General features: G+C 66.4%; 58 protein-coding genes and 3 tRNA genes (2 of these 61 running past the window's edge). 36 read left to right on the top strand and 25 right to left on the bottom strand.

The genetic code is table 11. The features are described from left to right. The 9 genes from OG921_RS02955 to OG921_RS02915 all read left to right on the top strand — a co-directional run. Window positions 1-6, top strand: the 3' end of a protein-coding gene (locus tag OG921_RS02955) for a hypothetical protein (RefSeq protein ID WP_266110833.1). 1,125 nt of this gene lie to the left of the window's left edge; 6 of the gene's 1,131 nt are visible here — the last part of the coding sequence; its start codon lies beyond the left edge, outside the window; it ends in the stop codon at window positions 4-6. A 112-nt stretch (window positions 7-118) separates the two neighbouring features. Next, window positions 119-580 carry a hydrogenase maturation protease gene (locus tag OG921_RS02950; RefSeq protein ID WP_266110832.1) on the top strand — a complete coding sequence of 154 codons (462 nt, stop codon included), beginning with the start codon at window positions 119-121 and terminating at the stop codon, window positions 578-580. Between the two features lie 3 nt (window positions 581-583). Next, entirely contained in the window at window positions 584-826 is a 243-nt protein-coding gene (locus tag OG921_RS02945) for a HypC/HybG/HupF family hydrogenase formation chaperone (protein ID WP_266110831.1), read from the top strand. Then, window positions 823-3,039: a carbamoyltransferase HypF gene (gene hypF, locus OG921_RS02940; protein WP_266110830.1), complete on the top strand. Its 2,217-nt coding sequence runs from the start codon at window positions 823-825 to the stop codon at window positions 3,037-3,039. The genes OG921_RS02945 and hypF overlap by 4 nt, the downstream gene beginning before the upstream one ends. Before the next feature lie 9 nt (window positions 3,040-3,048). Next, window positions 3,049-3,369, top strand: coding sequence for a HypC/HybG/HupF family hydrogenase formation chaperone (locus tag OG921_RS02935; protein WP_266110829.1), 321 nt, complete (start codon window positions 3,049-3,051; stop codon window positions 3,367-3,369). Beyond that, entirely contained in the window at window positions 3,369-4,469 is a 1,101-nt protein-coding gene (gene hypD, locus OG921_RS02930) for a hydrogenase formation protein HypD (protein ID WP_266110828.1), read from the top strand. The genes OG921_RS02935 and hypD overlap by 1 nt, the downstream gene beginning before the upstream one ends. Continuing rightward, window positions 4,462-5,538, top strand: coding sequence for a hydrogenase expression/formation protein HypE (gene hypE, locus OG921_RS02925; protein ID WP_266110827.1), 1,077 nt, complete (start codon window positions 4,462-4,464; stop codon window positions 5,536-5,538). Before hypD ends, hypE begins: the two co-directional genes overlap by 8 nt. Next, on the top strand, window positions 5,539-6,243 hold the full coding sequence (locus tag OG921_RS02920; RefSeq protein WP_266110826.1) for a DUF6390 family protein: 705 nt from the start codon (window positions 5,539-5,541) through the stop codon (window positions 6,241-6,243). It begins immediately after the preceding gene. Between the two features lie 276 nt (window positions 6,244-6,519). Beyond that, window positions 6,520-7,476 carry an alpha/beta hydrolase family protein gene (locus OG921_RS02915; RefSeq protein WP_266111042.1) on the top strand — a complete coding sequence of 319 codons (957 nt, stop codon included), beginning with the start codon at window positions 6,520-6,522 and terminating at the stop codon, window positions 7,474-7,476. A 13-nt stretch (window positions 7,477-7,489) separates the two neighbouring features. On the opposite strand, the gene hisC is transcribed toward OG921_RS02915, so the two are convergent. Then, window positions 7,490-8,584: a histidinol-phosphate transaminase gene (gene hisC / locus OG921_RS02910; RefSeq protein WP_266110825.1), complete on the bottom strand. Its 1,095-nt coding sequence runs from the start codon at window positions 8,582-8,584 to the stop codon at window positions 7,490-7,492. 137 nt (window positions 8,585-8,721) lie between these two features. On the opposite strand from hisC, the gene OG921_RS02905 reads away from it, so the two are divergent. The 3 genes from OG921_RS02905 to OG921_RS02895 all read left to right on the top strand — a co-directional run bounded on the left by OG921_RS02905 (window position 8,722) and on the right by OG921_RS02895 (window position 9,779). Further along, window positions 8,722-9,438, top strand: a complete 717-nt coding sequence (locus tag OG921_RS02905; RefSeq protein ID WP_266110824.1) for a dienelactone hydrolase family protein — start codon at window positions 8,722-8,724, stop codon at window positions 9,436-9,438. Between the two features lie 110 nt (window positions 9,439-9,548). Then, a tRNA-Ser gene (locus OG921_RS02900) sits at window positions 9,549-9,638 on the top strand. Between the two features lie 68 nt (window positions 9,639-9,706). Further along, a tRNA-Arg gene (locus tag OG921_RS02895) sits at window positions 9,707-9,779 on the top strand. A gap of 208 nt (window positions 9,780-9,987) precedes the next feature. On the opposite strand, the gene OG921_RS02890 is transcribed toward OG921_RS02895, so the two are convergent. Next, on the bottom strand, window positions 9,988-10,212 hold the full coding sequence (locus OG921_RS02890; protein ID WP_266110823.1) for a hypothetical protein: 225 nt from the start codon (window positions 10,210-10,212) through the stop codon (window positions 9,988-9,990). 544 nt (window positions 10,213-10,756) lie between these two features. Next, a complete protein-coding gene (locus tag OG921_RS02885) occupies window positions 10,757-12,013 on the bottom strand; it encodes a TetR/AcrR family transcriptional regulator (protein ID WP_266110822.1) in 1,257 nt (418 codons plus the stop codon). 190 nt (window positions 12,014-12,203) lie between these two features. On the opposite strand from OG921_RS02885, the gene OG921_RS02880 reads away from it, so the two are divergent. Then, window positions 12,204-13,055 (top strand): mycofactocin-coupled SDR family oxidoreductase, encoded by an 852-nt coding sequence (locus tag OG921_RS02880; protein WP_266110821.1) that lies wholly within the window; start codon window positions 12,204-12,206, stop codon window positions 13,053-13,055. Between the two features lie 3 nt (window positions 13,056-13,058). Here OG921_RS02880 and OG921_RS02875 read toward each other — a convergent pair whose 3' ends face one another. Beyond that, window positions 13,059-14,471 (bottom strand): M14 family zinc carboxypeptidase, encoded by a 1,413-nt coding sequence (locus tag OG921_RS02875; protein ID WP_266110820.1) that lies wholly within the window; start codon window positions 14,469-14,471, stop codon window positions 13,059-13,061. 199 nt (window positions 14,472-14,670) lie between these two features. Next, window positions 14,671-15,825, bottom strand: coding sequence for a lipase family protein (locus OG921_RS02870; RefSeq protein ID WP_266111041.1), 1,155 nt, complete (start codon window positions 15,823-15,825; stop codon window positions 14,671-14,673). Between the two features lie 371 nt (window positions 15,826-16,196). Between OG921_RS02870 and OG921_RS02865 the strand changes: the two genes are divergently transcribed. Further along, window positions 16,197-16,691: a MarR family winged helix-turn-helix transcriptional regulator gene (locus OG921_RS02865; protein WP_266110819.1), complete on the top strand. Its 495-nt coding sequence runs from the start codon at window positions 16,197-16,199 to the stop codon at window positions 16,689-16,691. Window positions 16,692-16,698: 7 nt separating this feature from the next. After that, entirely contained in the window at window positions 16,699-18,288 is a 1,590-nt protein-coding gene (locus OG921_RS02860; RefSeq protein WP_266110818.1) for an MDR family MFS transporter, read from the top strand. A gap of 61 nt (window positions 18,289-18,349) precedes the next feature. Here the strand turns inward: OG921_RS02860 and OG921_RS02855 are convergent, their stop codons facing one another. Further along, a complete protein-coding gene (locus tag OG921_RS02855) occupies window positions 18,350-18,835 on the bottom strand; it encodes a VOC family protein (RefSeq protein ID WP_266110817.1) in 486 nt (161 codons plus the stop codon). A 195-nt stretch (window positions 18,836-19,030) separates the two neighbouring features. Here OG921_RS02855 and OG921_RS02850 point away from each other — a divergent pair, with 195 nt between their 5' ends. Together OG921_RS02850 and OG921_RS02845 are read left to right on the top strand one after the other, a co-directional pair. Next, entirely contained in the window at window positions 19,031-19,321 is a 291-nt protein-coding gene (locus OG921_RS02850; RefSeq protein WP_266110816.1) for a hypothetical protein, read from the top strand. Next, complete coding sequence (locus OG921_RS02845; protein WP_266110815.1) at window positions 19,318-21,021, top strand: alpha/beta hydrolase; 1,704 nt, start codon at window positions 19,318-19,320, stop codon at window positions 21,019-21,021. The genes OG921_RS02850 and OG921_RS02845 overlap by 4 nt, the downstream gene beginning before the upstream one ends. Here the strand turns inward: OG921_RS02845 and OG921_RS02840 are convergent. The 4 genes from OG921_RS02840 to OG921_RS02825 are packed head-to-tail and all read right to left on the bottom strand — an operon-like array spanning window position 20,954 to window position 24,121. Next, complete coding sequence (locus OG921_RS02840) at window positions 20,954-21,643, bottom strand: DUF998 domain-containing protein (protein ID WP_266110814.1); 690 nt, start codon at window positions 21,641-21,643, stop codon at window positions 20,954-20,956. The two genes, OG921_RS02845 and OG921_RS02840, sit on opposite strands and share 68 nt — an antisense overlap. Then, the gene (locus tag OG921_RS02835) at window positions 21,636-22,091 is read right to left on the bottom strand and encodes a very short patch repair endonuclease (protein ID WP_266110813.1); all 456 of its coding nucleotides are present in this window, start codon (window positions 22,089-22,091) and stop codon (window positions 21,636-21,638) included. Before OG921_RS02835 ends, OG921_RS02840 begins: the two co-directional genes overlap by 8 nt. 18 nt (window positions 22,092-22,109) lie before the next feature. Further along, on the bottom strand, window positions 22,110-22,979 hold the full coding sequence (locus OG921_RS02830; protein ID WP_266110812.1) for a hypothetical protein: 870 nt from the start codon (window positions 22,977-22,979) through the stop codon (window positions 22,110-22,112). Continuing rightward, entirely contained in the window at window positions 22,976-24,121 is a 1,146-nt protein-coding gene (locus tag OG921_RS02825) for a DNA cytosine methyltransferase (protein WP_266111040.1), read from the bottom strand. The genes OG921_RS02830 and OG921_RS02825 overlap by 4 nt, the downstream gene beginning before the upstream one ends. 214 nt (window positions 24,122-24,335) lie before the next feature. On the opposite strand from OG921_RS02825, the gene OG921_RS02820 reads away from it, so the two are divergent. Continuing rightward, the gene (locus OG921_RS02820) at window positions 24,336-24,947 is read left to right on the top strand and encodes a putative glycolipid-binding domain-containing protein (RefSeq protein WP_266110811.1); all 612 of its coding nucleotides are present in this window, start codon (window positions 24,336-24,338) and stop codon (window positions 24,945-24,947) included. Between the two features lie 16 nt (window positions 24,948-24,963). Here OG921_RS02820 and OG921_RS02815 read toward each other — a convergent pair whose 3' ends face one another. Next, on the bottom strand, window positions 24,964-25,911 hold the full coding sequence (locus OG921_RS02815; protein ID WP_266110809.1) for a prephenate dehydrogenase: 948 nt from the start codon (window positions 25,909-25,911) through the stop codon (window positions 24,964-24,966). 57 nt (window positions 25,912-25,968) lie between these two features. Between OG921_RS02815 and OG921_RS02810 the strand changes: the two genes are divergently transcribed. The 3 genes from OG921_RS02810 (at window position 25,969) to OG921_RS02800 (ending at window position 27,199) form a co-directional block, all read left to right on the top strand. Next, a complete protein-coding gene (locus OG921_RS02810) occupies window positions 25,969-26,505 on the top strand; it encodes a tRNA adenosine deaminase-associated protein (protein ID WP_266110808.1) in 537 nt (178 codons plus the stop codon). 50 nt (window positions 26,506-26,555) lie between these two features. Beyond that, window positions 26,556-27,020: a nucleoside deaminase gene (locus OG921_RS02805; RefSeq protein WP_266111039.1), complete on the top strand. Its 465-nt coding sequence runs from the start codon at window positions 26,556-26,558 to the stop codon at window positions 27,018-27,020. A gap of 88 nt (window positions 27,021-27,108) precedes the next feature. Then, window positions 27,109-27,199, top strand: a tRNA-Ser gene (locus tag OG921_RS02800). Window positions 27,200-27,531: 332 nt separating this feature from the next. Here OG921_RS02800 and OG921_RS02795 read toward each other — a convergent pair. Beyond that, window positions 27,532-28,212, bottom strand: a complete 681-nt coding sequence (locus OG921_RS02795) for a hypothetical protein (RefSeq protein WP_266110807.1) — start codon at window positions 28,210-28,212, stop codon at window positions 27,532-27,534. A 141-nt stretch (window positions 28,213-28,353) separates the two neighbouring features. On the opposite strand from OG921_RS02795, the gene OG921_RS02790 reads away from it, so the two are divergent. From OG921_RS02790 to OG921_RS02740, 11 genes are all read left to right on the top strand, one after another. Further along, a complete protein-coding gene (locus tag OG921_RS02790) occupies window positions 28,354-28,824 on the top strand; it encodes an Rrf2 family transcriptional regulator (RefSeq protein WP_266111038.1) in 471 nt (156 codons plus the stop codon). A 95-nt stretch (window positions 28,825-28,919) separates the two neighbouring features. Further along, on the top strand, window positions 28,920-29,540 hold the full coding sequence (locus OG921_RS02785; protein WP_266110806.1) for a TetR/AcrR family transcriptional regulator: 621 nt from the start codon (window positions 28,920-28,922) through the stop codon (window positions 29,538-29,540). A 63-nt stretch (window positions 29,541-29,603) separates the two neighbouring features. Beyond that, window positions 29,604-31,880 carry an MMPL family transporter gene (locus OG921_RS02780; protein WP_266110805.1) on the top strand — a complete coding sequence of 759 codons (2,277 nt, stop codon included), beginning with the start codon at window positions 29,604-29,606 and terminating at the stop codon, window positions 31,878-31,880. 160 nt (window positions 31,881-32,040) lie between these two features. Further along, window positions 32,041-33,288 carry an amidase domain-containing protein gene (locus OG921_RS02775; RefSeq protein WP_266110804.1) on the top strand — a complete coding sequence of 416 codons (1,248 nt, stop codon included), beginning with the start codon at window positions 32,041-32,043 and terminating at the stop codon, window positions 33,286-33,288. Window positions 33,289-33,301: 13 nt separating this feature from the next. Then, window positions 33,302-33,628 carry a type VII secretion target gene (locus OG921_RS02770; protein ID WP_266110803.1) on the top strand — a complete coding sequence of 109 codons (327 nt, stop codon included), beginning with the start codon at window positions 33,302-33,304 and terminating at the stop codon, window positions 33,626-33,628. 26 nt (window positions 33,629-33,654) lie between these two features. Next, complete coding sequence (locus OG921_RS02765) at window positions 33,655-34,050, top strand: hypothetical protein (protein WP_266110802.1); 396 nt, start codon at window positions 33,655-33,657, stop codon at window positions 34,048-34,050. A 157-nt stretch (window positions 34,051-34,207) separates the two neighbouring features. Beyond that, window positions 34,208-35,659: a trypsin-like peptidase domain-containing protein gene (locus OG921_RS02760; protein WP_266110801.1), complete on the top strand. Its 1,452-nt coding sequence runs from the start codon at window positions 34,208-34,210 to the stop codon at window positions 35,657-35,659. A 111-nt stretch (window positions 35,660-35,770) separates the two neighbouring features. Then, on the top strand, window positions 35,771-37,504 hold the full coding sequence (locus OG921_RS02755) for an ABC transporter ATP-binding protein (RefSeq protein ID WP_266110800.1): 1,734 nt from the start codon (window positions 35,771-35,773) through the stop codon (window positions 37,502-37,504). Next, on the top strand, window positions 37,501-39,426 hold the full coding sequence (locus OG921_RS02750) for an ABC transporter ATP-binding protein (RefSeq protein WP_266110799.1): 1,926 nt from the start codon (window positions 37,501-37,503) through the stop codon (window positions 39,424-39,426). The genes OG921_RS02755 and OG921_RS02750 overlap by 4 nt, the downstream gene beginning before the upstream one ends. Window positions 39,427-39,499: 73 nt before the next feature. Continuing rightward, complete coding sequence (tgt, locus tag OG921_RS02745) at window positions 39,500-40,708, top strand: tRNA guanosine(34) transglycosylase Tgt (protein WP_266111037.1); 1,209 nt, start codon at window positions 39,500-39,502, stop codon at window positions 40,706-40,708. Between the two features lie 83 nt (window positions 40,709-40,791). Continuing rightward, window positions 40,792-41,265 (top strand): carboxymuconolactone decarboxylase family protein, encoded by a 474-nt coding sequence (locus tag OG921_RS02740; protein WP_266110797.1) that lies wholly within the window; start codon window positions 40,792-40,794, stop codon window positions 41,263-41,265. Here the strand turns inward: OG921_RS02740 and OG921_RS02735 are convergent. Genes OG921_RS02735 through gluQRS form a run of 3 tightly spaced genes read right to left on the bottom strand, consistent with a single transcriptional unit; the run spans window position 41,241 to window position 43,571 of the window. Then, entirely contained in the window at window positions 41,241-41,882 is a 642-nt protein-coding gene (locus OG921_RS02735; protein WP_266110796.1) for an FMN-binding negative transcriptional regulator, read from the bottom strand. The genes OG921_RS02740 and OG921_RS02735 overlap by 25 nt on opposite strands. Window positions 41,883-41,906: 24 nt before the next feature. After that, window positions 41,907-42,656: a queuosine precursor transporter gene (locus OG921_RS02730; RefSeq protein WP_266110795.1), complete on the bottom strand. Its 750-nt coding sequence runs from the start codon at window positions 42,654-42,656 to the stop codon at window positions 41,907-41,909. Window positions 42,657-42,665: 9 nt separating this feature from the next. After that, on the bottom strand, window positions 42,666-43,571 hold the full coding sequence (gene gluQRS, locus OG921_RS02725) for a tRNA glutamyl-Q(34) synthetase GluQRS (RefSeq protein ID WP_266110794.1): 906 nt from the start codon (window positions 43,569-43,571) through the stop codon (window positions 42,666-42,668). A 130-nt stretch (window positions 43,572-43,701) separates the two neighbouring features. On the opposite strand from gluQRS, the gene OG921_RS02720 reads away from it, so the two are divergent. Together OG921_RS02720 and OG921_RS02715 are read left to right on the top strand one after the other, a co-directional pair. Then, window positions 43,702-44,628: a cyclase family protein gene (locus OG921_RS02720; protein ID WP_266110793.1), complete on the top strand. Its 927-nt coding sequence runs from the start codon at window positions 43,702-43,704 to the stop codon at window positions 44,626-44,628. 50 nt (window positions 44,629-44,678) lie between these two features. After that, entirely contained in the window at window positions 44,679-46,211 is a 1,533-nt protein-coding gene (locus OG921_RS02715) for a long-chain-fatty-acid--CoA ligase (protein ID WP_266110792.1), read from the top strand. Window positions 46,212-46,279: 68 nt separating this feature from the next. Here the strand turns inward: OG921_RS02715 and OG921_RS02710 are convergent, their stop codons facing one another. Genes OG921_RS02710 through OG921_RS02690 form a run of 5 tightly spaced genes read right to left on the bottom strand, consistent with a single transcriptional unit; the run spans window position 46,280 to window position 50,829 of the window. After that, window positions 46,280-47,173 (bottom strand): oxaloacetate decarboxylase, encoded by an 894-nt coding sequence (locus OG921_RS02710; RefSeq protein WP_266110791.1) that lies wholly within the window; start codon window positions 47,171-47,173, stop codon window positions 46,280-46,282. A gap of 15 nt (window positions 47,174-47,188) precedes the next feature. Beyond that, a complete protein-coding gene (locus OG921_RS02705) occupies window positions 47,189-48,559 on the bottom strand; it encodes a phosphotransferase family protein (protein ID WP_266110789.1) in 1,371 nt (456 codons plus the stop codon). Beyond that, complete coding sequence (locus tag OG921_RS02700) at window positions 48,550-49,767, bottom strand: acyl-CoA dehydrogenase family protein (RefSeq protein ID WP_266110788.1); 1,218 nt, start codon at window positions 49,765-49,767, stop codon at window positions 48,550-48,552. Before OG921_RS02700 ends, OG921_RS02705 begins: the two co-directional genes overlap by 10 nt. Continuing rightward, on the bottom strand, window positions 49,764-50,156 hold the full coding sequence (locus tag OG921_RS02695) for a nuclear transport factor 2 family protein (RefSeq protein WP_266110787.1): 393 nt from the start codon (window positions 50,154-50,156) through the stop codon (window positions 49,764-49,766). Before OG921_RS02695 ends, OG921_RS02700 begins: the two co-directional genes overlap by 4 nt. Before the next feature lie 37 nt (window positions 50,157-50,193). Continuing rightward, window positions 50,194-50,829: a TetR/AcrR family transcriptional regulator gene (locus OG921_RS02690; protein ID WP_266110786.1), complete on the bottom strand. Its 636-nt coding sequence runs from the start codon at window positions 50,827-50,829 to the stop codon at window positions 50,194-50,196. An 82-nt stretch (window positions 50,830-50,911) separates the two neighbouring features. On the opposite strand from OG921_RS02690, the gene OG921_RS02685 reads away from it, so the two are divergent. Together OG921_RS02685 and OG921_RS02680 are read left to right on the top strand one after the other, a co-directional pair. After that, complete coding sequence (locus tag OG921_RS02685; protein WP_266110785.1) at window positions 50,912-51,478, top strand: VOC family protein; 567 nt, start codon at window positions 50,912-50,914, stop codon at window positions 51,476-51,478. A gap of 24 nt (window positions 51,479-51,502) precedes the next feature. After that, a complete protein-coding gene (locus OG921_RS02680; RefSeq protein ID WP_266110783.1) occupies window positions 51,503-52,141 on the top strand; it encodes a carboxymuconolactone decarboxylase family protein in 639 nt (212 codons plus the stop codon). Window positions 52,142-52,151: 10 nt separating this feature from the next. On the opposite strand, the gene OG921_RS02675 is transcribed toward OG921_RS02680, so the two are convergent. The 5 genes in view from OG921_RS02675 to OG921_RS02655 are tightly spaced (at most 33 nt apart) and all read right to left on the bottom strand, a layout consistent with a single transcriptional unit that may run on beyond the window. Then, window positions 52,152-52,622 carry a DUF309 domain-containing protein gene (locus tag OG921_RS02675; protein WP_266110782.1) on the bottom strand — a complete coding sequence of 157 codons (471 nt, stop codon included), beginning with the start codon at window positions 52,620-52,622 and terminating at the stop codon, window positions 52,152-52,154. 33 nt (window positions 52,623-52,655) lie between these two features. Next, window positions 52,656-53,123, bottom strand: coding sequence for a hypothetical protein (locus tag OG921_RS02670; protein ID WP_266110780.1), 468 nt, complete (start codon window positions 53,121-53,123; stop codon window positions 52,656-52,658). A gap of 17 nt (window positions 53,124-53,140) precedes the next feature. Beyond that, window positions 53,141-53,572: a hypothetical protein gene (locus OG921_RS02665; RefSeq protein WP_266110779.1), complete on the bottom strand. Its 432-nt coding sequence runs from the start codon at window positions 53,570-53,572 to the stop codon at window positions 53,141-53,143. Beyond that, window positions 53,569-54,807 carry a hypothetical protein gene (locus OG921_RS02660; protein ID WP_266110778.1) on the bottom strand — a complete coding sequence of 413 codons (1,239 nt, stop codon included), beginning with the start codon at window positions 54,805-54,807 and terminating at the stop codon, window positions 53,569-53,571. Before OG921_RS02660 ends, OG921_RS02665 begins: the two co-directional genes overlap by 4 nt. Then, window positions 54,807-55,574, bottom strand: the 3' portion of a protein-coding gene (locus OG921_RS02655; RefSeq protein ID WP_266110777.1) for a hypothetical protein. Its footprint extends 45 nt past the window's final position; 768 of the gene's 813 nt are visible here — the last part of the coding sequence; its start codon lies off the right edge, out of view; the stop codon is at window positions 54,807-54,809. The genes OG921_RS02660 and OG921_RS02655 overlap by 1 nt, the downstream gene beginning before the upstream one ends.

The following is a 55,574-nucleotide window of genomic DNA, read 5'->3' as shown; positions in this document are numbered from 1 at the left end:
CCATGAGATTCGTCGGTGAGTTCGCAACGTTCGCGGCGGGAGCCCTCGTCGTACTGGGTGTGGTGATCGGCATCAGGTCGATCCCGGACATTCAGCGCTACCTCAAGATCCGCCAGATGTGACGCGAATACTGGTCGCCGGTATCGGCAACATCTTCCTCGGGGACGACGGATTCGGGCCCGAGGTGGTACGCCGCGCGACCGGTTCGGCGCGGGACGGTGTGCGGATCGAGGACTACGGGATCCGCGGCATGCACCTCGCGTACGACCTTCTCGACGACTGGGACGCGCTCGTGCTCATCGACGCGGTGCCATCCACCGGTCACCCCGGTGCGCTGCGGGTGTTCGAGGCCGATCACGAAACGCTGCCCGGAACACCCGGACTCGACGCGCACAGCATGGACCCGTCGGCCGTCTTCGTGAGTCTGCGCGCGCTCGGCGGCAGTCCGCCGCGCACCGTCGTCGTCGGCTGCGAGGCGGCCGATGTCGGCGAACGGATGGGGCTGAGCGAACCGGTGTCGGCCGCGGTTGGTCCCGCGGTCGAGGCGCTGGACACCGTTCTCGCGGACCTGGTGGGCTGACCGATGTGCCTCGGAATCCCCGGTCAGGTGGTGCGAATGCTCGACGGCTACGGCGACATGCTCGCGATCGTGGACGTCAACGGCACCGAACGCAAGGTCAACGTCGGAATGCTGCCGGAGGAAACGTTCGGTCCGGGCGACTGGGTGATCATTCACCTGGGTTTCGTCGTGGAACGAACCGACGAGGCTGGCGCAGAAGCCGCTCTCGGTGGACTGAAGCTGATGGGCCGAGGCGATTCGACGTGAGCCGGGGGCGGCGGAGGATCGAGGTGCGCGGCGTCGTTCAGGGCGTCGGCTTCCGTCCCTTTGTCTACACCACCGCCGCCGCGCTCGGACTGAGCGGGTCGGTGCGAAACGACCCATCCGGCGCGCTCATCGAAATCGAAGGCGAGACGGACAATCTCGACGCGTTCGTGCACACACTTGCGAGCAATCCGCCGCCGCTGGCCGTCATCGAATCCCTGACGCCTCACGACCTCCCGGCCTGCGGTGGCACCGGATTCCACATCGCGGACACGAACCAGCACGGAGCCGGCCGGACCCTCGCGTCGCCCGATGTCGCCATGTGTGCCGACTGTGGCGCCGAATTGCGCGACCCCACCAACCGGCGCTACCGACATCCGTTCATCAACTGCACCAACTGCGGCCCGCGGTTCACCATCATCGCCGCGCTGCCCTACGACCGGCCGAGCACCTCGATGTCCGGCTTCGCCATGTGCGCAGACTGCGCGCGCGAATACGCCGACCCGGCCGACCGCCGCTTCCATGCGCAGCCGATTTGCTGCCCGAACTGTGGCCCGACGCTGCGCTTCGGCGACCTCACCGGAGACGCCGCGCTCGCGGCCGCACGAGACCTGATCCGCGACGGAAAGGTCCTCGCCGTCAAGGGGATCGGCGGCTATCACTTGGCCTGCGACGCCACCGACGACGGCACTGTCACCACACTGCGGGAGCGGAAACGGCGCGGGGACAAGCCGTTCGCCGTGATGGCGCGCGACCTCGACACCGCTCGAACGCTGGTCGATATCGACGACGACCGCCTGCTCACCGGCGCGCAACGCCCAATCGTGCTGCTGCCCCGCCGACAGGACGCTCCCGTCGCCGCAGCGGTCGCACCGCACAATCCCGACCTCGGTGTCATGCTGCCCTACGCCCCGCTGCACGAACTGCTGCTCGACGGTCCCATGCCCGACGCATTGGTGATGACCTCGGGAAACCTGGCGGGCGAGCCGATCTGCCACGCCGACGACGACGCTCGCGAACGCCTGGCCGGGATCGCCGACGGATTACTCCGCCACGACCGCCCGATCCTGGTGCCCTGCGACGACTCCGTGCTGCGCCCGGAATTCCCGCTCCGGCGCTCCCGCGGTTACGCCCCGCTACCTGTGGCGCTGCCGGTGCCGGTGGCACCCACGCTCGCGGTCGGCGGTGACCTGAAGAATACGTTCGCTCTTGCCGACGGCCGCTACGCCTGGCTCAGCGGGCACATCGGCGACATGGACGATCTCGCCACCCTTTCGGCGTTCGCCACGGCCGAGCAGCACCTGGAACGACTCACCGGCGTGACTCCGACCCTGCTGGTCACCGACGCGCATCCGCGATACCGCTCCGCCGACTGGGCGCGCCGCCACGCCGGCGCCAGACCGGTTCGGACCGTGCAGCACCACCACGCCCACATCGCCGCCGTCATGGCCGAGCACGGACTCGACGGATCGCAGCGGGTCACCGGACTCGCGTTCGACGGCACCGGCTATGGACCGGATGGCGCGGTCTGGGGCGGTGAGGCGCTCCTCGCCGACTACAAGGGCTTCCACCGTCTTGCCCACCTCGCCTACGTTCCACTCGCCGGTGGCGACCTCGCCGTTCGCCGGCCGTATCGGATGGCGCTCGCACACCTGCACGCCGCGGGGATCAAGTGGGACGACGACATGCCCGCAGTGGCGGCGTGCCCGCCCGAGGAACGTCGGGTGCTGGCGCATCAACTCGACACCGGGCTCCGCTGCGTACCCACATCCAGCATGGGCCGGTTGTTCGATGCGGTCGCCGCGCTCGCGGGGGTGCGGCAGATCTCGGACTACGAGGCCCAGGCCGCAATCGAGTTCGAGGGTGTCGGACGCGGCATCGCCGCCGGCGCCTACGAATTCGGCCTCGGAACGGAAAGTTTCGATCCGGCGGCGATGTTGCGGGCAATCGTCCACGACGTGCGGACCGGGGTGGCACCGGGCGTCATCTCCGCCCGATTCCACGAAGCCGTCGCCCAGCTGATCGTCGCGCTCGCCGAGCGTGCCGGCCAGCACACCGTTGCGTTGTCCGGCGGTGTCTTCCAGAACCCGACGCTGCTGCGCCGCACGACCGCGTTGCTGTCCGAACGCGGGTTCGACGTGCTCACCCACCAGCGTGTGCCGCCCAATGACGGCGGGCTCGCGCTCGGACAACTCATGGTCGGAAACGCGAGTTAGGAGGCCGCTATGTGCCTTGCGGTACCGGGCAGGATCCTCAGCCTCGAGGATCGGGACGGCACGCTGATGTCGGAAGTCGACTTCGGCGGCGTCCGCAAAGACGTCTGCCTGCAATACATCCCGGACGCCTCCGTCGGCGAGTATGTGATGGTGCACGTCGGCTTCGCGATCCAGCGGCTCGACGAGGAATCCGCGAAACAGACGCTGGCCGAGTTCGAGCACCTCGGCGTGTTGAAGGAGGAGTTCGGCGACGGCTTCGAGATCGCCGCCAAGCAGGCCGGTCTGCCGACCCCGAACGGGAAGACCCAGCCGAATGGAAGGGCGGAGTGATGAAGTACCTCGACGAGTTCAGCAATCCCGACCTGGCCCGCAACTTGCTCGACCAGATCCACGATGCCACCGACCGGCGCTGGGCGATCATGGAAGTCTGTGGTGGGCAGACGCATTCGATCATCCGACACGGGATCGACCAGTTGCTCCCGGATGAGATCGAGATGATTCACGGTCCGGGCTGCCCGGTGTGCGTCACGCCGCTGGAGATTATCGACAAGGCCCTCGAGATCGCCTCGCGGCCGGACGTGATCTTCTGCTCGTTCGGCGACATGCTGCGCGTGCCCGGTAGTAGCAAGGACCTGTTCCGGATCAAGAGCGAGGGCGGCGACGTCCGCGTCGTCTACTCGCCGCTGGATGCGCTGAACATCGCGCGCGACAACCCCGACCGGCAAGTGGTGTTCTTCGGGATCGGCTTCGAAACCACCGCTCCCGCCAACGCGATGACCGTCTATCAAGCCAAACGGCTCGGGGTAAAGAATTTTTCGCTGCTCGTCTCGCATGTTCTGGTGCCGCCCGCGGTCGCCGCCATCATGGAGTCCCCCGACTGTCGGGTGCAAGCCTTCCTCGCCGCGGGACACGTGTGCTGTGTGATGGGCACTGCCGAATACCCGCCGCTCACCGAGAAGTACCGGGTGCCGATCGTGGTGACCGGTTTCGAGCCGCTCGACATCTTGGAGGGTATCCGCCGTACCGTCATCCAGCTCGAATCCGGGCGCCACGAAATGGAGAACGCCTATTCGCGCGCGGTCCGGCCGGAGGGCAACGAACCGGCGAAGGCGATGCTGGCCGATGTCTTCGAAGTTACCGACCGCGCGTGGCGTGGCATCGGGATGATTCCACGCAGCGGCTGGCGACTTGCGCCGAAGTACCGGGAGTTCGACGCCGAGTATCGCTTCGCCGTCGAGGACCTACACACGGCGGAGTCGTCGATCTGCCGCTCCGGTGAGGTGTTGCAGGGTCTGATCAAGCCGCACGAGTGTGCCGCATTCGGCAAGGAATGCACACCTCGAAATCCGCTGGGCGCCACTATGGTCTCCTCCGAGGGCGCGTGCGCCGCGTACTACCTGTACCGGCGGCTCGAGGTGACCAATGCCTGAAGTGTCGATCGATGCTGCCTCCATTGACCCCGGGGCGTGGGTGTGTCCCGCCCCGCTGCGGGATTCGCCGAACATCGTGATGGGTCACGGTGGTGGCGGTGCCATGTCGGCCGAACTCATCGAGCATCTGTTCCTGCCCGCGTTCGGTCCCGCCGCCGACGCCGCAATGGGTGACTCGGCGGTGGTCGAGGTGGGCGGCACGCGACTGGCGTTCTCGACAGACTCGTTCGTGGTGCGGCCACTTGTGTTCCCCGGCGGCAGCATCGGCGACCTCGCCGTCAACGGCACGGTCAACGATCTCGCGATGGCGGGCGCGCAGCCGCTGGTGCTTTCGACCGCGTTCATCCTCGAAGAGGGGACGGCACTCGACGAGATCGCGCATGTCGCCCGAGCATTGGGCACGGCCGCGCTGGCGGCGGGAGTCAAGCTCGTGACAGGGGACACCAAGGTCGTCGACGCCGGACACGGCGACGGCGTGTACGTGAACACTGCGGGGATCGGGCTGGTCGACCCGCGTGCCGATATCCGCCCCGACCGTGCGACCGCGGGCGACGCGGTGCTGATCAGCGGTGATATCGGGGTGCATGGCATTGCGGTGCTGAGCTGCCGGGAGGGGCTCGAGTTCGGCACGACCGTGTCGAGTGACACCGCCGCGCTGCACGGGCTGGTGGCGACCATGCTGGACACCGGTGCCGACGTGCATGTCTTGCGCGACCCGACCCGCGGTGGAGTTGCGGCCACGCTCAACGAGATCGCGAAGGCGGCCGGCGTCGGGGTTGAGCTCGACGAGCGGACGCTGCCGATCCCACCCGAGGTCCGCGACGCGTGCGGTCTGCTCGGACTCGACCCGCTCTATGTGGCCAACGAAGGCAAACTCGTCGCGTTCGTCCCCGCCGACAACGCCGAACGTGTCCTCGACGCGATGCGGGCGCATCCGCTCGGCACCCGCGCGACGATGATCGGCACCTGTGTCGCGGAACATCCAGGCATGGTCGTGACTCGGACCGCGCTCGGCGGCACCCGGGTGGTGGATCTGCCTGTGGGCGAGCAACTTCCGCGGATCTGCTGAATGGGCACATCGCTGCGCGAGGGTCACGAGTTGTTCGCTCGGTACGCGTTCCCGCCCAACGAGCTCGGCTACTGCGGCCCGGAGTCGGCCAGTCTTGACGAACTCGCCGACCGCGCAAGAGAATTCGACGGCGCCTGGCCGTACCTGGAGGCCATCGCGGCCGCGATCGGCACCGAACCGCTTGATCCCGCGGTCGTGCGCACCTACTGGGTCGGAAGTCCGCTGCTCGACGATCTCGATCCCGGTGTGCTACTCGCCCGGCTGCGCGCCGCGTTCGCCGGCCAGGCGACCGGGTTGCTCGCGGACGTGCCGACCGCGACCGCGCACCACAGCTTTCATGTCTGCGTTGTGTATCCGTGGGTGCGATTTCTCGGACGCGGTGATCCGGCGACGCCGCTGCGCGTGCTGCAGTCCTGTCGTATCCGCTGGGGGACGGTGCAGCACGTCAGCGGAGATGAGCTCGAACTGGTGTCGTCGCCCCTGGTCTATGACGGGCGGCGTCTCGAGCTGGGCGCACCGGCGCCCGAGGTCGTGCGGTGGCGCAAAGGTGGCTCCGCGCTCACCGCCGCGCCGGCCGGGGGCGATGTGGTCGCCGCGCACTGGGACTGGGTGTGCGGGCGGCTCGGCGACGCGGATGCCGAGGCACTGGAATGCGGTACCGCTGCGACGCTCGACCTGGTCAACCGATTGATTGCCGAAGGCTGAGTTCGGTGTTTTCTACGTCCGAACGGGGTACAGAGCCGATGTGTCCCGGCACACCGAACTAGCGACAAGTGGAGACATTACGTTTCAGATTGATGCAGACCGGCAATGCTTCGGCCAACGACCACAACCATCGGCAACCGATCTGTTCTCTGACTCGCCGGTAGGTTACGGTGACGTAGGTCAAAACGCAGAGCTCGCTCGGCTGCGCCGGGGGGAGAGTGATCAGGAGTGAAACGACGAACACCGGCGTACGCATGCCTGCTGTTCGCGATAACGATGGTGGGATCGGCGCCTGCTATCGCTGATCCGGTGGACACCGGGTCGTCCGCTCCGGAGGCTGCGCCGGAACCGGCACATGGCAGCGCCCGCGTGACCGACGTCAAGCAACTCGGGCCGCAACGCACGGCACTGTTCATCGATTCGCCGGCCATGCATCGCGTCGTGCAGGTGCAAATCCTGCACCCCGTAAACGATAAGCCGCGCCCGTCGCTGTACCTGCTCGATGGCGTCGACGCTGGCAACGATCAGAACACCTGGACCGAGCGCACCGACGCAGCGGTGTTCTTCGCCGACAAAAACGTGAACGTCGTCCTCCCGGTCGGTGGCGCGGCGAGTTACTACACCGACTGGAAGTGGATCGACCCGGTGCTCGGCGTCAATGCCTGGGAAACGTTCCTCACCGGCGAGTTGCCGTCGATCGTCGACGCGCGGTTCGACGGAACCGGCGCGAACGCGGTCGCGGGACTGTCGATGGGTGGCCATGCCGCACTCAACCTGATCACCCGCCACCCGCAGCTCTACCGCGGTGTCGCGGCCTACAGCAGCTGTCCGGATTCGACGGATGCCAATGCGCAGCAATCGGTTCGGGCGACCGTCGCGTCCCGCGGCGGTAATGCGACCAACATGTGGGGACCGGACAACGACCCCGACTGGGCGGCGCACGATCCGGTCACCAATGCCGATGCCCTGCGCGGGAAGTCGGTCTATCTGTCGGTCGGCAATGGGCTGGTCGGTCCGGGCGACCTGCAGTCCAGCACCGCACTGGTCGACTCGGCTACCGGCGTCGGGCTCGAGCTGCTCACCATGAACTGCACGCGGCAGTTCCAGGCCCGCCTCGATTCACTCCGCATCCCAGCGCAATTCGTCTATCGTCCGGTCGGGACTCACTCGTGGCCGTACTGGCAGGAGGACCTGCACAATTCGTGGCCGACCCTCGCCAAGGCCCTCGGATAGCGGGGCCGACGGCTCAACCCGCCGAGGCCGCCGCCCCGACATACTCGGCCGCCGTGCCCGGCGCGGTCGCGAACGCGAGGAACGCGTCGTTCTCCTGCGGATCGCCGATCGTCACGCGCACCCCGTCGGTGCCGTACGGACGTACCAGCACACCGAACTCGGCCGAGGCCTCGCCGAACTCGAAGGACCGCTCGCCCAGTGGCAGCCAGACGAAGTTCGCCTCGCTCGGCGGCACGGCGTAACCGGCCGAAATCAGTGCGGCGCGAACCCGCTGCCGCTCGTCGACGACGGCGTGCGTGCGGTCGAGCAATGCGTCCTGGGCCTCGAGCGACGCGAGCGCGGCCGCCTGCGCGAGCCGGTTCACGCTGAACGGGATGTGCACCTTCGCCAGCGCGCCGATGATCGCGGGGTCGCCCACGGCGTAACCCACTCGCAGGCCGGCCAGGCCGTACGCCTTCGAGAACGTCCGCAGCACCACGACATTCGGCCGGCCGCGACCGAGTTCGACGCCGTCGGGCGCATCCTCGGGCGAGATCCGGAGGTACTCGAAGTACGCCTCATCCAGCACGACTAGCACCTCGCGGGGCACCGCATCGAGGAACTGCTCGAGCGTGCGGCGCCCGACCGCGGTGCCGGTCGGGTTGTTCGGGTTGCACACGAACACCAGCCGGGTGCGGGGTGTGATCGCCGCCAGCATCGCGTCGAGGTCGTGCACGTGGTCGGGGGTCAGCGGGACCGTCACCGCCGTCGCACCGGCCACTTGCGTCACCACGGGGTAGGCCTCGAACGAGCGCCACGCGTACACGACCTCGTCGCCCGCGCCGCAGGTGATCTGCACCAATTCCTGGCACAGCGCGACGCTGCCGCAGCCGATCGTCACCTGCTCCGACGGCACGCCGAGCCGCGCGGCCAGCGCCTCCACGAGTTCGGCATTGCGGTTGTCCGGATACCGGTTCACCGTCTGCATCGCCTCGGCGACCGCACCGGCCACCCCTGGCAGCGGAGCGTGCGTCGTCTCGTTGCTGGCGAGCTTGATCGCGCCGGGGAAACTGCGGCCCGGCACATACGAGGGGATACCGGCGAGGTCTGGACGGGTGCGTGCGCTCACCGATCCAGTATGCGTGGGTGGGAATCCGCGCCGATCGGCAGGTCTGCAGGTCAACACCTCGATCGATACCCCGACCGAGACGGTTCCGTGCCAAACAATCTTCCGCACAGTTGCCCGCTGTTACCTACTCTGGTCCCATGCCGGGATTCTTCACCGACACCGCACAGTTGCGGCGTGCGGACGACGACGAACAAACCATCGAGACGGTGCCCGTCACCGCCATCGAACCCGAAGGTCACGCGCGCGGCGGCATCGTCGTGCTGCACGAATCGCGCGAGTTCACCCCCGCGCTGCTCGACTTGCTGAGCTCCCTTGCGAACGAGGGCTGGATCGCGGTTGCTCCGCACCTGTTCCATCGTGAGCCCGACGATTCCGAGAGCGAAGTATTCGGCGAGAACTTGTTCGAGGACTTCGACGCTTGCTTCGACTGGCTGACCCATCGCGGGGTGTTTCCGGACTGCATCGGTGCGCTCGGCTTCGACGACGCAGGCACCGCGGCCTTCCTGGTCGCGACGAACCGTCCGATAGGTGCGGCGGTCAGCGTCGCCGCGCGGGGGATCACCCAGCCGCTCAGCGCGGATGCGCCTGCGCTCATCGAAGCTGCTCCTTCATTGCAGGCGCCGTGGCTCGGCCTGTACGGCGGCGACGACCCGGAGACACCGGCCGAGCACGTGGAGCGGTTGCGTGACGAGGTCGGCAAGGCCGCGGTCGCAGCACACGTCGTCAGCTATGCGGGATTGCAACATCGTGCCGACCGGCCCGACCATAATGACGAAGATTTCGATGCGGACAACGACCCGTCGGTCGACGCGCAGACCCGCATCTTCGACTGGTTCGACGCCAATCTCCGCTAGGCGATGCCCGATGCCCGCTCGCGGAGGGGGCGATTTTGCTTCCCGGTTCCGGCCTGTGTAACCTTTCCCCTCGGCGGTTCGAAAGGACCGGTGCCTCGCAAGAAGGCTCAGGAGGCGTGCCAGAGCGGCCGAATGGGACTCACTGCTAATGAGTTGTCCCTTCACGGGGACCGGAGGTTCAAATCCTCTCGCCTCCGCCACGTCGGTGTTTCGACACCGCCCGTGACACAGTTGGTACTTCGGTACCACTGACAACAACTGAAGACCGGCGCCCGTAGCTCAACGGATAGAGCATCTGACTACGGATCAGAAGGTTAGGGGTTCGAATCCCTTCGGGCGCACAGCGAAAGCCCTCGACCAGGTGTCGGGGGCTTCTTCGTGCATCGGCAGATGTTGGGCACAGCCGCGGCTTTCGGTGGCAGTAGTGCAGTCGGCACCCGACTATCGTGCACAACTGGCGAGCGTCGGGGGCGAGCGCACACCCGGCCTCGAATCCGCACCGCCGCGATCGCGGGGGTGTCGACGTAAGTCGGAGTGCGCGGCGTGGGATCAGTAGGTATACGGCGCGCCTGCGACACCGAGATCGGGGCAACGTCCGGCGAGCAAGACGCCGGAGCCGTGGGCGGGAACGAACGCCGTGGCGAGGACGGTCGAGCCGTTCGGACAGGTTGCCGTTCCGGTGATCGTCCGATCCATATTCGAGTTGTTGGTACACGTGCTGTACACGCACGTCACCCCCGGGGCGAGCGCCGAGGCCACGCCTCCAGCTCCCACGATCGCTCCCGCTGCGACCGTTGTCGCCCCCAGAATTGTGAAGCAAATCCGTCTCAACACGCTCTCCACCCCTGCCGCCGAGTAGTCCGCCTTCGATCCGAGCCGGCACGTTTCAAGATCGGATTTTACGCCCGTTTCGGGCATCTGACCTGCATAAATACGTGGAGAAGTACTGGCTACGGCCCGGCGATCGGCTGACTGGACCGATCGTGCCCGGTAGTCACCGGGATTGCCACAATGGGCCCGCCCAACCGCTCCCGCAGCTAACTTTTCGATATCGGTTGCCGGGAAGCGGCGGTGGGCCTGAATTGGTGAACGGTTTTCCTCGAATCGGCTCCGGCAGTTCCGCTGTCGCTGCCGGAATCACGCGGATCCCTCAGCGCGGTGGGATTCACCGCAGCACACCTGCTTCCGACCTGGGGATTCTTCAGCGACAGTTTCATCAACGCGCCTCCGGCGGCCCGCGTCACCTGGTTTTCGTGGGTAACCGCATTGGTCGAAATTGTCGCTGACATCGCCTTCGCTGTAGTCGGTTTCGCCGTAATCAGGACACGGCGACGCTACCGGTTCGCGGCTGGTGCAGCATCGCCTGCGCAAGTGCGTACAGGTCATCCGCGAGATGTGGGCGACGGGCCACCGCGCGTGAGCGCACCGCCTCGTTGACCATGCCCACGATGCCCTGCACCATCGCGGTCGCCTCGGCGCCATTGCGGTCCGGGCGCACCGTTGCCAGGCAGTGCGTCCACTCTTCGGCGATGAGTTGCTGAGTGCGCCGCCGCTGTTGCATGGCGTCCGCCGAGATGTGGTGCCACTCGGTGGCGGTCACCGCGAACAGGTCGGAGTTGGCGACGGCGATGTCGATATAGGAACGGACGAGCCGGTCCAGCGCCTCGACTGCCGAGGTCGCACTGGCGAGCTGTTCGTTCATGCCGATGGTGACCCGTTCGCCGGCTCGCAGGATTGCGGTCGCGAGGATGTCCTCCTTGTTCTTGAAATGCCGGTACGGTGCCGCGGCAGTAACTCCCACAGCCTCGGCAATCTCGGCCATCGACACACCGCGGAAGCCACGCTCGCGGAACAATGCGATTGCCGTACCGAGGATTTGCTCGCGTCGCGAGGAGCGCTCCCACAGTCTGCTGTCGGTCGTAGGGGCCGTTTCCGGACTGCACGCGGCCAGCTGTACGCACAGCATGTCGTTGAGCGCAGTCGATGCATGCGCGCTGATGCGTGGTCGCGGCACGTTGCGCAGGCCGCGCGCGAACCCGAGTAGCACACCGGCACCGGCCCGGACATAGAGGCCGGAATCGGCTGGATCGAGGTTCGGATGCGCGGCGGCGAAGGCCGGTACGGCCATTTGCCCGAGCCGACCCCAGCGTCCGGAGATCTGTTCGCGCCGTTCGTCGTTGAGGCTCCACATGTGCCGGATCGTGACCGTCAATTCGGACGGGTAGTCGAGCGCTACGTCGACCACGTCATCGATGAGCAGGCGGCTGGTGACGTCGGGATTCGCAGATTCGGTCTCCCGGAGCGCTCCGCTAGTTGCGGCAAGTAGTCGGTCGAGGAACTCGGCCCCGATCTCGAACAGGATCGCTTCCTTGCCGGTGACGTGCCGATACAGTGCGGGCCCGCTGATCCCGATGTCGGCACCGATATCATCGATACTGACCCCGGTGTAACCGCGCAGCTGGAACAACCGAGCCGAGCGCCGCAGGATTTCGGCCCGCCGTGCTGCTGCGGGGAGTCGGGCCGTGCGCGCGCGAGTGGCTGCGCCCGAGGTGCGTCCCGCGTCGGGGGTCTTCACCCGGCGACTATATGCAAACGGTCCTTCATCGTCGAATGCTATCGCAATAGCCGCCTACTGGCGCAGTGCTGAGTTCTGGTTAACGATTAGTGATGCAAACGGAGCTCCCTGAGCTGTGCCTGCGCGCCGCGTACTAGAACACGTTCCAGTCGACTGCTAGCCTGGCTGCAGCTTTACGAAAGGAGCGACGGTGGCCTCGAACAAACCCCTCGACGGCAGGGTGGCGCTGGTGACCGGCGCGGCACGCGGGCAGGGCCGCTCCCACGCGATTCGCCTGGCGGAAGACGGTGCGGACATCATCGCCGTCGATATCTGCCGGCCGGTCGCGGAGTCGATCACCTACCCGGCGGCCACTTCCGATGACCTCGCCGAGACGGTGCAGGCCGTGGAGGCAACCGGCCGCAAGGTGCTCGCGCACGAGGCCGATATCCGCGATCTTGCCGCGCTGCAGCAGGTCGTCGCCGCTGGTGTCGAGCAGTTCGGCCGACTCGACATTGTGGTAGCCAATGCCGGCGTATTGAGCTGGGGCCGGATATTCGAGATGTCCGAGGAACAGTGGGACACCGTCGTCGACGTCAACCTCAACGGCACCTGGCGCACCATTCGGGCGGCCGTGCCCGCGATGATCGAGGCCGGCAACGGCGGCTCGATCATCGTGGTGAGTTCGTCGGCGGGCCTGAAGGCCACCCCGGGCAACTCGCACTACTCCGCTTCCAAGCACGGACTCGTCGCGCTGACGAACGCGCTGGCGCTCGAGGTGGGCGAGTTCGGAATCCGGGTCAACTCGATTCACCCCTATTCGGTCGATACGCCCATGATCGAGCGCGAAGCAATGATGGCGGTGTTCGGCAAGCACCCCAGCTACATCCACAGCTTCGCACCGATGCCGCTGCGCCCGGTCAACCACGAAGGCAAGAGCGGACTGAAGGAATTCCTCACGCCCGCAGAGGTTTCCGATGTGGTGTCCTGGCTTGCGGGCGACGGCTCCTCGACGATCACCGGTAGCCAGATTGCCGTCGACCGGGGGACGATGAAGTACTGACCGCTACACCGGGTGGTCTGCCGCGGCGAGGCAGAACTCCATCAGTCCGGCACCGACATCGGCGAGGTTCTGGTGGTACTCGGTGAGCGTGGGGTAGAAATTCGTCGGATACCCGAATTCCATGGTGAAACCGTGGGCTTTGCTGTGATCCGGATTGATCCAGGAGCGGCTGTAGGCGTAGTCGTCGCTCGCGCCGGACGTCGCGTAGAGGTCGGCCGCGGGTATCGGGCGGAATGGCCGGCCGCCGACTGCGGCCATCGCTGCCGCGGTGCGCCGGGCAACGTTCTTGATCCGCCCGAGGTCGGCTTCGGGTAACCACTCGCGATAGTCGTTGGTGGTCAGCACTCCTCGCGCTCCATCCCAGCGTGGATCGAAGAACCGCATCCCTTCATCGCCGACCTGGTCGTCATCATCGCCCCAGTTGTAGAGGATGTCGCCGACCGCGGAGTGGATATCCATGTACCAGTTCAGCCGCGGGAACCGGTCGAAGACCCACCCGACATTGCGTGTCTCGGGCTCGGAGAACGGCGCCGTGCCGTGGAATGTCTCCGCGCTCGGATCGTCGGAGGCGAGTGCGGAATTGCCGGTGATCGACGGGTCGAAGTGGGTGCGGTAGTCCCAGAGAAAGTCGTAATTGCGGTTGATGTCGACGCCGATGGACTTGGCCGATCCGGGAATCGCGCTGGCCGGGTTGCGGTTCTTGCGCCATAGGGTGTCGGTCCGCTGATCCCAAGCGACGCCGTCCGGGTTGACCAGGGGGAAGAACACGATCCCGGTGTTGAGCGCCTTGTGCACGTCGGCGTTGCTGTAGCTGCGGGCGCCGAACGTGATTCCGGTACCGAACTTGTTGGCGTGCAGCAGGTCTGCGATGAAATAGATCAACGCGTCCGGTCCGCCGCGCTCGCGTGCGTGCACGCCGGCGGTGAAATAGACGTGGTACAGATCGGGGTCGACATCGCCGATCTGTCCGCCGGTACTCGGGCGGCCCTCGGCGGTACCGTTCGGCAGGGTGAAGGTGGGGATGCCGTACTCGTTCACGAGTCCGTCTATGGCCGAGCCGATTTCGTCGACGTTGAGGATCGGGCCGACATCGTCGCCTTGGCCTTCGCGGCGGGTGCCGACACCCTGCGGGGCGCGCTGGCCGCCCTCGAACCGATCGCCGGTGCCGATGGGTGCGTTATCCCGGTCGCGGACATCGAACCGAATGTCGACCTCGATTCCGGCGTCCCGCAGCGTGTCGAGATCGGTGGGGGAGAGCAGAGCGGGCACCTCGAAACCCCTATCGGTCGGGAGCGCGACCGGGCGGCACCCGTAATCGAGCGGATAGCGGCGCACGATATCGAACGCCGTCTCCCGGTCGGGTGCGGTGATCCGCGCGGAGATGCGGGTATCGGACGGGTCGATTGGCTCGCTCATGTGACCAGCATCCCGGCTGCGGGTGGCGGGAAACAGAGTAACGCGCTACTCGTTTCGCCGCCGCGGCACCGGGTCGCGGTCATGCGACCACGCAGCGGGCGGCGTTGGCGCGTCCAACGCCTCAGCAGGATCGTTGCCCCCCCAGCATGATCCAAGTCCATCGAGCAGCACCGACAAGTTTCGTCGGCTTTCGCCAGACCTAGCAGTTACTCGGCGCAGGCGCCCCCTGGAACCGCTGCTCCAGGTAGTTGAGCGCAGTCGGCAATCCGAGCACAGCGGCGGTGAGGTGATCCGGGACGGGGTAGGTGTCGGACTGCACGCGTACGCCCGCTCCGCAGTACCGGCTGATGGTGTTGAGGATGGAGTCGATCGGAATCAGTCCGTCGATCGGCGAATGCCACTCGTAGATCGGGATGTTCGGCACCTCGGAGTACAGCTCGAGGCTGTTCTCATCGGCGATCGACCATGCCTTGGGGTCGCTGGTGAGTTCCAGCGTCGAGGCGAGCTCGGGGACGCTGTGGCCGGCGCCGGCCGCCAGAATGTCGTTGGTGCAGGCGTTCGCGATCTTGTTGCGAATGTCGATCCCGAGCGGGTTCAGCTGCTCGCTGAGCGGGAACCGGTCGGGGTACTCGCGTTCCAGGCCGATCGCGGCCGCCATCGCCAAGCCGAACGCCGGGTGCGGACTGAAGCCGAGCTGACGGGCCATTTTGGTGATGTTCGCCGGCACACCGCCTTCCGCCGCACCGACGATCTTCAGGTCCGGTGCGTATTTCGGGGCGAGCGCAGCCGCCCATGCGGTGGCCATGCCGCCGCCGGAGTACCCGGCCATCGCGACGGGGCTGGCCGCCAGTCCGAGCTCGCTGACCCGCTGTGCGGCGCGGATGTTGTCGAGCACGATCTGGCCGCCGAGCTTCGCGGCACCGTAGGCCGCATTCGGGCCGAGATGATCCGGAAGCAGGATCGACCAGCCGCGCGTCAGCACGACGTTGAGCGCAGGTGCTTCCCGCACGACGAGGTTTGGATCATTGGTGTACAGCGTCGACGAGGGTGAACACTGCGTGCCGAGTCCGTTGATGATGTGCTGATACGACAGCAACGGGCCACCCGGCTGCCGGTTCGCCGGCAGCAGCGCGAGCGTGGTCGCCGCGATCGGCCTGCCCTCGGAGCTCGTGGAGCGGAACTTGATCTGTACGACGCCGACGCCCGGGAATGCCGCGATGGGCGGCATCGGGCGCACCGCAAGGACGTCCCCGGGACGCTTACCCGCCAGATCCGGTGGCTGCACGTAGAACGGGTCGGGATTGAGGATCGGATAGATGGGCTGGGCGCCGGCGGGCGCCGGCGACACCACCATCGCCAGTGCCACCGTCAGGCACGCCAAGAACGCCGCGCGCAGCGGCAGACTGCGAAAAATCCGTTCGGTCACACCGAAACCTCATTCCCGAATCAAGCGATCGAGCGAACAACATATAGCGCCGACGAGCAGTGTGCACGGGTTGCTCCCGGTTTGCTCTCGGCGCTTAGGGGTTGAGGGTAATCGTCGATGAAATCGCCCTCGACCGCAACGAGAAGGAGCCGTGCACTCGCCTAACTACCCGAAAGTGTCGCGATTCACACCAGTCGGATCAAGGTGATGTAGCCAAATATACTTGCTTGCCGCAAGTATCCACCTATATAGTTGCGGAAGTTAATTAACTGTCCGTTTCCATCGTGTGAGGGGGTGCCATGCCGTTACCACCCGAAACCGCGGAGCACTTCATCGATGAGCTGTTCCGGCTCGGTCGTTCGATGCGTGGCGCGCTCGCCCCCGACGATGGGACCGATCTACTGCCCGGATCCGCGGCGGTCCTGCTCACCCTCGCCATTTACGGCGAGAGCCGGCAGAACGCGCTCGCCGACGAACTGTTCATCACGCCGTCGGCGCTCAGCAGACAGCTCGCCGAACTTGTCGGCCGCGGCTACGTCGATCGGACCACCGATCCCGAAGACGGCCGGGCCTCGCTCGTGCGGGTCAGTTCCGCCGGATACGAACTACTGCAAAACCTGCGACGCATGCGCGCGGAGCGACTCCAGCATGCGCTCGCCGATTGGTCGGAAACCGAGGCCATGAAGGCGTTCGACACCGTCCAGAAATTGAGCAAGACCCTTTGCCAGCACGCCCAGACCAACCATGCCCAGCGCCGGTTCGGCGCGCTCATGGCTGCCTCGAACGAAAGATAACTGTCGAATGTCGATAGCAACCGAACCGGTGACGCAGCGCGATCCGAACGCGATGTCACACCGCCAGATTCTCGAGTCGCTCGTTGGCCTGCTCGCGGCGCTGTTCACGGCGCTGCTGAGTTCGACGATCGTCGCGACCGCACTGCCGACCATCATCGCCGACCTCAACGGCACGCAGACCGCCTACTCCTGGGTGATCACCACGGCGTTGCTCACCACCGCCGCCTCGACCCCGATCTGGGGCAAGCTGGCCGACCTGTTCAATAAGAAGTCCCTGGTCCAGATCGCCATTGTCATCTTTGTATGCGGTTCGATCTTCGCCGGCTTCGCGCACAACGTGCCGCTGTTGCTCGCCGCCCGCGCCGTGCAGGGTGTCGGCATGGGTGGTTTGACCGCGCTGGTCGTGGCCATCATCGGCACGATCGTCGCGCCGCGTGACCGCGGCCGGTACTCCGGCTACATGGGTGCCGTCACGGCCGTTTCGATGTCCGGCGGCCCGATCCTCGGCGGCGTCATCGTGGACAGCCCGCTCGGCTGGCGCTGGTGCTTCTTCGTCTGCATCCCGCTCGCCGTGATCGCCCTGTTCTTGCTTCAGCGCACCCTGCACATCACCACCGTCCGCAAGGACGACGTCTCGATCGACTGGCTCGGCGCACTGCTGATGACCGCCGGTGTGTCGACCCTGCTGATCTGGGTGTCGTTCGCAGGTGACTCCTACGCCTGGATGTCGGAGCAAACGGTGATCCTGGTCGGTGCAGGCGTTGCGCTGCTCGCGGCGACGATCTTCGTGGAGATGAAGGCCAAGGCGCCGATCATCCCACTCAAGATCGTCACCGAACGCACCACCGGACTCGCGATAATCTCCTCCGTCGCGGTCGGTGTCGGCCTGTTCGGCGCGACCACCTTCCTCGGTCAGTACTTCCAGATCGCCCGCGGCTTTTCGCCCGCCGACGCGGGCTTGCTCACCATCCCGCTCGTCGTCGGCATGCTGCTCGGCTCGGTGATCTCCGGTCAGATCATCACTCGCACCGGCAAGTGGAAGGCCTTCGTCGTGTTCGGCGCCGCGCTGCTGGTCATCGGGTTCGGCCTGCTCGGCACGATCGATCACCAGACCAGCCTGTGGCTGTTGGGCGTGTTCATGCTGACCGTCGGCTTCGGTGTCGGCAACCTGTTGCAGAACCTGGTGCTGGCCGTGCAGAACACCGTCAGCGTGCAGAACGTCGGTGCCGCCTCCAGCAGCGTCGCGTTCTTCCGCACCTTCGGCGGCGCAGTGGGAGTGTCGGTGCTCGGCTCCATGCTGGCCACCCGGGTCGCCGATCTGTCCGCCGCCGGCCTGGCCAACCTGGGCATCAGCGGCGGCGGAGGCGGCGGCAGCCTCGACCTCGCGGCGTTGCCTGCCCCGGTGCAGGAAATCATGCGTGCCGCCTACGGCGACGCCACCGGCCGGATCTTCATGATCGCCGCCGCCGTGGCAGTGGTGACCCTGGTCGCCGTGGTGCTGCTGCCGAACCGGCCGCTAAGGCGCACGATCGATATCGAGCCGAGTGACGACGCCCAGCTCGTCGACATGACGAAGGAAACGGTCGCCGCTCGCTAGCGGGCACGCGAGAAAGGGTCCCGGGCATCGTGCCCGGGACCCTTGGCGGAGGTCGCGCCGCTCAGACGCTCACGCCGTCGCGGGCCGCGCGCAATCCCTCGACGTCGATCTTGACCATCTGCAGCATCGCCTGCATCACCCGTTGGGCGGCCTCGGGTTCGGACTGCTCGAGGAACTCGCTGAGTTGTACCGGCACGATCTGCCAGGACATGCCGAACTTGTCCTTGAGCCAGCCGCACTGCACCTCCGCGCCGCCGTCGGCGGTGAGAGCGTCCCAGTACCGGTCGACCTCGGCCTGATCGGCGCAGTTGACGTAGAACGAGACGGCGTCGTTGAACTTGTCGTGCGGCCCACCGTTGATCGCCATGAATTGCAGGCCGGCGAGTTCGAACGTGGCGGACAGCAGGGTGCCCTCCGGCATCGGTGTGCCCGGCCCGTATCGCGACTCCGAGATCAACGTGAAATCGTCGAAAATTCCCGCGTAGAACGCGATGGCTTCCTCGGCGTTCGTCTCGTACCAGAGCGCCGGAGTGATCTTCTGGGACATGGTCGTTTCCTCTCGGTAGGTGCAGGCAGAGCGCCATCACCGAAGTAGTCGGAGCCGTTCCCCGCTGTTCGACATTGTCTCGCAAAGAAGTCTCGCAAGGAATTCCACAGGCCAGGCTCGGTGTGCATAACTTCGCGCCGCGCCACTCGGTTCCTGTTAGCGTTGTGCCAGCTCAGGGGTGGTCACGGGGGTGGAGTGAGCGATATTCTGCAGGCCGACAGCGATGGGCTGCGTGCCCTCGCCGGCACGCTCGACGAATGTGCGACGGCAGTCGAGGCCATCACGATCGAGACTGCGGTGGTGATGCCGGGATCGCCGATCTGCGCCGTGCCGATCACCGCGGCGGTGCGCGAGGCCTACCGCCGCACCGGCAACCGGTTGGAGTGTCTCGTGGTCGTCTGCCGATCGAATGCCACCGAATACGATTCGGCGGACATCGAATTCGCTCGCCGGTTGCGTGGCGGCCCATGCGAACTGCCGGCATGACAATTACCCGGGTGCGGCGCAGTACACCCCGGTCGATGGTCGAGTACGCGCATTCCTTGTGTATCGCCAACCGGACTTTCACCGACCGCGTCGAGTGCGCACACCGGGCGGTGGACGATGCGCTGCTCGGTTGGCGCGGTGCTGCGGCGAGCGCGGCGCAGGCGCGGGCGCAATCGGAGCGGCGGTCCGCCGGTCGCGTCGCAGCGGCGGTGCTGGCGATTTCCGACGAATTCGCCACGTACGGCGCCGAACTCGACGGCTATCGCGAGGCACTGCTGCGGATCGTCGACGTCGAGGCGCCGATCGCGGGAATGATGGTGGCCGACGACGGCGCGGTCATTGCGATACGTGGTCCCTTCGACTCGGGCACGCCGCGGGCTGGATCCGAACTTGATTCCCGCGCAGCGTTTTTCGCGTCCCGGATCGCCGAACAGCTGGCGCGGTTCGAGGCCGCCGAGCAACGCGCCGCTCGGCAGATCGCCATCGCGGTAGCGGAACTCGCAACCGCCCCGCCCGAGCGTCTGGGCGCGGCGGTACACGCGATCGTCGACGGCCGGGCCGAACTGCCCCGCGATCCAACGGAACTGCATCAGCTGTGGACCGGGCTGACTCCCGATGAGAAGGACGCGCTGTACGCGCACGACAACTACCTGGGTAACCGTGACGGGCTGCCGGCTGCGGATCGGGACCGTTACAACGGGATCAAGCTCGGTGACGAGCTGACCCGCGCCCGTGCGGGCGAACCGGCGCTCGCCGCGCGGCTGGCGGATCTGCAGGCCGTGCACGACACCCTCGCGCTGGACCCGAACCGGATGCTGCTGCTCCTCGACACCGCGTCGGGTGCGCAGACCCATGCTGCAGTCGCCGTGGGCGACCCGGACACCGCCGGCCACGTCTCGGTCACCACACCAGGGTTGAACACCACCGTCGGCGGGTCGCTCGCCGGCATGGTCGACGAAGCCGACCGCCTGAAGCGGGCCGCCGAGTTCGCGCTACGCAGCACCGCCGACCACCGGGCCGAGTCGGTCGCGGCGATCGCCTGGATCGGCTACGACCCGCCGCAGTTGGACGCCGATCTCGTCGCGCAGGAAACCGTCGACGGTGCGCTCGACGCCGCGGGAACGCACAACGCGCGCGCCGGTGCGCCCTATCTGGCGCGGTTCTACGACGGGATCGCCGCCGCGCACGACGGCGGTGACCAGCACCTCGTCGCGATCGGGCACTCGTACGGGTCGCTGGTCACCGGCCTGGCGCTGCTGGAGCCCGGCCCGCACGTGGTCGACGACCTGCTGGTCTATGGCTCGCCGGGCGTGGGAACCGGGCACGGTTTCGGCGACACCGGGTTCGAGGCGCTGCACATCGCGCCCGGCCACGCCTTCGAAATGACCGCGCACGACGACCCGATCGCCCATCTCAACCGGTTCGGCTGGAGCCCGGGCTACCGGTCCGATTTCACCCACCTCGACACCGACGCCACGACCACGCCCGACGGGGTACCCCGGGACGGTGCGACCGGCCACGGCGAGTACCCGCGCAGCGGCGCCAACGGTGAGCTGCGCACGTCGGGATACTACGCGGCGGTCATCCTGGCCGGGCTTCCGGAACTCGCAGTGCGAGGCGACCCGGCGTTGGTCACGGGCCGGGCGGACCTGTTCGAGCTGGTCGAAAGCTGGATTGACCGATGGCAACACCGAGCGTGATCAGCCACAACGACATGCCGCCGACCTGGATGCGCTGCGCCACCCCGAGCGCCCAGTCCGTGTCGAGAATGCTGGACAGACCCATCCACACCGTCGCGACCGCGATGAGGACGAGCAGGACAAGCCCGAGGCTGCCCATCGTCGGCCAGCGCCGGTCACGGCGCGCAGTCAGTGTGAACGAAACCATCGCGACGAAGATCGCGGTCACCGCGATCGTGCTGGTGAGTGCGTGCAGGTGGTGCAGTTGCGGCAGGAGCCCGCTCGGTTCGTCCGGGCACGGATGCGCGGGGGCGGGCACGCAGCCCACCGGCGCCTGGGAGTCGGCGATGGTGGCGCCGCCGAACACCGCGAGCGCCACCCAGCCGACCGTCGAGTACAACTGTCGCGGCGGCAGGCAGACGAGCCCGGCGACCGCGGCGATAAGCGTGCACGACCCGGTGATGACGTCGCCGTACTCGAACCAATCCCGGTACGGCCGGTCCGGAGCTTCGAGCTCGCTGAGGAACGAGTGGATCGGGTCGAGGCCGGTGTCCACGACGAACTCGAGCAGCCACGACGAATAGCAGATTCCGGCAACGACGAGCAGCACACCGATCGCGATGCGAACCGGACGATCAGACATCGCCGCCCTCGGCGATTTCTGTGCAGCCGCCCTCGGTGGGGTCTGTCCGCAAGATCGCCTCCACGCGGTCGGCGGCTTCGAGCACCGACTCATGCTCCCAGACCCGCACCACCCGCCAGCCGTGCTCGACCAGCCTGGCGTCGGTATCGCGATCACGCGCGACGTTGGTGGCGAGCTTGTCTGCCCACCACTGCGCATTGTTCTTCGGGTACGTCGCATGCACCGGGCAGCTGTGCCAGAAGCAGCCGTCCACGTAGACCGCCACCCGCCGGCTGGGAAATACCAGGTCGGCGCGCCGCCGCAGGCCGGCCAGCGGCGCCCGATCGACGAAGAACCGGCGACCGCGGTGGTGCAGCTCGCGGCGCAGCGCCACCTCCGGCGCGGTGTCACGAGTGCGCTGTCGACTCAGCCGCGCGCTGGTGCGCGCGTCGGTGGACGGTCGGCTCATTGCGCCGCTCGCACCGGATCAGTCGTCGGCGGGATCGTCGGCCGGGTCGTCGCCCTCGGGCTCGGACCAGGTGGGCGCGAATCGGTTTCGCCGTTCGACCTCGGCGTGCACGGACGCGACGAACTCGTCGAAAGACAGGGTTTGCGACTCGGGCGGGCGGCCGTTCCGCGGCGGGGACTGCTCGACATCGAAGAAGCGGCACGCACCGTCGGCGTCGTACAGCCCGATGAAAACCTTCTCGAACAGGTCGTACCGGGTGTCCTCCGCACCCAGATCGACCCAGAGCCGGTCGCTGCCACCGAGCACCGGACGCTTTCCGCGGCCGGTGCGCTTGGACAGCGTTGTGACGTGGTGGGCAAAAGACGACTTCCCGACATCGTTGGTTTTGCTCGGATCCCCATCGTCGCATGCGGCATACGGCTCGAACATCACCGCGACGAGCACGCTGTATGGCTGGCGCTGATGCAGCACCATCGCCTCGCTGCGCAGCTCGTGATCGTTGCGCACGATGTTCTTTGTCCAGCGGCCGAGTCTGCCGCTCTTCGGGGAGTAGTCCTGAAAGCTGTAGGTCTTGATCGACACGCACAGGATCAGCCCGAGCGTCGGATCGACGGCCTTGACGTCGAGTCGTTTCCGGCCCTTCGCCACGTCGACCGCCGCCTCCTGACCAGCCCCGCTCGTGGTGGGGGTGATCTCCGGATAGTGCGGGCGCAGCGCGTCGGCGACGGTCTGGGCAAGCTGATTGGACAGCCGCTGGGCGTAGTTCTTCTTCGCGTCGCGATCGGCCTCCGCGATCGGCCGCGCACCGGCGGTGCGCAATGCCCGGGCGAGCGGATAGGCGACGAGCGGACTTTCGAACAACGCCTCGGTGAGCGGGTCAGCGGTCATGCCGCGACCTGCGGAAAGCCGCCCATCCGGTCGAGGTGGTTCTCGACGTCGTCGAGGAAGCCGACCGGGAACCGCAGGCTGCCCGAGCGCGCCCGGCGCAGGAACCCGGCGGTGGCGCGTGCGGAAAGCAGCCGGGACTCGTCGAGGAACCCGGCGAGGTCCTCGTACGGGTCGTGTACCGGCCAGGTGGACAACGGCACTTTGAATGCGCGCCGGTCGCGTCCCCATGCGGCGATCGGCCAGCGTTGGGTGCGGGTCAGCTCGATCGCATCCGAATCCTCGTACGGCAGTGGGTTACTCAGGCGGTGACCCACCCAGGACGCCATTCGCACGCTCACCGCGTTGCCGACCAGCTTCCAGCGGTGCCCGGCGCGCACACCGTGGGCGTCGAGCGCGGGCAGCGTCCAGTCCGGGTCGAAGCCCTGCAATCGCTCCGCGTCGGTGATCCCCGGGGTGACGATTTCGCCGGACGGCAGCCGGACCGCGGGCGGGCTGGCGATGCCGATGGTCGAACCGCCCTTGAGTGTCGGCACGGCGTTGACTGCCCAGCCGAGGCCACGCACCCCCTCGGTCCAGTAGAAGCCGCACGGATGCGCGTCGGGGTCGGCCTCATGGCTCACGCCCGCGTCTTCACCGAACAGCACCGTGCGCGGATCCTCGGTGCGCGACGCGAGCATCAACACCCGCTGCCGCCGCTGGGGCAGGCCGAACGCGCGGGCATCGACGACCCGGTACGCCCAGGTGTAGCCGAGGTCCGACAGTGCGTCGGTGATGTGCCGCATCGCTTCGCCACCACCGAGTTGCAGCATGAACGGAACGTTCTCGATCAGCAGCCAGCGCGGACCGCGGCGCCTGCGGACCAGCCGGAACACCTCGTCCACCAGGCCGGAGCGGGCGCCGCGAATCCCCGCGGTGCGCCCGGCCTGGGACAGGTCCTGGCACGGAAAGCCCGCCGCGACGAGTTCGGTGCCTGCCGGCAGGGCACGCAATCGGGTGACGTCGGGCTGTATCGGGACATCGACGAATCGCGCGCCGAGCACGGCCCGCGCGCCCGGGTCGATCTCACACAGCAGTTCGGTGTGCCAGCCGTGCTCGGTAAGACCGAGTTCGAGCCCGCCGATCCCGGCGAACAACCCGACCATCCGGCCGCCGGTCGCGGCGCGGTGCGCACTCACGCCGGCCGCCCTCCCCACCGACGCCATGGCACCCCTTCGCACTCGTTCGCTTGGGCAGCAACGTTAGCCGAGCCGGCCGACAGCTTTCCGGCATACGACGGCTGTGCCGCAGCCCACATCGAATACACCGATATCGGCCCACCCGTGTGTGCGGCGGAACGTCGTCGCTTACCGTAGACGGGTGAGCAAGCCAGCTTCAGGTACGGCACAAGCCGCGGCCCCGACTGCGTCGGCGTGGCCTCGGATCCTGACGTGGCGCGCCCACGGCGTGCCCCGCATGGAGTCCGTGCGGGTGCAACTGAGCGGAAACAGGATCCGGGCGTCCGGGCGGATCATCGGTGCCGACTGCGCCGAGCACCCGGCCTTCAGTGCGTCCTACGACCTCGCGACCGACGAGGCGGGCACGGTCACGCGCCTGTCGCTGCGCGCGCTCGTCGCGAGCGGTACGCGGCAGAAATCGATCAGCCGCGACGAAGACAGCTACTGGACGGTCGAGGACGGCACCAACTCCCTGCGCTCCACCTTCGGCGGTGCGGTCGAGGTGGACGTGGTGCTCAGCCCGTTCTTCAACACGCTGCCGATCCGTCGTCTCGGACTGCACGCCGAGTCGGTCGACGTGGAAGTCCCGGTTGCCTACGTCAGCCTGCCCGACCTCACAGTGCGGGAAGCCTCGCTCACCTATAGCAGCGGCAGTGACGGCATCAGCGTGATTTCTCCGGTCTCGAGCGCCACCCTGTCGGTCGACAAGCACGGGTTCGTGCTCGACTACCCCGGGCTCGCCGAGCGCATCTGACCAGGGATTACACCGGTCACAGTGAGCGCAGCACGCCGCCGGCGCGACCCGCTTCACGCAACTGCTGAACCCAACCGGGAGCACCCGGCGCGATTCCAGTGATCTCGGTCCGCCCGGTGCCTTCGTACCGCCGTCGCGCGGTGTACCCGACGGACACGAGGTCGACGGTGGAACGCTGTTCTGCGAGCTGAAGGCGCGCCGCGTTCAGTACCTCCAGGGTTTCGTCCAGCGCCGCGAGCAGCGCGTCGGCGTTCGCCTCGCACATCGCGCGGACCAACTCGGGCGCGGTGCCGGCCACCCGGGTGCCGTCGCGGAACGAACCGGCCGCCAAGCTCAGGGCGAGATCACCGCCGGTCGCACCGGCGATGGCCAGCGCCTCCGCGAGCAGATGGGGGAGATGCGAAATTCGGGCGGCGGCGTCGTCGTGCTCGCCCGCCTCGGCCGGGACGACGACGGCGCCGCACTCCAGCGCGAGGCCGGCCACGGCAGCCCACACCTGCGGGTCCGAGTCGTCCTCGGCGCCAACCACCCACACGGCGTTCTCGAACAGTTCCGCGAAGGATGCCGACCAGCCCGATTCCGCGGTGCCCGCCATCGGATGCCCGCCCACATAACGCGCGCCGAGTTCGTGCCTGCGCACCGCGGCGAGCACCGGTGCCTTCACGCTCACCACATCGGTCAGCGGGCAACCCGCAGCGTGCTCCGCGACCGCGCCGAGGATCGCTTCGACGGCGGGCATCGGCACGGCCACCACAATCAGCGCGTCCGTCGCTGCGGCCCTGGCGAGGGCGGCCGCGAGGTCGGTACCGGCGTCGAAACCCTCGGCGCGCGCCGCGTCCACGGCTTCCGATGACCTGTTGTACCCCCAGGCGGTGCGCCCGGCCGCGGTCGCTGCGCGCAGCAGCGACCCACCGATCAGCCCGAGTCCGAGCACGCAGACAGCAGTTTTCGATCGCTCCGACACCCGAACAGATTGGCACAGACTTCGTTAAAGCAGTGTCCACGGACTACCGTTTGCGCCATGGCACAACGCGCGAGCACGAACCAGGTGCCGTCCATCCAGGACGACGACCTCGAGGGTTTCGCAGTCGCCGTGGTCCGCGAGGAGGGCAAGTGGCGCTGCTCCCCGCTGAACCATGGCGCGCTTACCAACCTCGCGACCGCCGAAACCGAGCTACGCGAACTGCGTAGTTCTGGTGCGGTGTTCGGGCTGCTCGACGTCGATGACGAGTTCTTCGTCGTCGTGCGGCCCGCGCCGTCCGGCACCCGATTGTTGCTGTCGGACGCGACCGCGGCGATCGACTACGACATCGCCGCGGACGTGCTCGACGCGTTGAACGTCGAGATTCCCGACATCGACCCGGACGAACTCGACGATGTCGAGCCGTGGGAGGAGGGAGACCTTGGTGTGCTGTCCGATCTCGGTCTGCCCGAACCGGTGCTCAGTGTCATCGTCGCCGAGACCGATCTGTACCCGGACGAGCAGCTCGGCATGATCGCCGGGCGCCTCGGTTTCGCCAACGAGCTGTCCGCGGTGCTCGACAAGCTGCCGCGCTGACCGAGCCGGTGGGCGGCGCGGTTGACGACAGGGCCATCGACGACGAGGCGATGATTCGCGCGGCCTTGTCCGCCGCGCGCACCGCCGGTCCACGAGACGTCCCGATCGGTGCGGTCGTGTTCGATGCGTCCGGTGCCGAACTGGCCAGAGCCGTCAATGCGCGCGAAGCCGACGGCGATCCGACCGCGCACGCCGAAGTCCTCGCCCTGCGTGCGGCGGCGCGTGCGCTCGGCGACGGCTGGCGGCTCGTCGGCACGACGCTCGCAGTGACCGTCGAACCCTGCACGATGTGCGCCGGTGCTGCGGTGCTCGCCCGGGTCGACCGGGTGGTCTTCGGCGCCTGGGAACCCAAGACCGGTGCCGTGGGCTCGCTCTGGGATGTCGTGCGCGACCGCAGACTCAACCACCGGCCCCAAGTACGCGGCGGGATTCTCGCCGACGAATGCAGCGCACTTCTCGAACGCTTCTTCGCAGGCCAGCGCGCCGCAGGCAGTCAGCGGCCAACCGATCGCTGATCGCGACCCTTCCGGGCACGCTCTCGCGCCGAACCGTTTGTAGGTCGCGATTTCGGTTCTGGGCTGGCACTCCGGTAAAGTCACCGGCGGTGGCGTGTCCGAGCGGCCTAAGGAGCACGCCTCGAAAGCGTGTGACGGGTAACCCCCGTCCGAGGGTTCAAATCCCTCCGCCACCGCCAGAGCCCCCCGCCTGTAGTTGCAGGCGGGGGGCTTTTTCCAATTGCGGGCCGTGGCGGCCACGCTGAGTCCAACCAGGTGGCCTGATCGGTGCCTCCGCGAACCTCGACAGTCGCTGACACACGGAAACGGCCTGCCCTCTCAGGGGGGTGAGGGCAGGCCGTGTAGCCGTCAGGTCGACAAATCGGGGGGATGCCGACCGACAGTGGATAGATCTGAAAATCCCGCGTTTCGTTACATCAAAACGGATACTTGTCCGACCACCCGAGCGTCTGGGGACACCACAGCCACGGACGCAGGCGGGGGCTCATCCATTCACGAACAGATTGGTGCCTCAGCGGTCCCGCGTCACTGCCAGCGTCACACCGGTTACCAGCACCCACAGCGGCCCGGTGAGTCCGGCCAGGTACTGCAGCGGCGAGATGCCGAGGCCCGCGGTCAGGACACCGAGCGCGGCCGAAAGCCAACCGAGCCAGGCGGCCTCGGCGTGGTGCCGCAGCGTCGCGACGGCGACCGCGAGCGCGCTCACCCCGGTCGCCGCCCATACCCACGGCAGCGTCCCGACCCAGTGCGCCGCGACCACGGCGAACTCCGGGACGAGCTCCTCGGGCCGGGCGAGACCGAACACGATCTCGGTGGTCAGGCCCGTACCAACGAGAACGACGGCGGTGGTGGCGACCATGCCGAATGCGGCGAGGGCGGGCAGCATGCTGCCGTCGGGCAGTCGGTCGACGAGGTGCCGGTACAGGCCTGCGGCGAAGACGAGCAGGAGCAGTGCCGACAGCGACAGGAGGACGTGCTCCACGATGAGCGCGGTGCGCTGCTCGGCAAGCGCGGACATGATCGCCGTCGCGTCGCCCGCGCGGTCGGTGTCGTACGCCGCGTCGATCGTGCCGCTCACTTGGATCCCGATCACGCCGAGCAGTCCGGCCAAGGCGCCGGCAATCGCCCACGCGCGCTTCGGCGAGGGAACAGCGGTGGCGGGCTCGGCGGGCTCGCCGATATAGCTGGTCACGAATGCCCCTCTCGCTGCTAAGGCTCCTTGGCGTAGTCGGTTCGGAACGTGCCTGCGTTTCACCTGTGGCACAGACTGCGGGCGATAATGAGACGCTTCATCGCGTCGGAGTTCGTTGTGGCAGGGGAAAGGACCGTGTCGGTGCACATCACCGCGAGAGCCGATTGCGCGGTGCGGGCGTTGGCGGAGTTGGCCAGGGAGGGCGGCGCGCCACTGAAGGCCGACGCGCTGGCCAAGGCGGCCGATCTTGCACCCAAGTTCCTCGAGGCGGTGCTCGCCGACCTTCGCCACGGCGGACTGGTGTGCAGTCGGCGCGGACCGGACGGTGGGTACTGGCTGGCCCGCCCGGCATCGGAGATCAGCATCGCCGACGTCATCCGTACTGCCGAGGGTCCGCTCGCATCGGTCCGCGGCGAACGGCCCGAAGACGTGACCTACTCGGGCGCCGCGGTTCCGCTGCAACAGGTTTGGATTGCTGTGCGCGTCAACTTGCGCTCGGTGCTGGAGCAGGTGAGCGTCGCCGATGTCGCGAACGACAGTCTGCCCGCATTCGTGACCGACCTCACGGCCGATCCGGGGGCCTGGCGGCGCAGGGAGCCCGAAGGTGAGTGATCGGCGCCACGCACGCCACCGGCTGTAACGGAACGCACATTTTTGCAGGCCTCTGCAAATTTGCACGGTCCTGCAAGATCGGTACGCTGATGCCTATGACCAGCGCACTCGGACTCCGCGATCGCAAGAAGGCCGCCACGCGCGCGGCCCTCAGCGGTGCGGCGGTTCGGCTGGCCAAGGAGTTCGGTCTCGAATCGGTGACCTCCGAGGCGATCGCTGCGGAAGCGGGTGTCTCGACACGCACCTTTCACAATTACTTCGCCTCCAAGGAGGAGGCGGTACTCCACGAGATCGAACTCGAGATCCAAGGCTGGGTCGAGATGCTGCGTAATCGACCGGCCGATGAGCCGATTTTGGATTCGTTCGAATATATTGCGCACGAGGTCGTTTCGGCTCCACTCGGCGAGCTCGAGGAGATGTGCGCGGTGCCGCGCCTGCTCGAGGAGACGCCGGCATTGATGGCGAAGCACGTGCAGGACAACGTCTCTCGGATGTTCGGTGAGGTCATCGCCGAGCGCACCGGTACGAACATCGACCGTGACCTGTATCCCAATCTCATTCAAGTAGCAGTCGGCGGCACCATGAAGACCGTTTTGGAACTCGCGGTCAGTGGGAATGCCGGTGACCGGTCGCCACAGCAGTTGGTGACCGAAGCTTTTGCGTTGGTCCGGAACGGATTCCCGCAACCCGCGACGTTGATGTCGCACCGGAGCTGATCTTCCGGCCCCGTGTCGTATCCGCTCGACGCCTCGACAGAGGCGAAACCCTTAGGACGAATTGTGGCTACTTATCTGTACCGAATCGGCAGATTCGCCTATCGCAAAAAGGGCGTAGTGCTGTCGATCTGGATCGCGCTGCTCGTGCTCTTCGGTATCGGCGCGGCCACGCTCGCGGGTCCGACCAGTGAATCGTTCTCCATTCCCGGTACACCGGCGCAGCAGGCTCAGGACCTGATGAAGGCGCGGTTCCCGACCGCCGCGGACCCGCTCAATTCGCTCAGTGCGCGCCTGGTTTTCGCGGCGCCGGACGGACAGGCGCTGGATTCGGCGCAGAACCAGGCCGCGATGGACGGCGTGCTGGCGAAGATTCGGGATATCCCGCAGGTGAAGGACGAGGCGCGCAACGCGTTGGTCAACCCGGTGGCGGCGGACTCGACACTTACGGCCACGCTCGCCGGCCGTGCGCTCGAGGACGCGAAAGCGTTGTCGCCGCTCAACGCGGATCACACCGTCGGGTATGTCGACGTGCCGATCACCGGTGACGCCGCCGCCGTCACCGACGAACTCGTCTCCTCGATCGGCGCAGCGGTGCAGTCGGGACGCGACGCGGGTCTGACGGTTGAAGCGAATGGCACCGCCGCCAAGGCGCAGTCCGCGCCGGGGGGCGCCACCGAGCTGGTCGGTATCGGTGTTGCCGCAGTGGTTCTGATGATCACCTTCGGCTCGCTTGTGGCCGCCGGCCTGCCGCTGATCACGGCGATCATCGGCGTCGCCATCGGCAGTATGGGCATCACGATCGCGACCGGATTCTTCCAGCTGAGTGCGATGACGCCGACGCTGGCGATCATGATCGGTCTCGCGGTCGCCATCGACTATTCACTGTTCATCGTCTCGCGCTACCGACATGAGATCACCGTCAACGACGATCGCGCCGAGGCCGCCGGTCGGGCCGTCGGTACCGCGGGATCGGCTGTCGTGTTCGCCGGACTCACCGTCATCATCGCGCTCATCGCGTTGCGGGTGGTCGGCATCCCGTTCCTGTCCGACATGGGCGCGGCCGCGGCCTTCACCGTGCTCATCGCGGTGCTCATCGCGCTCACCCTGCTGCCGGCGATCCTCGGACTGTTCGGCGCCAAGGCGTTCGCGGGCAAAGTGCCGTTCGTGAAGTCACGCGACTTCGAGGCCGCCGATGCCAAGCCGAATGCCGCACAGCGGTATGCGCGCACCGTCACCCGCAAGCCCGCGCTGTTCCTCATCGCGGGAGTGGTGCTGCTCGGCCTGCTCGCCATCCCGGCGATGAAGCTGTCGCTCGCACTGCCCAACGACGCGACCGCGGAGCCGGGCACGAGTTCGCGCCAGGCCTACGACCTGGTCGACGAAGGCTTCGGCCCGGGTAAGAACGCCCCGCTGCTCGTCGTGGTGGACGCGCAGCACGCGACAGTGCCTGCGCAGGAAGCGTTCGGCAAGGTGCTCGAGACCGTCGACGCCCAGTCGGATGTCGCGAACGCACAGATCGTCGGCGTGAACAACGCAGGCGACACCGCCCAGATCATGGTCACCCCGCAGAGTGGGGCCACCTCGGACGAAACCAAGGATCTGGTCCAGAACCTGCGTGACGCCGAAGGCGCGCTGCAGTCGGACTACGCCCTCACCTACGGCGTCACCGGGCAGACCGCGATGGAGATCGACATCTCCAAGACCTTGCAGGACGCCCTGTTGCCGTACCTGCTCGTGGTGGTCGGCCTCGCGTTCCTGCTGCTCATGCTGGTGTTCCGGTCGATCTTGGTGCCGCTCACCGCGACCCTCGGATTCTTGCTCAGCGTCGTCGCGACGTTCGGCGCGACGGTCGCGATCTTCCAGCAGGGTTGGGGCGGCCTGATCGGCAACCCGCAGCCGATCGTGAGCTTCATGCCGATCTTCCTGATCGGTGTGGTGTTCGGGTTGGCGATGGATTATCAGGTGTTCCTGGTCAGCCGGATGCGTGAGGAATACACCCACGGCATGTCCGCCAAGGACGCGGTGGTCTCCGGCTTCGGCCACGGCGCCCGAGTCGTCACGGCCGCGGCAGTGATCATGATTTCGGTGTTCGGGGCGTTCATGGCCGAACCGGACTCGTTCATCAAGGCGATGGGCTTCGCGCTCGCCGCGGCGGTGTTCTTCGACGCGTTCGTGGTGCGGATGGTGATCATCCCGTCGGTGATGGCACTGCTCGGCGACAAGGCCTGGTGGCTGCCGAAGTGGCTGGATCGCATCCTGCCCAACGTCGACGTCGAGGGTGCCAAGCTCGAACAGCGGTACCCGCGCGAAGAGCATCGGGAGCTGGAGCCGGCTAGGTAGTTCGGTCCTTCTGAAGCAGTAGCCTGAGCGCCCACTTTTCGAGTTTCGGCGGAATCCGAACCGCTCGAAAGTGGGCGCTCGGTGCATTTGGCCGGCTGCCGAGCGCATCGACGTCCTGGATCCGGCTACACTGCCAAGCCGACCGGACTTGGGGGGAACCATGGTTGGTTTCGGTGAGTTGCGCGGTGCGACGCCCGCCTCGTGGCAGGCGGCTGCCGACGACATGCTCGCCGCGGCAAAGGAGGCGGAGCAGGCTGCCGCCGCCATTCATGCGAACGGCGCGAGCAAGCTTGCCGACAGCTGGCCCGACGAATTGGGGCAGATGGTCCGTGCCGACCTGATCGCAGTTACGCAGAAACTCGACACCATGGGTGTGCTCCTGCGCGGCGCGACGACGGCGATGGACACGCTGGAAAACGCTGCACGTCTCGCGCAGAAGGAGTTGACCGTAGCGCTCGACTACGCGGCGTCGGTCGGGATCGGTGTCGACGAGAAGGGGACCGCGACGATCCTGCCGGAGTTCGAGGACGATCCGCTCAGCGCCCAGCGGCTGCGGGACGTTTCCGCGATGATCGGTGACGCGTTGGATGCCGCGACAGGTGCGGACGACGAGGGTGTCTCCGCCCTCGGTCGGCTGGCGGTAGACCCGGACATCATCAGCACCGACGATGCCCGCAAGCGGCAGGCGCAGGCCAACCAGGATGCACTCGACATGATCCGCGACGCTTTGCCGGATGGGCAGTCGCCGAAGGCGGTGCGACGGTGGTGGGATGCGCTGACGCCCGAAGAGCGAACCCAATTCAAACGCGCCGTTCCTGTGGAACTCGCCGGTCTCGACGGGATTCCCAAGGACGTCGTCGACGGACTCCGGGGCAATCGCGGGTATGACGCACTCGAGATGGTGCGGTATGCCAAGGAACATTGGGACGACCAATCGATCGATATCTTCGACAACAACTGCGCAAATTTTGTTTCCAATGCGCTGCTCGGTGCGGGTCTCGACGAGAAGGGGACGTTCACCACGGACGATGACGGATGGGGTCGTAGCAAGGCCGGTGACTGGGGCTGGGACCTGGATTGGCCCGGTCCCGGCTCACTCGAAGGCTTGTCGCATACCGACTCATGGACGTACGCCGAGGCGCAGAAGAACTTCCTGCTCGACAACGGTGGTGAGGACGTGGGCGTCGCCAATGCGCGGCCCGGTGACGTCGTCTATTGGGAGCACGCGAATTCCGGTGAGGCGCATCATGCCGCCGTTGTGACGGCCGTTCTGCCCAACGGGGAAGTGCTTTACACCCAACACAGTCCGTCGGCCCAGAACCTGAGTTTGCAGGGACGCCTTCCGATGGGTGAACAGGCCGAGGGTGACCAGAACGTGTTCGTGGTTCGACCGAAGCAGTCATGGTGAGGGGACGAGTCCGATGAGCGCACCGAATGTGGATATCCGGCCCGAAGACGTGGCGGGTAGCGGCGCGGCGGTCACCACGGGTGCGAGCGATGCCAAGGCAGCGGTTGCGGGCCGGTTCGACAGTGGCCAAGCCGCCGCCGATGGCAACCCGGGCTGGCGGACCGGACCGGCGCTCGTCGAATTTATGGCCTCGTTCGAACGAGAGATGAACGACGCGTTGGATTCGCTGAAAACCATGGGGGACAAGATCGTGGTGGCGGCTCAGAACTATGCGGCCGTCGATGGCCGGAACGCCGAGGCGCTGTCTCGGATCGTCACCGCCCTGGACGGCCTGAAATGAGTCGGCGAGAACTGATTCGGCCGGAGATGGCATCTACCCGCCGGCGAGTCGGTCTTTTCGCGGCTGTCGTTGGCGTACTCGCCTTCGGACTGCTCGTCTGGTCGGCGGTCGCCTACGACCGGGTCCTCGAGAACCGATGGCAGCGATTGCTCGACACGCAATGCCAGCCGATGTTGCCGATCCCTGGATCCGCCGACGTGTGGATATGGGTACTTGTCGCCGCGTCGGTAGTGACCCTCATCGCGGTCGTGATCGCACTCTTCACCCTCGGCACAGGCCGGAGATGGCGCTGGGCGGTGTTCGTGATCGGAATCCCGCTGGCGCTGATCGCGCTGTTCTATGTGGTGGTCACGCCTTTGGCGATCACAAATCCGGATCAGAACGCGCGCGCGGATGTGTCCCCGTGCGAGACCGGGCTCTGACCTCTCCCGGGACGAGAACAACGCTTTGCGCGTGTAGGGGGAGGGCAATAGCCACCTTGGGGTCGTAGCCGCACACCCCGCCGGTCGCCGACCATATTGGCAGGTCGAAAGTCGGCCGCGCAGTCGGCGAGATGCCGCGCACCCCCGAGGAGTTCCCATGTCCAGACGTCGGTCGCGAACCAGGATCGCAGCGCTGGCCGCCCTGTCTCTGCTGGCGGCGGGTGCCGGAACCGCATGTAGCGCCGACGAATCCGGCACGGCGCCAGACGGTTTGCAGGCGCCCAATCAGCTGGAGCGGGCCGCCGCACTGATCCGGCCGGCGATCGTATCGCTCGAAATGCACATCACCGGATACGTTTTCGATGAGCAGGGCAATATCTTCAACCAGGGCAACCCGTACGAGATGGAAGCCACCTGCTCGGGATTCGTGGTGAACCCGGACGGCTGGGTGGCCACCGCGGGGCACTGCGTGGATTCCGGTCCCGAAGGGTTCCGTGACGATTTCATCCAGCATGCGGCACTCGAGGCGAGCGCGAGCCGGCCAGGGGTATCGGCCGAGGACTTTTACAATTTCGGCGTAATGAACTGGCGGGTAGAGGGTTTCACCCCCGGTTCCCCGCTCGACGTGCAGATCGGCGTGCATCCGGGTGGAGATCCCAATGCCGCTGCACTGCCGGCCCGGGTGGTCGACTTCCGTCCGCTCGGCAAGGGCGACGTCGCCCTGGTGAAGGTCGACGCGGCCGATATGCCGTCGACCGACCTCGCCACCGATCCGGACGTGCAGGTTGGCGATCAGGTGCTGGCGGTGGGCTACCCGGCCAGCACCGACCTCGTCACCGACCAGTCCGCCGAACCGTCGAACAAGGAAGGTGCGATCAGTTCGAAGAAAACCCAGGGCAGTGTGCCGGTTTACGAGATCAGTGCCGCGGTGTCACCGGGGATGAGTGGCGGACCCACCGTCGACACCGCGGGAAAGGTGCTCGGCGTCAACAGCTTCACCATTGCTGGTGAGTCTCAGCCGTTCAATTTCATCGCACCCAGCTCGGGTCTGACCGAACTGCTCGATCGCAACGGTGTCGATTCCGTACTCGGCCCGGTCGACACGACCTTCCGCGACGGACTCGACGCGCTCTACGCCGGCCGGTACACCGATGCGATCGCCGATTTCGACAAGGTCCTGGCGTTGGCGCCCGAGCACGCCAAGGCGCCCGAGTTGAAAACGGACGCGACCCAACTGCGCGACAAGTACGGCGATTGGGGTGTTCCGAAATCCGACGACCACCTGTGGTACCTGATCGGCGGCGGGGCACTGGCCGCGATGGTGGCAATGGGACTGGCACTGCTCCTGGTGCGCAAGCGCCGGCGCCCCGCGACCGCACCGGCGGCGCCGGATCCGGCCATCACACCGCGGGCCGACGACGAACCGCTGACCATGCTCGCTCCGCCGATGCACGCGGCGTCCCCGGAGCCTGGGCAGGCCGGTGCCGAGTCAACGACCGGGGTGGCGACGCTCGATCGACCGACCGCGCCGTCGAGATACTGCGCGGCGTGCGGAGCCAAGGCTGCGTCGACCGACCGGTTCTGCCGCGGCTGCGGGCACGAGCACTAGACACGTCCGCGACGGCGCGGGAGCCGGTGAACCATCACCGGACTCCCGCGCCGAGCCGTGGGCAATGTCCGGGGAAAGTCGGTCTGCCCTCGCAGGTAGTCTGCGATCACCATGTTGATCAGGCTGCTCCGCACGTATCTCTACCCCTACCGCAAACAGTTGGTGGGGGTTGTTCTGTTGCAGCTCGTCGCTGTGATGGCGTCGCTGTATCTGCCGAGCCTGAACGCCGACATCATCGACAACGGCGTCACCAAGGGCAATATCGGGTACATCTGGAACACCGGGTTGTGGATGCTCGCGGTGTCGTTCGTCCAGATCGTCTGCTCGTCGGCGTCGGTGTTCCTCGGCGCGAAGGCCGCGATGGCCGCCGGCCGGGATGTGCGCGGCGCACTGCTGCACCGGGTCGGCACGTTCTCGGCTCGCGAGGTCGGCTACTTCGGCGCACCGTCGCTGATCACCCGCAACACCAACGACGTGCAGCAGGTGCAGCTGCTCATCGTGATGAGCTGCACGATCCTCGTGATGGCGCCGATCATGTGCGTCGGCGGCATCGTGATGGCCTTGCGCGAGGATCTCGGGCTGTCCTGGATCCTCGTCGTAGCAGTGCCCGCGCTTGGTCTGGCGATGTCGCTCATCATCGCCCGCATGGTGCCCGGTTTCCGGATGATGCAGTCCAAGCTCGACGCGGTCAACCGCGTGCTTCGCGAGCAGATCACCGGTATCCGCGTGGTGCGCGCTTTCGTGCGCGAGCGCGAGGAGGTCTGGCGCTTCGGCGTCGCGAATCACGAACTCACCGACGCCGCGTTGCGGGTGGGCAAGCTTGCGGCGCTGATGTTCCCGACGGTCATGCTGATCAGCAATATCACCAGCGTCGCGGTGATCTGGTTCGGCGGGCACGAGGTGAATTCCGGGACGATGGAAATCGGTTCGCTCACCGCGATGCTCAGCTACATCATGCAGATCCTGATGTCGGTGATGATGGCTTCGTTCCTGGCCATGATGGCGCCCCGCGCGTCGGTCTGTGCCGAGCGCATCGCCGAGGTGCTCGACACCGAGTCCTCGGTGGTGCCGCCCGAACGTCCCGAACCGTTCGTCGACGATCCGGGCCTCGTCGAGTTGCGCGGTGCCGAGTTCAGCTATCCCGGCGCGGATGAGCCGGTGCTCTTCTCGATCGATTTCCGGGCCGAGCCGGGCAAGACCACGGCGATCATCGGTGCCACGGGATCGGGCAAGAGCACGCTGCTGAACTTGATTCCGCGGCTCGTCGACGCGACCTCGGGCGCGGTGTTCGTCGGTGGAACCGATGTCCGCAAGCTCGATCCGGACCTGCTGCGATCGCAGATCGGCATCATCCCGCAGAAGCCGTACCTGTTCTCGGGCACGGTCGCGAGCAACCTGCGCTACGGCAACCCGGACGCCACCGACGACGACCTGTGGCGATGTCTCGACATCGCGCAGGCCGCCGACTTCGTGCGGGAAATGCCGCAAGGCCTGGAGACGCCGGTCGCGCAGGGCGGCACGACCGTATCGGGCGGGCAACGGCAACGGCTCGCCATCGCCCGTGCCCTGGTGAAGAAGCCCAAGGTCTACCTGTTCGATGACTCGTTCTCCGCGCTCGACCTGGCGACCGACGCAAGGCTGCGGCATGCGCTCGCGCCGGTGACGTCGGATGCCTGCGTGATCATCGTCGCGCAGCGCGTTTCCACGATCCGCGAGGCCGATCAGATCGTGGTTCTCGACGACGGTGCGGTGGTGGGGCGCGGTACCCACGACGAGTTGGTCGCGGACTGCCCGACCTACGCCGAGATCGTTGATTCCCAGCTCGCCGCGGAGGATGCCCGATGACCCGCCCAGGGATGGCGCCCGGCGCGATGCCAGGCGCGCCCGGAACCAAGGCGAAGTCGTTCAAGCCGTCCGTGCTGCGGCTGCTGCGGCAGCTGGAGCCCGAGCGGATCTTGGTGGTCCTGATCATGGTGCTCGCCGTGATCAGCGTCGTGCTCACCATCCTCGGCCCGTACCTGCTCGGCAAAGCCACCAATGTGATCTTCGACGGCGTGGTCGGCAACCAGCTGCCGGCGGGAATTTCCAAGGAACAGGCAGTCGACGGCCTCCGCGCCGATGGGCAGAACACACTCGCCGACATGTTGTCGAGCATGGATGTGGTGCCCGGGGTCGGCATTGACTTCGACGAGGTCGGCCGGATCCTGATGATCGCGCTCGCGCTGTATCTGGGCTCGGCAGTGTTCAGCTGGTTGCAGGGTTACCTGCTCAACTTCGTCATCCAGCGCACGATCCGCCGGATCCGCAGCGATGTCGAGGCGAAGATCCACCGGCTGCCGTTGAGCTACTTCGACAAGTCGGCACGCGGTGACGTGCTCAGTCGGGTCACCAACGACGTCGACAACATGTCGACCGGCCTGCAGCAGTCGATCAGCCAGATGCTGATGTCGCTGCTCTCGGTGATCGGCATTCTCGGCATGATGCTGTGGATCTCGCCGCTGCTGGCGCTGATCGCGATCCTGACCGTGCCCGTGGTGATCTTCGCGACCGCGCAGATCGCCAAACGATCCAAGCCGCATTTCATCAACCAGTGGAAGTACACCGGTGGCGTCAACGCGCAGATCGAGGAGGCCTACACCGGGCACGAGCTGATCCAGGCGTTCGGTCGCGGCCCCGAGGTGGAGCGTGCGTTCGACGAACGCAACGACCAGCTCTACGAGGCAAGTTTCCGCGCCCAGTTCATCTCCGGGCTGATCATGCCGACGGTGATGTTCCTCGGCAATATCAACTATGTGCTCGTCGCCGTCGTCGGTGGCCTACGCGTCGCGTCCGGCTCGCTGTCGCTCGGCGAGGTGCAGGCCTTCATCCAGTACTCGCGCCAGTTCACCCAACCGCTCACCCAGATCGCGTCGTTGATCAACCTGTTGCAGTCGGCCGTCGCCTCGGCGGAACGAATCTTCGAGCTGCTCGATGCCGAGGAGCAAACTCCCGACCCGGTTCGCGACTTGCGGTCGGCCGCGGATCTCGGGCGGGTCGAGTTCGACCGGGTGTCGTTCCGGTACATCGCGGAAACGCCGCTCATCGAAGACCTGTCGCTGGTCGCGGAGCCCGGGAACATGGTCGCGATCGTCGGCCCGACCGGGGCGGGCAAGACGACGCTGGTGAACCTGCTGATGCGTTTCTACGAGGTGGATTCGGGCACGATCAGCGTCGACGGTGTGCCGATCGATGCGATGACCCGTGATCATCTGCGTGCCCGCATGGGCATGGTGCTGCAGGACACCTGGCTGTTCGGCGGCACGATCAAGGAGAACATCGCCTACGGCAACCCGCACGCGTCCGAGGCGGAGATCCTCGAAGCCGCGCGGGCGGCCTACGTCGACCGGTTCGTGCACTCGCTGCCCCGGGGCTACGACACGGTGATCGACGAGGAGGGTTCCGGCGTCAGCGCCGGGGAGAAGCAGCTCATCACGATCGCGCGGGCGTTCCTGGCCAAGCCGTCGATCCTGATCCTCGACGAGGCGACGAGCTCGGTGGACACCCGCACCGAACTTCTGGTGCAGCACGCCACCGCGGCGTTGCGCAGCGACCGGACGAGTTTCGTCATTGCCCACCGGCTCTCCACGATCCGGGACGCGCACCTGATTCTCGTCATGGAACGTGGCCGGATCGTCGAGCAGGGCACGCATGCCGAGTTGCTGGAGGCACGCGGCGCGTACCACCGGCTGTACCACGCCCAGTTCGTCGGTGCCGCGGTCGAGGCCTGACGTGGAGCCGGCCCCCGACAGCACTCGATCGCTCGACAGCCGGGCCGACGACCGTCCACAGCTCGGGTTCACCATCGGCGCCCGACTCGACAACCGGCACGGCCGAAGCGGGGTGATTGCCACCCCGCACGGCGAGATCCGCACCCCGGCGTTCATTCCGGTCGGCACCCAGGCGACAGTGAAAGCCGTTCTGCCGGAGACGATTCGCGAGCACGGCGGACAGGCCGTGCTCGCCAACGCCTACCACCTGTATCTGCGGCCCGGGCCCGACATCGTGGACGAAGCGGGCGGGCTCGGTGCGTTCATGAACTGGCCGGGGCCGACCTTCACCGATAGCGGCGGCTTCCAGGTGATGTCGCTCGGCGTCGGGTTCAAGAAGGTCCTCGCGATGGAGTCGGTCGGCGTGCAGAACGACGACGTCATCGCAAAGGGCAAGGAGCGCCTCGCGAAGGTCGACGACGACGGCGTCACGTTCAAGTCGCATCTGGACGGATCCCGGCACCGGTTTACCCCCGAGGTGTCGATGCAGATCCAGCATCACCTCGGCGCCGACATCATCTTCGCCTTCGACGAGCTCACCACCCTGCTCAATACCCGTGCGTACCAAGAACGTTCGGTGCAACGCACACACAAGTGGGCACAGCGCTGCCTCGATGAACACCTCCTCCTCACCCAGGAGCGCACGCACCGGCCCAGGCAGGCGCTGTTCGGGGTGATTCAGGGCGCGCAGTACGAGGATCTGCGTCGCGAAGCGTGTCGCGGGCTTCGCTCGCTCACCGGGCCGGACGGTGAGGGTTTCGCCGGGTACGGCATCGGCGGCGCGTTGGAGAAGCACAACCTCGGCACGATCGTCGAATGGTGCAGTGCCGAACTGCCCGAGGACAAACCGCGCCACATGCTCGGTATCAGCGAACCCGAGGATGTGTTCGTGGCGGTGGAGAACGGTGCGGACACCTTCGACTGCGTCAACCCGTCCCGGGTGGCGCGCAACGCCGCCGTCTACACCCTGGACGGCCGATACAACGTCGATACCAGCCGCTACCGGCGGGATTTCACGCCGATCGACCCGGAGTGCGACTGCTACACCTGTGCGAACTACACGAAGGCGTATTTGCACCATCTGTTCAAGGCCAAGGAAATGCTCGCCTCCACGCTGTGCACGATCCACAACGAGCGATTCACCATCCGGCTCGTCGACGACATCCGGGCAAGCATCGACGGCGATTACTTCGATGAGTTCAAGGAGCAGACCCTCGGCAGGTGGCGTCCCCGTCGTAAGTGACTCAGGTCACACTGCTGCGCGTGTCACATCGTTACCGCTCTCCTCGTCTTCCTTGTGTAACCACCTCGAGCAAGGAGAGATCGATGGAACCTCGAATCGACCTGTTCAACAACGACGTTGCCGGTGCCTTCGTCAAGCGGTTGAACGCCGCCAGCAGGGTGATCGTCGACTCGTCACTGCCGCAGGCGACGGCGCACCTGGTCGAGCTTCGTGCGAGCCAGATCAACGGCTGCGGATTCTGCACCGACATGCACAGCAAGGATGCGACCGCCGCGGGCGAGACCTCGGTGCGGCTCAATCTCGTTGCGGCCTGGCGGGAAGCGACGGTGTTCACCGAGGCCGAGCGTGCCGCGTTGGCACTTGCCGAAGAGGGCACCCGTCTCGCCGATGCCGCCACCGGGGTCAGCGGGGACACCTGGGACCAGGTGCGTAAGCACTACGACGACGAGCAGATAGGCGCGCTCGTCTCACTGCTCGCACTGATCAATGCCTACAACCGACTCAATGTCATCGCGGCGACACCGGCGGGCGGCTACGAGCCGGGTATGTTCGGCTGAATCCGTGTGGCGCGCACGGCGGCTGCCGCGTCGTGCGCGCCCGCTGCGTCGAGTCCGGCGATGACGCCGTCGATGTCGGCCGCGGGCCTGTTCTGGCTGAGCTTGAACTTGGCCTGCACGCGCGTGATTCGGATTTCTACCCCGACGATCGCGCGCAGTTGCCCGGCAATGAATTTGCTGGGCGCGTCGTCCGCCGACCAGGGTGACGGGTTGGCTGCCTCGTGGAGATCGGTGAGGCGGCGGACCAGGCCCGCCACCCACTCGACGTCGTCATGCACGATCAGCTCGCCGTACACGTGCGCGGTGACGTAGTTCCAGGTCGGCACGACGCGACCGTGTTCGAACTTGCTCGGGTACCAACTGGGGGAGACATAGGAGTCGGGCCCCCGCACGATCACCAGCGCCTCGCCGAAGGCCGGTTCCTGCCACTGATCGTTGTTGCGTGCGAGGTGTCCGAGCAGCGTGCCGTGCTCACCCACTTCTGGTTCGAAGATGAACGGCAGCATGGTCGCGACGAGACCCGCTTGGGTCGAGGTGATCAGGTCCGCGGCGCCGTTGTTCGTCAGCAGGTCGGCGACGGCGTCGTCGCCGGGAACGAAATGTGCCGGCAGGTACATCGGGTGCTCCGCGGGTTCGTCGGGCTATGTGTTCCAGACCGAGATGTCGCTGGGCTGCGGCGCGTAGCTCGGCTCGCGCTTCTTGATGTAGGCGATAACCCGGTAGGTGATCGGCATGACGAAAATCTCGACCAGCGTTTTCCAGATGAATCCGACGATCAGGTAGTTGAAGAAGTCGGACCAGGTGCTGATCCCGATGGCACCCGCGGCGATCGAGCAGAAGATGAGGGTGTCGCCGAATTCTCCGACGACCGTCGAGCCGATCAGCCTGGCCCACAGATGCTTCTCGCGGGTGCGCTCCTTGATCAGCACCAGCGTCACGGAGTTGAGTGTCTGCCCGACGAGGTAGCCGGCGAGTCCGGCGAGGACCAGGCGAGGCACCACGCCGAGCACCGTCTCGAACGCGGCCTGGTTCTCGTAGAACGCCGCGGCAGGCAGCTCGGTGGCGAGCCAGAAGCAGAAGGTGCCCAGCAGCAGTGATCCGAACCCGATGTAGATCGCGCGGCGCGTGGCCTTGAAGCCGTATACCTCGCTGAGGACGTCGCCGATCACGTAGGACAGCGGGAACAGGAAGAACGCGCCGTCGGTATTGATCGGCAGGATCTGGAACGGACCGAGCGAGACGTCCGAGTCGGCGAAGAACGCGACCCCCTTGGTCGCGCACACGTTGGAGATGATCAGCGTCGCCGTGAACACGGCGACGAGAATCGGATAGTAGCCGTGCGTGACCCGTGCGAATGCGGCGCGCTCGGTAACTGTCTGCGTCTCTGTCACCCGGCGATTCTAGGCGGCGAACGACCAGGCTTCGCGCGGCAGGTGCGCCGGGTCGAACCCGTCGACCAGTGCGCTAGGGGTTGCGCCGTGCAGCCCGAGGGACCCGGCGAGCCGGGCGAGCACCTGCGCCGGTGCGTGCCCGAGCGCCAGTTGGTCGGCGAGAGTGACCGCTCCGTCGCGTTTGGCGAGGCGCTTGCCCTCGGCGTTGACGACCAGTGGGACGTGCGCGTACTCGGGGACGGGCAACTCGAGCAACTCGGCGAGATAGGCCTGCCGCGGAGTGGAGGGCAGCAGATCGTCGCCGCGCACCACCTGGTCGATGCCTTGGTCCGCGTCGTCGACGACCACGGTGAGGTTGTAGGCGGGGACGCCATCACCGCGTTGCAGCACGAGGTCGTCGACGAGCCCGGTGAACTTGCCATGCAGCCGGTCGCGCACGGTGAACTCCTGGACCTCGGCGCGCAGCCGCAGTGCGGGCGGGCGACCTTGGGCCCGGCGTTCGGCACGCGCGGCGCGGGTCAGCTGGCGGCACGTCCCCGGGTAGGCGCCCAGCGGTGCGTGCGGTGCGGACGCCGCCTGCTGGATCTCGCGCCGCGTGCAGAAGCACTCGTACACGAGGCCAGCGGCCCGCAGTCGCGATACCACCTCGTGGTAGCGGTCGAGGCGGTCGCGTTGATGGCTGACGGTGCCGTCCCAATCGAGGCCGAGCGCCGCCAAGTCCGCGAGTTGGCGCTGTTCGGCACCGGAACGGACCCGGTCGAGGTCGTCTACCCGGATCAGGAAGCGCCGACCCGAGGACCGGGCGAACAGCCAGGCCAGCAGGGCGGTGCGCAGGTTGCCGAGGTGCAAGTCGCCGGACGGGCTGGGAGCGAAGCGACCGGCACCGGCACCGGCACCGGCGTCCGCAGTCGTCATGGCGCGATTGTGCCCTGCCATTCGTTGCCGCCGCGGTCGCGGGCCGAGGGAGTTGACAGGTCGTGTGCCTGCCGTCACAATCGAAAAAGTGACATGACTGTCACGTCATAAACTTTTCAGAGGAGTTTTGATGTCTGCGTCCATTCCCGACATGCGCGAACTCGGCACCAACGTGCGGAACTGGGGACGTTGGGGTGCCGATGACGAACGCGGCACCACGAACCTGATCACGGCCGAGCGCATCGCCGCGGCAGGCCGGCTGATCCGGACCGGTGAGGTATTCGAGCTGGGTATCCCGCTCGACTCCGACGGCCCCCAGCCGGGTGGCGCCCGGATCAACCCGATCCGGTTGATGGCGGAGAACGGACAGGAGCAGGTGCTGCCCGGTGGCTTCAAGTGGGCCGACGACTACGTGTTCATGCCGCTGCAGGCCGGGTCGCAGTACGACTCGCTGGCGCACGTGCACTACGACGAGCAGCTCTACAACGGTCACCCGGGTGACGGCGTGACGGTCAAGGGAGCGGACAAGTGCGGTATCCACACCCAGGCCAAGGGCATCGCCGGCCGTGGCGTGCTGCTCGACATCGCTCGGCACCGTGGCGTCGACTGGCTGCAGGCCGGCGAAGCGATCGGACCCGACGAGCTCGACGCCGTCGCCGCCGCGCAGGGCGTGGAGGTCGGCGCCGGTGACATCCTGCTCTTCCGGACCGGTTGGCGCGCAAAGTTCCTCGCGGAGAAGGATCCGGCCGCGTACATGGCGGGCGAGCCCGGTCTGAGCCTGGCCACCGCACAGTGGCTGCGCGATCGGGATGTGGCGGTCGTGGGTTCGGACAACTGGGCGGTCGAGGTGATGCCCGGCGAGAACCCGGGTGCGCTGTTCGAACTGCACATGGTCCTCATCCGGGACATGGGCATGACGCTCGCCGAGATGCTCGACTTCGAGGATCTCGCCGTGGCGTGTGCTGCGGACGGCAAGTACGACTTCTTCTACGCGGGCCCGCCGCTGCAGTTCACGCGCGGTGTGGGATCCCCGATCAATCCGCTCGCGATTCGCTGACCCAGCGAACCTTCCACCCCTGAAAAGTGATTGATTCGAGGAGAATTCGCATGCTCGTCAGCGACATCGTCGAGTACGGCGCGCGCAAGCACCCGGACCGCATCGCCGTGCGTTTCGAGGACCAGGCCGTCAGCTACGTCGAACTACGGGACCGCAGCCGCCGTCTCGCCAACGCCCTGCTGACCGTCGCACAACCCACGGACCGGGTCGCGATCCTGTCCACGAACTGCGTCGAGTACTTCGATTGCTACTACGGTGTTCCGATGGCCGGAATGGCCCTGACGATCCTCAACTTCCGGCTCCACGCCGACCAGATCGCCTCGCTCATCCAGAATTCCGAGGCGAGTGTGCTCGTCGTGAGCGCGGAGTTCGCCGATGTCGTCGACGAGATTCGCGACCGCATCCCGACGGTGCATACGGTCGTCGTGATCGGCGGAACGGATGCGGCAACATCCTGGGAAGGCTTCGTCGGCACAGTCTCCGCCGAACTGCCTGCCGTGCAACCGAGTCCGGACGACATCGCCTGGATGGTGTACACCAGCGGAACCACCGGGATGCCCAAGGGCGTGATGATCAGCCACCGGAATCTGGTCAGCGGCATCACTTCCTCGGCGCTCGAGTGGGCACTGCCCGACAACACGGTCTTCCTGTTCTGTTTCCCGCTGTGCCATGTCGGCGGCTACGTCACACTGCTCAACCACCTGGCGGGCAGCACGGTTGGCATCGTTCGTGCTTACGACAACCAGACGTTCCTGCGCCTGGTGCAGGAGTGGAAGGTCACTCAGACGGGCCTGGCCCCGACGATGATCAACTTCCTGCTGCAGGACCCCAAGCTCGACGAGTTCGATCTGGGCACACTCGAGGCAATCGGTTATGGCTCCTCGGCGATCCCGGCGGCCGTGCTGCGCGAGGGACTCGAACGCCTCGGCGTCGACTTCTACCAGGGCATGGGCATGACCGAGCTGGCCGGCAACGTGCTGCACTTCAACCAGGAGGCGCACCGCCGTGCCGCCGCGGGCGAGCCGGGGCTACTCGCCGCGGCCGGAAAGCCGATGCGGCTGGCGGACATTCGCATCGTCGACGACCAGATGCGCGACGTCCCGCCCGGAACGGTCGGCGAGATGGTCGTGCGCGCCGATCAGGTGATGACCGGGTACTGGCGTGATCCGAAGTCCACCGCAGCCGCTTTCACCGACAACTGGTTCCACACCGGTGACCTCGTGCGTCAGGACGAGGAAGGTTTCGTCTACATCGTGGACCGCATGAAGGACTTGATCATCAGCGGTGGTGAGAACGTCGCCTCGCTGGCGGTCGAGCAGGCGCTCTACCGTCACCCGGCGGTCGCCGAGGCGGCGGCCATCGGCGTCAAGGACGAGACGTGGGGCGAAATCGTTTGTGCCGTTGTGGTTCTCCGCGAGGGCGCAGCCGCGACTGCCGACGACATCATCGCTACCTGCCGCGAGCATCTCGGCGGGTTCCAGGTGCCCCGCCGGGTGGAGTTCGTGGATACCTTGCCCCGCAACGTGATGGGCAAGATCCTCAAGCGCGACCTTCGCGATCAACTGGCGCACACATCGGTCTAGCGGACACGAGAAGGGCCCGGGACGTCACGGTCGTCCCGGGCCCCTTCTGTTGCCCAGGTGGGCTCGGTTCAGCGGTCCGCGAACCGCTGGCCGAGTTCGTTGATCTCGGGCAGGCCCATGAAACCGGTGAATTCGTCGAATGCCGGCAGCTGATCCATGGCCGCAGCCGGAGTTCCGTCGCGCAGGATCGTCGCGAAGAACTCCTGGATTGACCGGGTGGCGGCCAGCAGCGCCCCGATCGGAAACAGCACGAGCGCGAAACCGAGTTCGGCGAGGGTATCCAGGGACAGCGGGGGAGTGCGGCCGCCCTCGACCCAGTTGAACACGAGCCGGTGGCCGGCCAGCTGGGTTGCTATCTCGTGTACCTCGTCGATGCTGTCGGGCGCCTCGACGAACAGCAGATCTGCACCGGCGTCGGCGTACCGTTTTGCCCGGTCGATCGCGACACCGAGGCCGTCGACCGCGGCGGCATCGGTGCGGGCGATGATGAGGAAGTCCGGGTCCGTGCGTGCGGCTCGGGCGGCCTCGACCTTGGCTACCATCTCGCCGACGGGAATCACCGCCTTGCCCGCCATATGTCCGCACCGCTTGGGGGCCACCTGATCCTCGAGCTGGATCGCCGCAACCCCGGCGCGCTCGTACTCACGAACCGTCCGAATCACGTTGATGGGATTGCCATATCCGGTGTCCGCGTCTGCGATCAACGGCAGGTCGATCGCTGCGGCCATGCGACGGGCGTTGTCGGCCATCTCGGTGGCGGTGAGCAGGCCGACGTCGGGGCGACCGATCATCGACGCGGCGGTACCGAACCCGGTCATGTACGCGGCGCTGAATCCCGCGGCCTCGACGAGCCGCGCGGATAGGCCGTCGAATGCACCGGGCGCGAGTACCGGTTGGCCGGAATCGAGCAGTTGGCGCAGCCGAGGCCGAACCGCGGACGGAGTGTGCAGCAGATCTGACATGAGGTTGCTTTCGAATCAGGCGATGAAGTGGCGTGGGTTCGCCACCCGCAGTCGGGCGAGGACGGCCGTCGAGATGGCACGGCACACGGTGGGATCGGTATAGGAGACGATCCCGGAACGCAGCAGTCGAGCGAGGTTGGTTTCGGATGCCGCGCCGAGCGATCCGAGCAGGTCTTCCAGTGCGGTGTCGGCACCATTGCCGGCTGCGACTTGGCGTGCGGCGGTGCGCAGCAGGTTCGTGCAGATCCGGAGCAGGTAACGCTCGCGATCGTGTGTCTGTAGGGTTGGCGCGATGTCGTCGGTGAGCGTTCCGGCGACCAGGTCGAGGATCTCGGCCAGGTCGGGCCGGTCGTGCAACGTCGGACGCGGCGCGTCGGAAATGGCAGGTGCCGCAGCATCCTCGAGCAGCCCGAGAATCAACAGCAGGTCGTATTCGGATTCACAGACCCGCCGTCCGATCGCTGCCAACTCCAGCGAATGCTCGGCGCCTCCAAGGTGCCGCTCTGCCTGAAACCGGCTCAGCACCAACCACTTCAGCGTGCCGAAGGTTTCCCACCAGCGCAGTTCGGCCGCCGACGGACGGAGGCCGGTGGCGCGCTGGTAGCCGTCGAGCAATTGCTTTCGGGTACCGATCCCGGCAACCGGGGCCTCGGCGCCGAAGCGCCAGGCGCGGACGCAGAGCCAACCCAGGTCTTCGATCGGATCACCCAGATGTGCGAGCTCCCAGTCCAGTACAGCTGTGATCCCGGTGCCGTCGATGAGGAGGTTGCCGAGCCGGAAGTCGCCGTGCACCAGGGTGTTCGGGTGTTTCGCCGGACGGTTCGCGCGCAGCCACCGCAGGCCTACCTCGACGGTGGGACGTGGCTCGTGCAGGTCGAGGTAGATCTTCTCGATCGCGTCCAGCGGATCGGTTGTATCGAGCATGCCAAGCTCGGTGGTGTCACTTCGATGAATCAGGCCGAGGGCGAAACCCATGTCCTCGGCCAGATGCGTACGCACCTGTTCGAATTCAGGGTTGCGCTGCAGCTTGCGGGGCATCGCTTCGCCGTCGACCTTGTCCATCAAAAGAAACGGCGCGTCGATGCCCGGTGCGGTGTCGCCGGAGGCGAGCACAGTCGGCACGGGAACGCCCGCGGCGGCAGCGGCTCGCAGGCAGGCGACCTCCGCGCGCATGCGGTCCGCGTCGCCGTGACCGGGTGGGTCGCGGCGCAACACCACCGGTACGTGCAGGCCCTGCGTGTCGTAGGTATCGACGAGCCAGGTCTGTCTGCTGGCACCGCCGGTGAGTTGCCTTGCCTCGCCAACTGTTACGTCACTGCCGGTAGCCGCGCTCAGCACGTCTCCAATGCCATCCCCGATCGTGGGGGCTACCTCGATCACCGCCATGGCGCCGCATCCGGATCGCGCAGTAGCCGTCGGGCGGTCGACATGCGATGCACCTCGTCCGGGCCGTCATAGACGCGGGCGTAACGCGCCCGGCGATACATACCTTCCAGCGGCGTATCGGCGGTGAGGCCGAGCGCGCCGTGCACCTGGATGGCACGGTCGACGACGTTGTGCAGCATCCGCGCCCCCCAGAACTTGATCAAACCGATCTGTACGCGGGCGTCGTCTCCGGAGTCCATCACGCGCGCCGCGTCCAGCGTCATCAGGCGGGCGGCCTGAATTTCGGCCGCGGATTCGGCGATGTATCGGTGAATTTCGCCCTTCTCGGCCAGCAGCGACCCATGTGCGTAGCGGGTGTTGGCGCGCTCGCACATCAGCTCGAAGGCGCGTTGCGCCTGGCCGAGCCAGCGCATGGAGTGGAAGATCCGACCCGGGCCGAGTCGGTCCTGGGCGACGATGAAGCCCTTGCCGCGTTCGCCGAGCAGGTTTGCCGCCGGCACCCGCACGTCGGTGAGCTTGACCTCGTAGTGATCGCTCGGATCGTGGCCCATCGTCGGGATCGCCCGCACAATCTCGAAGCCCGGCGTGTCGGTCGGCACGATGATCGAGCTGATGCGCGAATGCCGCGGGACTTCCTCGGACTCGGTGCGCGCGAAGACGCTGCAATAGCCGGCGTCGGCAACACCCGTGGTAAACCACTTGTGCCCGTTGATGACCCAATTGTCGCCGTCGAGCTCGGCGCGGGTCTCGATCAAGGTCGGGTCGGAGCCGGCCACATCGGGCTCGGTCAGCCCGACCGACGGCAGGAACTCGCCCGCGACCAGCGGTGGTATCCAGCGCCGCTGCTGCTCCTCGGTGCCGTGCTTGCGCAGCATGAGCGTGTCCTGCATGGACACCGACCCGACGGCCAACTGGCCGTACTCGGAACGCCCGATAACCTCGTTGAGATAGACGAAATCGAGGAACGGAACACCGCCACCGCCGATGTCCGACGGGTGTCCCAGCGCCCACAGGCCGAGTGCCTTTGCGCGAGAGCGCAACACGTCCAGCTGCTTGCGGGCCGCCTCGTCGGCGCGGGACAGGACCGGCTCGGCCGGGATCACTTCGTCGTCGATGAAAGTGCGCATCCGGGCGCACAGTTCGGCAACGTGTCCTTGCGGATGGGTCGCTCCGCGGGCTTCGCCCGTATCGGGCTGGTTCGTGGTCATCGGCGGTTCTCCCGGTCGTTGGCGGCCTTCTCGTAGAGCGGTTGGGTGGCGGCGGAATCGGCGTACTCGTCGATGCGCGTGATCTGTCCGTCGTTCACCTTCACGAACAGGCTCGCCGGCACCTCGATCCGGCCGTGGCCGGGCAGTTCGGCGCGCAGGACATGCTGCTGCGCGAAGCCGTCGGGCAACTCGTAGCGGCGGATCTCCTCGTACCGGAGGTTCTCCAGCGTGCGGGAGAGCCAGCGCAGCACGCGGAGATTCTCGGCGACGGTCTGCTCGAGCCCGTCGTCGTTGTGCCAGATCTGTGCATCCGGCGCATAGAGATCGGTCAGGGCAGCTTCGTCACCGCGGGAGACGGCGGTGAAGAAACGATCGGCGATGTCGTTCATGCGGGTGTCTCGCTTCCTCGGGGCCAATGAGTCGTGGTCATTCCCGGTCGAGACCGAGGGCGCCGACACACATCTGGTCGAGCGTGTCGAGCAGCGCGGCCTCGTTGGCCTCGTCGCCTTGGACGAGCCACAGGTACAGGGTGTGATCGACCATGGCGGACATGGCCCTGGCCGCCATCTCGGGATCGAGCGACTGCCGGACCAGCCCTTCGGACTGCCAGCGGGCGATCGCTCGCGCGGTGCGGTCGATCAACAGGTGGCGATGCTCGTGGCGGAGCCGGCGGAACTCGTCGTTGAAGGTCGCCACCTGCTCGACGATGGCCATCAGCCGGGCGTTCCGTCGATAGGCCTGGTAATAGGTCCGGTTGGCGTGGATCAGGCGGTCGGCCGGCGACATCCTGGAGTCGTGGGGTTCGCGGCGGTGGATGTCCTCGAACAATTGGGTGCTGAGCACTCGGAAGATGTCTTCCTTCGATTCGAAGTACCGGTAGAACGTGCCGTAGGAGACGTTGGCCTCCTGGCTGATCAGTTCCACCCGCGCGTCGGGAAATCCGACGTCCTCGAAGACGGTGCGCGCTGCGTCGAGGAGGGCATCGCGCGTCTTGCGGCCGCGCGTCGTCAGCGTCTCGACAGGCGCAGGTCCCGAAGGACTGTTGACAGATGCTTTGGCCACAGTCAAACTATTGATGAACATGACATGACTGTCAAGTCATTTCTTGCAGAGCCACCCGGCCCGCAGCGCCGAAAGGACCGCCATGAACGCCTCAGAACCGAAGTACGAATTTCGCGGTATCAACCATCTTGCGCTGGTCTGCTCGGATATGAAGCGGACGATCGACTTCTATTCCGGCGTACTCGGCATGCCGCTGATCAAGACGCTCGACCTGCCCGGCGATCTCGGACAGCACTTCTTCTTCGACTGCGGTGGCGGCAACAGCATCGCGTTCTTCTGGCTTTCCGATTCGCCGGACGCCGCGCCCGGTGTCGCCGCACCGAAGGGCCTGCCCGATGAGGGGGAGCTCGCCAGCGCCATCGGCTCGATGAACCACGTCGCCTTCCAGGTTCCGCTGGAGAAGTTCGACGAGTACTACGAGCGGATGAAGGCCGAGGGCATCAAGGTCAGCCGGATCCTCAACCACGACGACAGTCCGTCCGGGGTGTCCCGCAACATTCACCCGGGCACCTTCGTGCGGTCCTTCTATTTCATGGACCCCGACGGTGTGCTGCTCGAGTTTGCCAGCTGGACGCGGGAGTTCACCGAGGCCGACGTCTCCCACGAGCCGAAGACCGCCGCCGACCGCAAGGTCCGTTCCGAGCTCTGACACCTACTTCGAGAGGAATCCGATATGCCCCGTCTTCGGGAGATCCCGCGCGCCGAGGTCAGCGACGAGAAGATTCTGTTCTTCTACGACCGGCTGTTCGGCCCGGACAAGGACCCGGCCGTCGACCACGGCACCATCCATGCGACCCCCGGCGACTGGTGGACCGTGTTCGCGACGTCCCCGGCGGTGTTCAAGCACGCTGTGCGTGGCTTCTCGCTGTACCGCAATGCCAAGCTCGATCCGCTGCTGCGGGAACTGGGACAGGGCCGGGCCGGGTATGCACGCGGCAGCCAGTTCGTCTTCTCTCAGCACTGCAAGCAGATGCGTTCGCTCGGCATGTCCGAGAGCAAGATCGCGGCGCTGCCGGCTTGGCAGGTGAGCGACGAGTTCACCGAACTCGAGCGCGCCGTGCTCGCCTACGCCGACTCGCTCGTCTACGACGGCGGCCGGACCTCGGACGGCGTGTTCGCGGTGCTCCAGAAGCATCTCTCCGATGAGGAGATCATGGAGCTGACGTACATCACCTGCATGTACGACATGCACGCCACGATCTGCCGTGCCCTGAAGCTGGAGTTCGACGACCGTCCCGAGCTCATTGAGGAAGTCATGGTGCCCGAGGGTGTCGCGGTCGCAGACCTCTCGGCGGATCTGTCGGGGGAGTAGTCGCCAGGAGTCAGCCGCGCAGGCGGGGCCGCAGATCGTCCTCTGGGACATCGGTGGCCCCGCTTTCGAGTCCGTGGGCCAATTGCTCGGCGTAGGCAACGAGACCCGGCGCATCGATGTCGTAAGGCGCTGGTTCCTGCGAGAGCCGCAGCGCGGCCCGGTGTAGCAGCTTGATCGCGCCCTTCGGATTGCCGCGCTGAACATGCGTGATGCCGACGGCGAGCTGGGCCAGGCCCTGCCAGAGCACCCGTTCCTCGTCGGGCCCGTTCTTCCATGCCGCCTCGAGCACCTCGTGGGCATGGAACGCCCGCCCACGATCGATCAATTCTTGTGCGTAGCGCAGGGTTTCGTCGGGTGGCAGATCGAGTTCATCGGGGATGCGCTCGACACCTTCGCTTCCTGGCGGCAGCGGTCGGCCGAGTTCGTCACGGGGCCGGGCATTTCGGGCCCGGCCGGATTCGTCCCGACTCCGATCGACCATAAGGCCAGAGTACCGAGCGCGGGTCGGGTGACGTCACCATGTCCAAACGAAGTTGGGCGACTCTTTCAGCTCGGCTACTTCATGCGGCAGCGGCCGAGCAAGAACCTCGATATCGCTCCAATGGCATTCGCCGGCAGCCACCCGCTCAGCGAAGTCGCGCAGCTCGGGCGAGGCAATCGGCATCGCAGCCAGGTCCGCCATGTACTCCTCGGTCACCACGGTCGGCTCGGACAAGAGCGAGTGCACGTCCAGGTTCTCGACGCTCTCGCGAGCGGCCTCGAGATCGTCGGCGCTGTCCATCAAGCTGCCATACGCCTCCGGGAAGGATTCAGCGGTCGTGCTGCTCGACGCCGACACCGCACCTGCCTCCTCGTCCGTCAGGTACGAGTCGCCGACCCAATAGACGGCGAGTGCGAGTACCGCGAGCGCGGCGAACGACAGTGCGATCTTTGCGACCATGCCGCCAGTGGCATAGCGACGCCGGGTATTTGCACTTCTCATCGATGCTCGGCGTCGGCTCACTGCAGCCATGATTGCGGCGGCTCGTAATCGTCGTCGTTGTCGTCCGGATCCTGGCGCCGCCCGGATTGCGGCGGATTGTCTGTCGGGGCGGTCCACGTCCAGGCGAAATTGGGCGAATCCTTCAGCTCGGCCACCTCGGGCGGAACTGGTCGAGCGGCGAAGTCAATCTCGCTCCAACGGCATTCGCCGGAGAATACCCGCTCAGCGAACGCGCGCAGCTCGGGCGAGGAGTGCGGCATCGTGGCGAGCTGGGACATGAATTCCTCGGTCACCACCGTTGGCTCGGACATCAGTGCGTGCACGTCGAGCCGCTCGGCGCGCAGCCGTGCGGTTTCCAGATCGTCGGCGCGATCCATCAGGCGGCGGTACGCCTGTTCGATGTCGGGGTCGACGTCCTCCTCATGGCGAGCTCGCCGATTCGGCGTCATCCGTCCTCCCAGGGTTGGTGTTCGGTGCCCACCTCGTAGCCCTCTCTCGGCCGGTCGAGGGTGGAGTTGATTTCCGTGGCGGAAGCTATGTCATTGGCAATAGCCACTTTTCGAGCACCGTCATCGATCCTGGTGGTGATCGGTTCGAGCTTCTGATTCATCTTGTCGATAGCCGCGTGCGCCGGATCGGTGACGACGCGCAGGAACTCCTGGAGCTGGTTCTTCAGTTCCTCGACTTTGCGAACGATTTCTTGTACCGAGTCGACGACCGTAGCGATCTTGCGCGCGAGATCGGCGATTTCGAGGGTCCAGCCCAGGACCGGAACCTTTTTGAGGACGTTCTTGAGTATGCCCTTGGCGGTCTTGATATCGACGTAGTCCTCGAGCATGTCCTTCAGCTTGAGTACCGCGGTTTTGATGCCCTCGCGGATCTCGTTGGCGACGACGGTGAGCCCGTCGTTGACGATCCGGCCGACCGGACCCTCCCACTTCATGGCAGCAATTTGCCGACGTGCCCAGTTCTCCTCGAAGGCAATGGCCGCCTTGCCATCCCAGTACTCGCCGACCTGTTTGACGCCGGCCTCGAGGTTCTTCCCGGTCGCTTCCATCGCGTTGCCGGCGACCTTGTACGACTCGCCGATTCGTTTGAGCTCGTTCCAGTTTCCGGTGAGTGGCGAAACCACCATGTCGAGCGGGTTGACCTCAGCGCCGATGGTCCTGGTGATGCTCTTGATCGTTTCGTTCACATCGCCCAACCAGCCCGCGACCTCGGTGACGAGATCGGCGACATCCTCCTTATTGGCCGATGGCGCATCGAGTTTGAAGGTCTCCACCTTGTTGTAGGTTGTGACGTCGTCGTAGGTATCCGTTTGCCCGGGACGCTCGGTATCCGGGCCGTAGTCCACCGGTGACGCGCTCGGCACATCGTGGGTGACGGCATTCAGCGCGGCGTAGTTCTTGTTCTCTTGATCGTCGTACATCCACGCGGCCTTGTTCAGCTCGATACCGCTGCTGGTATTCGCGACGCCGATATCGCGCATACGCCCACCGGTGACGGTCGCGCACGTGCGCAGTGGCTCGAGCAGATCGCTGATGATGGGCCCGGAGAAGTCTCCGCTTGGCGGGCCGTTCTGGTCGATGAACCCCGCAACTTTGGCGCTGTCCTCGCCCAGGGAAGTCACCAAGGTACTCAGCCCGGCGATTTGACTGGGCAGCGCGCGAAATTGCTCAACCATCAATGCTCCGTTTTGGAGAGTGATCCGACAATCGAATCGACGTCGGTATCCGAGAGCGCATGTGCTGGGCCGACGCGGTGTTCGACCATGAGCAGCATGACTTCTGCGCTTGCGTACCCGGGTGTCGCGACGATGTCGAAGCGGGCGTCCTTCGGTGTGCATGCGTCTGTCTTCGGAATGGCTGTGACGACAGCGGTATAGCGGACAGCAGCGCGGCCCGAGACCTCCAGACTGAAGGGTCCGCGAATTTCGACCGTCGGGGCGATGCCGTTGGTGTCGTCGGCAAAGATCCGATTGGCCTTGACGACTTCCTCGCGTGCCGCGGTGTTGAGGTCGACACCATTGCGCCCGGTCGCCGCAACACTGGCCAGCGATGCACTATCGACTTCGGGGCAATAGCCGTAGCGGTAGTCACTTGTCGCCCCATATGTGGCGATATTCCCTTGCGCGTCGTTCCAGCCCATCACCATGGCGTTGCTGGCCCGCCAGCCCTCCCAAGGCACTGTGTAGCTGAGCCCGAACTTGGTGGGCACCGGCTGCGGCTGCCCCTCGGCCACCTGGGGCATTGGCGGAGGACGCCGCATCGACGGAAACCCGGGCGGCAAGCCCGCAACCGGGGTAGTGCTCGTCGCCGGCGGCACGGTCGTCGGCGCGATCCACGCCGGTGCCGCATTGCCCTCATCGTCTTTCAAATACGGGTTACCGACCCAAGCGACCACGAACATGAAAACCGCAAGTGCGACGAGCGCCCCGACGATTCTCATGAT

This window comes from Aldersonia sp. NBC_00410 (genome assembly GCF_026342035.1).
Taxonomy (GTDB): domain Bacteria; phylum Actinomycetota; class Actinomycetes; order Mycobacteriales; family Mycobacteriaceae; genus Aldersonia.
The sequence above is the reverse complement of the archived record's forward strand: the minus strand, read 5'-3'. Positions and strand labels throughout refer to the sequence as shown.

Excerpts from the sequence above, each read along its gene's own strand:
- OG921_RS02830 (WP_266110812.1), bottom strand. The coding sequence starts at position 22,979 with ATGACCGCTGACCCGCTCACCGAGGCGTTGTTCGAAAGTCCGCTCGTC.
- OG921_RS02770 (WP_266110803.1), top strand. The coding sequence starts at position 33,302 with ATGAGCGCACCGAATGTGGATATCCGGCCCGAAGACGTGGCGGGTAGC.
- OG921_RS02660 (WP_266110778.1), bottom strand. The coding sequence starts at position 54,807 with ATGGTTGAGCAATTTCGCGCGCTGCCCAGTCAAATCGCCGGGCTGAGT.
- hypD (WP_266110828.1), top strand. The coding sequence starts at position 3,369 with ATGAAGTACCTCGACGAGTTCAGCAATCCCGACCTGGCCCGCAACTTG.
- OG921_RS02810 (WP_266110808.1), top strand. The coding sequence starts at position 25,969 with ATGGCACAACGCGCGAGCACGAACCAGGTGCCGTCCATCCAGGACGAC.
- OG921_RS02755 (WP_266110800.1), top strand. The coding sequence starts at position 35,771 with ATGTTGATCAGGCTGCTCCGCACGTATCTCTACCCCTACCGCAAACAG.
- OG921_RS02750 (WP_266110799.1), top strand. The coding sequence starts at position 37,501 with ATGACCCGCCCAGGGATGGCGCCCGGCGCGATGCCAGGCGCGCCCGGA.
- OG921_RS02715 (WP_266110792.1), top strand. The coding sequence starts at position 44,679 with ATGCTCGTCAGCGACATCGTCGAGTACGGCGCGCGCAAGCACCCGGAC.
- OG921_RS02670 (WP_266110780.1), bottom strand. The coding sequence starts at position 53,123 with ATGAGAAGTGCAAATACCCGGCGTCGCTATGCCACTGGCGGCATGGTC.
- OG921_RS02785 (WP_266110806.1), top strand. The coding sequence starts at position 28,920 with ATGACCAGCGCACTCGGACTCCGCGATCGCAAGAAGGCCGCCACGCGC.
- OG921_RS02720 (WP_266110793.1), top strand. The coding sequence starts at position 43,702 with ATGTCTGCGTCCATTCCCGACATGCGCGAACTCGGCACCAACGTGCGG.
- OG921_RS02865 (WP_266110819.1), top strand. The coding sequence starts at position 16,197 with ATGCCGTTACCACCCGAAACCGCGGAGCACTTCATCGATGAGCTGTTC.
- OG921_RS02840 (WP_266110814.1), bottom strand. The coding sequence starts at position 21,643 with ATGTCTGATCGTCCGGTTCGCATCGCGATCGGTGTGCTGCTCGTCGTT.
- OG921_RS02825 (WP_266111040.1), bottom strand. The coding sequence starts at position 24,121 with ATGGTCGGGTTGTTCGCCGGGATCGGCGGGCTCGAACTCGGTCTTACC.
- OG921_RS02775 (WP_266110804.1), top strand. The coding sequence starts at position 32,041 with ATGGTTGGTTTCGGTGAGTTGCGCGGTGCGACGCCCGCCTCGTGGCAG.
- OG921_RS02665 (WP_266110779.1), bottom strand. The coding sequence starts at position 53,572 with ATGACGCCGAATCGGCGAGCTCGCCATGAGGAGGACGTCGACCCCGAC.
- OG921_RS02695 (WP_266110787.1), bottom strand. The coding sequence starts at position 50,156 with ATGAACGACATCGCCGATCGTTTCTTCACCGCCGTCTCCCGCGGTGAC.
- OG921_RS02705 (WP_266110789.1), bottom strand. The coding sequence starts at position 48,559 with ATGGCGGTGATCGAGGTAGCCCCCACGATCGGGGATGGCATTGGAGAC.
- OG921_RS02760 (WP_266110801.1), top strand. The coding sequence starts at position 34,208 with ATGTCCAGACGTCGGTCGCGAACCAGGATCGCAGCGCTGGCCGCCCTG.
- OG921_RS02735 (WP_266110796.1), bottom strand. The coding sequence starts at position 41,882 with ATGTACCTGCCGGCACATTTCGTTCCCGGCGACGACGCCGTCGCCGAC.
- gluQRS (WP_266110794.1), bottom strand. The coding sequence starts at position 43,571 with ATGACGACTGCGGACGCCGGTGCCGGTGCCGGTGCCGGTCGCTTCGCT.
- OG921_RS02700 (WP_266110788.1), bottom strand. The coding sequence starts at position 49,767 with ATGACCACGAACCAGCCCGATACGGGCGAAGCCCGCGGAGCGACCCAT.
- OG921_RS02875 (WP_266110820.1), bottom strand. The coding sequence starts at position 14,471 with ATGAGCGAGCCAATCGACCCGTCCGATACCCGCATCTCCGCGCGGATC.
- OG921_RS02945 (WP_266110831.1), top strand. The coding sequence starts at position 584 with ATGTGCCTCGGAATCCCCGGTCAGGTGGTGCGAATGCTCGACGGCTAC.
- OG921_RS02860 (WP_266110818.1), top strand. The coding sequence starts at position 16,699 with ATGTCGATAGCAACCGAACCGGTGACGCAGCGCGATCCGAACGCGATG.
- OG921_RS02905 (WP_266110824.1), top strand. The coding sequence starts at position 8,722 with ATGCCGGGATTCTTCACCGACACCGCACAGTTGCGGCGTGCGGACGAC.
- hypE (WP_266110827.1), top strand. The coding sequence starts at position 4,462 with ATGCCTGAAGTGTCGATCGATGCTGCCTCCATTGACCCCGGGGCGTGG.
- OG921_RS02845 (WP_266110815.1), top strand. The coding sequence starts at position 19,318 with ATGACAATTACCCGGGTGCGGCGCAGTACACCCCGGTCGATGGTCGAG.
- OG921_RS02870 (WP_266111041.1), bottom strand. The coding sequence starts at position 15,825 with ATGGTGGTGTCGCCGGCGCCCGCCGGCGCCCAGCCCATCTATCCGATC.
- OG921_RS02765 (WP_266110802.1), top strand. The coding sequence starts at position 33,655 with ATGGCATCTACCCGCCGGCGAGTCGGTCTTTTCGCGGCTGTCGTTGGC.
- OG921_RS02805 (WP_266111039.1), top strand. The coding sequence starts at position 26,556 with ATGATTCGCGCGGCCTTGTCCGCCGCGCGCACCGCCGGTCCACGAGAC.
- OG921_RS02915 (WP_266111042.1), top strand. The coding sequence starts at position 6,520 with ATGGTGGGATCGGCGCCTGCTATCGCTGATCCGGTGGACACCGGGTCG.
- OG921_RS02835 (WP_266110813.1), bottom strand. The coding sequence starts at position 22,091 with ATGAGCCGACCGTCCACCGACGCGCGCACCAGCGCGCGGCTGAGTCGA.
- OG921_RS02920 (WP_266110826.1), top strand. The coding sequence starts at position 5,539 with ATGGGCACATCGCTGCGCGAGGGTCACGAGTTGTTCGCTCGGTACGCG.
- OG921_RS02685 (WP_266110785.1), top strand. The coding sequence starts at position 50,912 with ATGAACGCCTCAGAACCGAAGTACGAATTTCGCGGTATCAACCATCTT.
- OG921_RS02935 (WP_266110829.1), top strand. The coding sequence starts at position 3,049 with ATGTGCCTTGCGGTACCGGGCAGGATCCTCAGCCTCGAGGATCGGGAC.
- OG921_RS02710 (WP_266110791.1), bottom strand. The coding sequence starts at position 47,173 with ATGTCAGATCTGCTGCACACTCCGTCCGCGGTTCGGCCTCGGCTGCGC.
- OG921_RS02680 (WP_266110783.1), top strand. The coding sequence starts at position 51,503 with ATGCCCCGTCTTCGGGAGATCCCGCGCGCCGAGGTCAGCGACGAGAAG.
- OG921_RS02675 (WP_266110782.1), bottom strand. The coding sequence starts at position 52,622 with ATGGTCGATCGGAGTCGGGACGAATCCGGCCGGGCCCGAAATGCCCGG.
- OG921_RS02740 (WP_266110797.1), top strand. The coding sequence starts at position 40,792 with ATGGAACCTCGAATCGACCTGTTCAACAACGACGTTGCCGGTGCCTTC.
- OG921_RS02855 (WP_266110817.1), bottom strand. The coding sequence starts at position 18,835 with ATGTCCCAGAAGATCACTCCGGCGCTCTGGTACGAGACGAACGCCGAG.